The organism is Kitasatospora sp. NPDC086801 (assembly GCF_044745805.1).
GTDB lineage: Bacteria > Actinomycetota > Actinomycetes > Streptomycetales > Streptomycetaceae > Kitasatospora.
Genome location: NZ_JBIVAX010000028.1, coordinates 56,135 through 107,499, shown reverse-complemented (window position 1 = coordinate 107,499; position 51,365 = coordinate 56,135). Strand labels below are relative to the sequence as shown.

Sequence of the window (51,365 nt, the reverse complement as noted above, 5' to 3'; positions counted from 1 at the left end):
AGCGGCCGAAGCCGCTCCCACTGGCCGTCAGTCAGATCACCCCTACTCCCCATAGTCGTATCAACGACTCAAGTGATCGGCAGGACACGGCCTAGAGCGCGCTTCGTCATTCCCGCCGGCCGAGGAAGTCCGGCGTCTCCCCGCGCAGTTCCGCCAGTCCCCGGGGGGGCTGAGCCAACGCGCCTCGCCCTTGGAGCAGTTGACGGAGGACGCGCGGAGCTCGTTCTCGTCCAGGGGTTCCGTGCCGCGGAGGCCGGCACCGGCCCGCCCGCGCCGTCGCGCCGGTTCCTCCCGGTCCGTACCGGGACGGACGACGGACTGTCAGAGGGCAGGCCTAGGGTTCGTGGTGTGCGGGGCCGGTCCCGGCGTAGGAGGGAGGCGCCGGGACCGGTCCGCCTCGCGCCCCTGGGCTACTTCTTGAAGGCGACGCCCGCGTAGGCGGAGACGTCCTGCCAGCCTTCGGGGAGCTCGGCGGTGGGGACGTGGCCGGGGGCGGGGCGCCAGAGCGGGAGTTGGACCAGGCCGGGGCCGGCGAACTCGAAGTCGCCGAAGAACGGCTCGACGCCGGCGCGCGGGCGCAGCACCAGGGGGGCGCTGGCGCTCCGGTAGATGCGGGTGCCTTCGGCGGCACTCTCCCGGGAGGCGAAGTCGGGGCTGCCGTGGGAGAGGATCAGCGCGCTGCCGGGGGCGAGCGCGTCGCGCAGGGTGCGGACGATCTGCTGGGCGCCGTCCTCGTCGCGGATGAAGTGCAGCACGGCGACGAGCATCAGCGCGACCGGCCGGGACAGGTCGACGGCGGCGAGCAGGCCCGGGTGGTCGAGGATGGCGGCCGGGTCGCGCAGGTCGGCCTCGATGACCGAGGTGTGCCCGGCAGGGTGGCCGGCCAGCAGGGCGCGGGCGTGGGTGGCGACGATCGGGTCGTTGTCGACGTACACCACCCGGGCGTCGGGCGCGACCCGCTGGGCGACCTCGCTGGTGGAGCCGACGGCCGGGATGCCGGTGCCGATGTCGACGAACTGGCGGATGCCCCGGCCGGCGGCGAACTCGACCGCGTCACCGAGGAACCGCCGGTTGGTGCGGGCCAGCAGCGGCAGCGCGGGGTAGGCGGCTATGGCGGCCTGGGCGGCCTTGCGGTCGGCCTCGAAGTTGTCCTTGCCGCCCAGGTAGTAGTCGTACATCCGGGCGGTGTGCGGGATGCCGGTGTCGAGCTCGCTCGGCGGCTGCCAGTCGTCCGCTCTGGCCCAGTCCCAGTCGGTGCCGGTGGCCTCGCCGATGGCTGCGCTGTCCTCGTGCATCCTGTTCCGCCCCCAATGCCGTACTCACTGCCGGACATGGCACCGCCGTGGCGCCGACAGGCCCGCCCGGTACGACGGGGTGACCCGCCTCCGGCCCGGCCACTCTTCCGTGGCATACGGTGCGCCGTGATCGTATCCGACGACACGCCGGTGAAACAGCGGGAGTTCAGGTTTACGCAACACCCGGGCGGCGGAGTGTGTGCACGTCAATGGCGGTACCCGGACGCTTCTCGGATCGCACCGGAGTGCCGCCGTCCCTATGCTGACTGCCGATGACTGCAGACCGCCGCACCGTACTGCGCACCGCCGTCCAGCTGGCCGCCCTGACCGCCGCCAGCGGGTTCCTCAGCGCGTGCGCCTCCGGCGCCCCGCGCCGGGCCGACACCGGGGCGCTCGCCGTGCACCCGGGCACCCTCGACCCGCAGCAGACCACCGACCCGGCCTGGAACGGCGGCGAGGGCCCGCCCTCCGCCACGCCGATCGCCCCACCGGAGAAGCAGCCCACCGGGGCCGACCCGGCCGACCCTGCTGACCCGGCCGCCGCGGCCGCGACGCCGCCCCCATCGACACCGACGCCCCCGCCGACGCCGCCGGTGCTGCCGCCGCTCGCCGCCGGCACCCCGGTCGAGGTGGTGAACGGGCCGCGCACCAGCAAGTTCGTGGCGCTGACCTGCCACGGCAGCGGCGATCCGAAGATGGCCACCGCCCTGCTGGAGGCCGCCGAGCAGCGCGGCGTCAAGCTGACCGTGATGGCGGTCGGCAGCTGGCTCGACCAGCAGCCGCAGATGGCCCGCCGGATCCTGGACGCCGGGCACGAGCTGGGCAACCACACCCAGAACCACCTCGACCTCTCGACGATGACGGCGGACCAGGTCCACGACGAGATCGCCCAGTGCGCCGAACGGCTGCAACGGCTCACCGGCTCGATCGGCCGCTGGTTCCGCCCGTCCGCCGCGCAGTACGCCACCCGGACGGTGCGCGAGCAGGCGAAGGCGGTCGGCTACGAGCACGTGCTGTCCTTCGACGTCGACCCGCGCGACTACAACGACCCGTCGGCCGCCGAGTTGCAGCGCCGGGTGCTGAAGTCGGTGCGCGGCGGCTCGGTGGTCGCCCTGCACATGGGCCACCAGTGCACGGTGGACGCGCTGCCGGGCATCCTGGACGGCCTCGCCAAGGCGGGGCTGAAGCCGGTGACCGTCAGTCAGCTGTGCGCCTAGGACACCCGTAGGGCCACGCCGCCCGAGGGGCCCGTTCACCCCATCGGGTCGTCCTCCTTGTACGGGCGCATCCTCAGCGTCCGGGCGTCCGCCGCGCGGATCTCCGCGGCCCGGTTGACCAGCTCCTCCAGGTCGTCCCGCCCGGCGTGGATGAACCGGCCGTGCAGGCCGTCGAAGCGGCCGCGGGCGACGTCCACGGTGACCGCGACCATGTACGGGATGGAGCCCCAGGTCTTCATGTCCTTGAACATCGGCATTCCGGCGGTCATGTCGGTGGCGACCGCGCCGGGGCTGATGTCGAGGATGACGATGCCGTGGCTCGCGAGCGAGTCCGCCATGTTGTCGGAGAGCTGGAGCAGCGCGCCCTTGGAGGTGGCGTACGCGGTGTAGTCGCCGTCCGGGCGCAGGGCGAAGCCGGAGTTGAGGTTGACCACCCGGCCGCGCCCCCTGGACACCATGCCGGGCAGGACGCAGCGCAGCAGGTTGTAGGGGCCGCGCAGGTTGGTCTCGATCACCTGCCACCACTGGTTGGCGTCGGTCTCCCAGAGCGGCACTTCGGCGCGGTCGACCAGGCCGGCGTTGTTGATCAGCAGGTCGATCGTGCCGAGGTCGCGTTCGATGATCCGGACGGCCTCGCGGACGGCGCCGGCGCGGGTGACGTCGGCGGTGACGGCGACGCCGCGGGAGCCGTGCCGGACGCACTCCTTGAGGGTGTCGGTCAGCGTCCCGTGGGTGCGGCCGACCAGGCCGACGGCCATGCCCTCGGCGGCCAGGCCGATGGCGATCTCCCGGCCGATTCCCCGGCCTGCGCCGGTGATCAGGGCGACCTGTCCTGTGAGCGATCCCGTCGGCACCGTGTGCTCCCTTCCCGTCCCCGGCCCCCGTCTGCGGCATTCTTCCGGCCGCCGGACGGGCGCGGCCCCGGGCGCACGGGCGGCGGGCGCGGCCTCACCCGTTCGGACGACGGCTCGCACCGGCACCCGCCCGGGGAGGGGGTGACCTACCGGCCGGTACGGAGTAGTAACGTCGTCGGGACGGTGACCGGTGCACCCATTCCGGTACACCGGCCCGTTGACCAGCAGCTCGCTGGGTCACCAGTCGCTGGGCGATCCCCAGCACCACCGAAGGGCAACTGAGTGAGTGACATCGCGCGCGTCGGAGTGATCGGCTGCGGCCTGATGGGGTCGGGCATCGCGGAGGTCTTCGCCCGGGCCGGGCTGGACGTCCTGGTGGCGGAGGCCAGCGGTGAGGCGCTGGAGTTCGGCCGTACCCGGCTGACCAACTCCCTGGACACGGCGGTCAAGCGCGGCAAGCTGAGCCCGGAGCAGCGGGACGAGGCGCTGTCCCGGCTGGCCTTCACCGTGGAGCTGTCCGACTTCGCCGACCGTGACCTGGTGGTCGAGGCGGTCGCCGAGCGCGAGGACGTCAAGGTCAAGATCTTCCAGGCCCTGGACCAGGTGGTGGAGCGCCGCGACGCGATCCTCGCCTCCAACACCTCGTCGATCCCGATCGTGAAGCTGGCCGCCGCCACCTCCCGCCCCGAGCAGGTGATCGGCCTGCACTTCTTCAACCCGGCGCCGGTGCAGAAGCTGGTCGAGGTCATCCCGACGCTGACCACCTCGGCGGTGACCACCGAGCGGGTCGAGGCCTTCGCCTCCCAGGAGCTCGGCAAGGAGCCGATCCGCGCCCGCGACCGGGCCGGCTTCGTGGTCAACGCGCTGCTGGTGCCCTACCTGCTGTCCGCGGTGCGGATGTTCGAGTCGGGCGTGGCCACCGCCTCCGACATCGACAAGGGCATGGAGGCCGGCTGCGCCCACCCGATGGGCCCGCTGCGACTGTGCGACCTGATCGGTCTGGACACCATCGTCTCGATCGCCGAGTCGATGTACGACGAGTACAAGGAACCGCTGTACGCCGCTCCCCCGCTGCTCTCCCGGATGGTCGACGCGGGCCTGCTGGGCCGCAAGTCCGGCCGCGGCTTCTACGACTACACCGCGAGCGCCTGAGCACCGACCGGTGGACGGCGGCGGGGCCCGGGGGCGATCTACCGCCCCCGGGCCCCGTTTGATGCACCGTCAGCTGTTGATGGTGTAACTGTCCCCGTAGACCTTCCACTTGAGCGGAGGGTTGAGGTCGAAGTTCTTCGCGTTGAGGAAGACCGACTGCTCGGTGTCGACCCGGCTGGTGTCGGAGTGGGCCTCCTCCTTCTTCATGACCACCTTGCGGGCGTCCAGGAAGGCCTTGAGGTAGGTGGCCTCGTCGCCGCCCTGGGCGGGGGTCTTGGCCTTCTTCATGGCGGCGGCGCGGATGCCGCCGAAGCTGTCCGAGCTGTTGCCGGGGCCGTGCATGACGATGGCGTCGTAGTAGGCGAACTGGCCGAGCGCGCGCAGGCCGTCGGACTTGGCCTGGTTGACGGCGGGGTTGAAGTACACCCGGTCGCGCTCGTCGTTCTGGGCCTGCTGGAAGACGGTATCCTTGGCGGCGGTGGCCCAGTCGTTGACGAAGGGGGTGCCGAGGCCGGCGTGCGAGGCGCTGCCGTTGACCTTCTTCAGGGCCGGCAGGTACTTGGCGAGGACGTTGCCCGGCTTGAGGTCGGTGTAGTGCTGGACGAGCTCCAGCATGTCGCCGGTGCCGGAACAGAAGCCGATGATTCCGCCGGTGTAGCCGCGCCCGTCGCCGATGTCCTCGATGTACTTGTACTGGGCCTTCCAGTCCAGCGAGGAGTTCTCCGCACTGGACACCAGCTGCATCGCGATGTCCTTCTTGTGCGGGTCGTCCAGCCCGACTCCCTTGAGCCGGAAGGACGTCGCGGACGTCGGCGCGGCGTTGGCGGCGCCGGCGGCCGCGACCGTGAGGGGCGCGGCCACCAGGGCGGCGGCGAGGGCGATGCGGAGGGCACGGTGGTGCTGGGGACGCATACGATGCTCCGTTTCCTCGGGGGGTTAGGAAACTTTCCTAACGAGAATTAAGGCCCTCCTTCCCCATCCCCGCAAGGGTTTTGACAAATTCTCTTCAAGGCTCTTCAAAGACGCAGGTCAGACCGCCCCCGGGAGAACGCGCCCGGCCCGTGGCGGGCTCCGGGCGACGCGAAGGGCCCCGCCCGGACCGAGGTCCGGGCGGGGCCCTGGGGCCTGACGGGATCAGGCGCCGCGCAGCACCGCACCGGTGCGGGCGACGGCCTCGGCGACGGCCGCCTCGCGGGCGGCGGTCGCCTCGTCGGCGGTCAGCGTGCGGTCCGCGGCGCGGAAGCGCAGCGCGTACGCCAGCGACTTCCGGCCCTCGCCGACCTGCTCGCCGGTGAAGACGTCGAACAGCCGGATGGCCTCCAGCAGTTCGCCCGCGCCGGAGCGCAGCGCGGCCTCCACGTCGGCGGCCGGGACGGCGGCGTCGACGATCAGCGCGACGTCCTGGGTGGCCACCGGGAAGCCGGAGACCACCGGACCGTTGACCTTCTCGGCGCCGTCCGCGGTGAGCAGGTCGACGTCGATCTCCATCGCGCTGGTGCGGGCCGGCAGACCGAGCGCCTTGACGACGCGCGGGTGCAGCTCGCCGGCGTGGCCGACCACCCGGTCGGTGCCGGTGACGACCAGCTCGGCGCAGCGGCCCGGGTGCCACGGCGCCCGCTGCCCCTGCCGGACGGTCAGCTCGACGCCGGCCGCGCGGGCCACCGTACGGGCCGCCTCGACGGCGTCCGCCCAGGACGCCCCGGCGCCCTGGCCCCACCAGCCGGACGGCAGCCGCTCGCCCGCGAGGGCGACGGCGACCCGGCGCGGCTGGTCCGGCAGCGCGGCGTCCAGCGCGGCCAGCTCCTCGGCGCTGGGCCGGCGGTCGACGGCCGGGCGCGGGGCCACGGTCAGCTCGTCCTTGGGCAGGAAGACGGTGCCGGTCTCGTAGATCGCCAGGTCGGTGTTGCCCCGGCCGACGTTGCGGCGCAGCGCGCCGAGCAGGCCCGGCAGCAGCGTGGTGCGCAGCGCCGGCTCCTCGTCGTTGAGCGGGTTGACCAGCTTGACGGTGCGCCGGCGCCGGTCGTCCGGCTCCAGGCCGAGCGCCTCGAAGGCGCTCTCGCCGAGGAACGGGTAGTTGTTGACCTCGACGTAGCCGGTCCCGGCCAGCGCGACGCCGATCCGGCGGTGGACGCGCTGGGCCTCGGTCAGGCCCTTGCCCGGGGGCACGTTGGGCATCCGGGCGGGGACGTTGTCGTAGCCCTCCAGCCGGATGACCTCCTCCGCGAGGTCGTACGGGTCGGTGAGATCGGGGCGCCAGGTCGGCGGGGTGACCTCCAGGACGTCGGCGCCGGAGACCGAGCAGCCGATCTCCTGCAGGCGCCGGGTGACGGTCTCGCGGCCGTACGCGGTGCCGGCGACCCGGTCGGGCAGGTCGGCGGCGATGGTGATGGTGCGCACCGGGTGCGGGGCGGCGATGTCGGTGACCCCGGCCTCGGCGGTGCCGCCGGCGATCAGGACCAGCAGGTCGACGGCGCGCTGGGCGGCGGCGCGGGCGGCCTCCGGGTCGACGCCGCGCTCGAAGCGCTTGGACGCCTCGGAGGGCAGCTTGTGCCGCTTGGCGGCGCGGGCGATGGCGACCGGCTCGAAGTGCGCCGCCTCGATGATCACCTCGGTGGTGCCCGGGCCGGCGGCCGGGTCGAGGATCTCGGTGGAGGCGCCGCCCATGACGCCGGCCAGGCCGATCGGGCCGCTGTTGTCGCAGATCAGCAGGTCCTCGGCGGACAGCTTGCGCTGCACGCCGTCGAGGGTGGTGAGGCTCTCGCCCTGCTCCGCCCGGCGGACCGTGATCGGGCCGTTCACGCGCTGCTTGTCGTAGGCGTGCAGCGGCTGGCCGACCTCCAGCATCACGTAGTTGGTGATGTCGACGGTCAGCGAGATCGGGCGGATGCCGGCCTTCTGCAGGCGGCGCTGCAGCCAGATCGGGGACTTGGCGGTCGGGTCGACGCCGACGACCGTGCGGGCCACGAAGCGGTCGCAGCCGGCCGGGTCGTTGACCTTGACCAGGTAGCCGAAGGAGTTGGCCGGCGGCACGTCGAGCAGCGCCGGGTCGGCCAGCGGCAGCCCGTACGCGGCGGCGGCCTCACGGGCGACGCCGCGCAGGGACAGGCAGTAGCCGCGGTCCGGGGTGACGGCGATGTCCAGCACGTCGTCGACCAGCTGGAGCAGCTCGATCGCGTCGGTGCCGGGCTCGAACTCCGGCGGGAGCACGATGATGCCGTCGTGGTCGTCGCCCATGCCGAGCTCGCGGGCCGAGCAGATCATGCCGGCCGAGGTCCGGCCGTAGGTCTGGCGGGCCGCGATCGGGAAGGGGCCGGGCAGCACGGCGCCCGGGAGCACCACGACGACCTTGTCGCCGACGGCGAAGTTGCGGGCGCCGCAGACGATCTCCTGCGGCTCGCCGGTGCCGTTGGCGTCGCCGACGTTGACGAAGCAGTGCCGGATCGGCTTCTTGAAGCCGGTCAGCTCCTCGATGGAGAGCACCTCGCCGACCACCAGCGGGCCCTTGAGGTCACCGCCGAGCTGCTCGACGGTCTCGACCTCCAGGCCGGCCCGGACCAGGCGCTCCGCCACGTCACGGCCGGTCTCGCCGGCCGGCAGGTCGACGTACTCGCGCAGCCAGGAAAGCGGGACGCGCATCAGATCTCCATCCCGAACGGGAGGGTGAAGCGCACGTCACCCTCGACCATGTCGCGCATGTCGGCGACGTTGTGACGATTCATCAGGATCCGCTCCAGGCCCAGGCCGAAGGCGAACCCGCTGTAGCGGTTGGGGTCGACGCCGCAGGCGACCAGCACGCGCGGGTTGACCACACCGCAGCCGCCGAGCTCGATCCAGCCCTCGGAGGAGCAGGTGCGGCAGGGGCGGTCCGGGTTGCCGACGCTCTCGCCGTGGCACACGAAGCACTGCAGGTCGATCTCGGCGCTCGGCTCGGTGAACGGGAAGTACGAGGGGCGCCAGCGCAGTTCCAGGCCGCCGCCGATCAGCTTCTCGACCAGCACCTCGATGGTGCCCTTGAGGTCGGCGAAGGTGATGCCCTCGTCCACCGCGAGGCCCTCGACCTGGCGGAACACCGGGGTGTGGGTGGCGTCCAGCTCGTCGGTGCGGTAGACCCGGCCGGGGCAGACGACGTAGACGGGGGGCTCGCGGTCCAGCAGGGTGCGCGCCTGGACCGGGGAGGTCTGGGTGCGCAGCACCACGCCGGAGTCGGCGGAGCCGTCCGGGGCCTGCACGAAGAAGGTGTCCTGCATCGAGCGGGCCGGGTGGTCCGGGCCCAGGTTGAGGGCGTCGAAGTTCAGCCACTCGGCCTCGGCCTCGGGGCCCTCGGCGACCTGGTAGCCCATCGCGACGAAGGTGTCCTCGATGCGCTCGGCCAGGGTGGTCAGCGGGTGCCGGGCGCCGCGCGGGGCGCGGTCGTACGGCAGCGTGACGTCCACCGCCTCCTCGACCAGCACGCGGGCGTCGCGCTCCGTCTCCAACTCGGCCTGCCGCTTGGCGAGGGCCTTGTTGACGGCGCCGCGGGCCTGGCCGATCAGCTTGCCGGCGGCGGCCTTGGCGTGCGGGGGCAGGGCGCCGATCTCGCGGTTGGCGAGGGAGAGCGCGGAGCGGTCGCCGGTGTGGGCGACCTTGGCCTGCTTCAGCTCGTCGAGCGTGCTGGCGGCGGCGAAGGCGGCGACGGCCTCGTCCCGCGCCTGCTCCACCACCTCGGGCTTGAGGGCCTCGACCTCGACCGGGTCGTACGACTTGTTGGGTGCCGACATCTCTATCTTCCCGTGCTCCTGCTCGTCCGTGCTCAGGTAAGGGTGGCTCTCCTCCGCGGTACGCCCGGTGTGGCCGGGGCACGGGCAGCCGTTCTCCGTACGACGGGGAATCCGTACGACGGGGAAGAGGGGTGTCCGCGGCTCAGCCGCACAGGGCGTCCCACAAACGCCAAAGGTCGAGTGTAGTCGCAGCGCGTAGCGCGACTGCCTGGAAGCCCGTCCAGCGGGACCTCAGAGCATGCTCTGCTGGTCGTTCCTGCTCTTTCAGAGCATGAAGTCCGGAACGCTGGCGGGCAGGACGAATCGGAACCGGGCGCCGCCGCAGGGGGCGCGGTCGACCCGGATCGAGCCGCCGTGGGCCTCCACGATGCCCTTGACGATGTACAGGCCCAGGCCGGTGCCGCCGCGCTTGGAGCCGCGCCAGAAGCGGGTGAAGACGCGCGGCATCGACTCCTCGGGGATGCCGCTTCCTTCGTCGCTCACGGTGATCGCAGTGCCTTCCACGATGCGGGGAGGGGTGCCCGAGCGCTCCCAGAGGGGCGCCTCGACGACCTCCTTGGCCGGTGCCACCTCGATCGTGACAGTTCCCTCGCCGTGGCGCACCGCGTTTTCCAGCAGGTTGGCCAGCACCTGGTCGACCTTGTCCGGGTCGGCCCACAGGACGGTCAGCGACTCGCTGATCCGGACGTCGAAGCGCTCCTCGGGGATGCCGGTGGCGACCTTGCGCTCGACGTGCCGGCGCACCGCGGCGGCCAGGTCGACCACCTGCTTGCGCAGTTCCAGCCGGCCGGCGTCGATCCGGGAGATGTCCAGCAGCTCGGCGATCAGCCGGGTGACCCGGTCGGCGTCGGCGTCCACCGTCTCCAGCATCAGCCGTTTCTGCCCGTCGGTGAACCGCTCCCACTTGGCCAGCAGCGTCGCCGTGAAGCCCTTGACGCTGGTGAGCGGCGAGCGCAGCTCGTGGGCGACGGTGGCGATCAGCTCGGCGTGGCTGCGCTCGGTGCGGCGCCGGGCCTCGGTGCCGCGCAGCGCGATCACCACCCGCTGCGGCGGCCCCAGCGGCACGGCCCGGACGTACCGGGCGGAGACCAGCACCTCGCGGCCGCCGGGCAGCAGCAGGTTGCGCTCCGGCTGGCCGGTGCGGGTCGCCAGGCCGCCGTACGGGTCGGTCAGCTGCCACCAGCGGCGGCCGTCCAGGTCCTCCAGTGGGAGGACGTCCTCCAGCTCGCTACCGAGCGCGGCCTCCGGGAGCACGCCGGTGAGCCGGGCCGCGGCCCGGTTGAAGCAGACCACCCGGCCCAGCGCATCGGCGACCACCAGGCCGTCCGGTAGGTCGTCCGGGTCGAGCTCAGGCCCGCTGCCGACCATGGGTGTCCCTCCCCGATTACCCACCGTGCCGTTCCCCCCACAGAGGCAGACCCTAGCGCCTCGCAGCCCCCTGTAGTAGGCCCTCGGCGAGTGGCGCCGGGAGCGTGCGGGTCAGGCGTTCGAGCGGCAGCCGCCGGGCGAGCGCTGAGCCCGGGCCGAGGCGTACAGGCAGACGGCCGCGGCGGTGGCCAGGTTGAGGCTCTCGGCGTGCCCGTGGATCGGGACGCGCACGACCTCGTCGGCGAGCGCGCGGGTCTCCTCCGGAAGCCCCCAGGCCTCGTTGCCGAACACCCACGCGCCGGGCGCACCCAGGGTGCCCTCGTCGAGCTCCTGGTCGAGGTCGCGCTCCCCCGCGCCGTCCGCGGCCAGCACCCGGACCCCGGCCGCGCGCAGCTGCGCGACCGCCTCCTCGACCGGCACGCCGACCGCCACCGGCAGGTGGAACAGGCTGCCGACGGAGGCCCGGACGGCCTTCGGGTTGTACAGGTCCACCGAGGCGTCGGTGAGCACCACGGCGTCCGCTCCGGCCGCGTCGGCGGTGCGCAGCACGGTGCCGGCGTTGCCGGGGTCGCGGACGTGGGCGAGGACCGCGACGAGCTTGGGGCGGGCCTTGAGCACCTCGGCGAACGGGGTGTCGATGAAGCGGCAGAGCGCCACGATGCCCTGCGGGGTCACCGTGTCGCAGATGTCGGCAATCACCTCGTCGGTGGCGGTCAGTACCGGCAGCCCCTCGGCCAGGGTCGCCTCGACGATGCCGGCGTGCCGCTCGGCGGCCTCCGGGGTCACGTACACCTCGACCACGGCGTGCTCGGCCGAGCCCGGCAGCTGGCCGAAGGCGACGGCCTCCCGGACGGCCTGCGGGCCCTCGACCAGGAAGCGGCGTTCCTTGGTGCGCTGGTTCCGCTTGGCGAGCCGGCGGGCGGCGACGACGCGCGGCGAGCGCAGGGAGGTGAGCAGGGGGGTGTCGGTGCTCGGCATGGTCTCGTTCTCTGTGGCGGTCGGCGCTGAGGATCCGGGGAAACGCAGAACCGGACCCGCAGGGAGCCTGCGGGTCCGGTCAGAGCTCAACTGATCTCGGAAGATCAGGCGGCGTCGGCGGCAGCCTTGGGGGCGTTGACGTCGGCCGGCAGCGCCTTCTGGGCGACCTCGACCAGCGACGCGAACGCGCCCGGGTCGTTGACGGCCAGGTCGGCCAGCATCTTGCGGTCGATCTCGACGCTGGCGGCCTTCAGGCCCTGCACGAAGCGGTTGTAGGTGATGCCGTTGGCACGGGCCGCAGCGTTGATGCGCTGGATCCACAGCTGACGGAAGTCGCCCTTGCGCTTCTTGCGGTCGTTGAAGTTGTAGACCAGCGAGTGGGTGACCTGCTCCTTGGCCTTGCGGTACAGGCGGGAACGCTGGCCACGGTAGCCGCTGGCGCGCTCCAGGATGACCCGGCGCTTCTTGTGGGCGTTGACTGCCCGCTTGACGCGTGCCACTTGATTACTCCTTGGGTTGGACCACGGACTACTTCACGTGGTCCGTCATTCGAATGGGTCGGGAAGGATCAGCTGCCCCGCTCGCGGCTCGCGCCGGGCGGGAGGGCGATCACTTGCCGAGAAGCTTCTTGATCTTCTTGGCGTCAGCGGGGGCCACCTCGACCGTCCCGGCCAGCTTGCGGGTCAGCGTCGAGGGCTTGTGCTCCAGGAGGTGGCGGCGGCCGGCGCGCTCGCGCAGCACCTTGCCAGAGCCACTGATCTTGAAGCGCTTGCTGGCGCCACTGTGCGTCTTCTGCTTCGGCATTTCGCCGTATCTCCTCGTCGGTCCCGTCCGCGCCCGCGCGGCCTGCGCCACGCGGGCGTGAACTGGATGGATCTGCGTGACCGGGCGGGACGCCCCGTCACCTTGGGGCCGGTCTCCCGGGCCGCCCTGGCCGGTGAAGGCTCAGGCGCCCTGGGAGGCGGCCGGCTGCTCGACCGGAGCGTCGGCCTCGACGGCCGGCGCCTCGGCCGGGGCTTCCTGCGCCTCGGTGGCCTCGTCGTCGGCCACCTCGTCGTCGGTCACCTCGTCGTCGCCGACCTCGTCGTCGACCAGCAGGTCGTCGTCCAGCAGGTCGTCGTCCTCGGCGGCGTCGGAGCCGGGGGTACGGCCCTGACGCTCGGCCTTGCGGGCGTCGGCGAGGGCGCGGGCCTCGGCCATCGCCTCGGTCTTCTTCTTGTGCGGGCCAAGAACCATGATCATGTTCCGGCCGTCCTGCTTCGGCGAGGACTCGATGAAGCCCAGGTCCTGGACGTCGTCGGCGAGCCGCTGCAGCAGACGGAAGCCCAGCTCGGGGCGGGACTGCTCACGACCACGGAACATGATCGTGATCTTGACCTTGTCGCCCTGCTTGAGGAACCGGACGACGTGACCCTTCTTGGTGTCATAGTCGTGCGGGTCGATCTTCGGCCGGAGCTTCATCTCCTTGATGACCGTGTGCGCCTGGTTCTTGCGCGCCTCACGGGCCTTCATGGCCGACTCGTACTTGAACTTGCCGTAGTCCATGAGCTTGCACACCGGCGGCCGGGCGGTCGCCGCGACCTCGACCAGGTCAAGGTCGTACTCCTGCGCGAGCTCCAGCGCCTTGGCAAGCGGCACGATGCCGACCTGCTCGCCGCTGGGACCGACGAGTCGCACCTCCGGGACGCGAATCCGGTCGTTGATGCGGGGCTCGGTGCTGATGGGGCCTCCTCGGTTGCACCTTCTGCGATGCGGCCGTCGGACGGCGGTCGCACGTAGTGGACTCGACCACTGGGCGGGGCTTCATTCGTGCTGCGCTGCCCGGCACCTGTTCGGCACCGTGTGCACCGCGACACGAAAAAAGCCCCGCTCGGTACAAGCGGGGCTCCACACATTCCGGGGGCGGCGCCCTGGTGAGGAGCGCTGCTGCGACTCGGCGCCTCGGCGCCCGTCGCGGACCGGGACCCGTCGACCGTGAGGTCGACCAGGTGGGAGACTTTCGCGGTTGCCCTCTCGGGCCTCCTGGGTGGAGCCTCCACTTGCTGGCCAGGCGCCCATGGGGATCCCGGCCGGTCAGTCTCGAAGCATACAGCGCTGCGGGGTCGAACGCCATTCCGCCCCACCTCACCACCTTTGTCCGTGTCCGACAGGGCCCTTGTACGCTCCAGGGGTACGGACACCGGCACGACGGAACGAGCCCCCCTTGAGCAGCGAGCCCACCCAGACCCCCGGCGCGGACGACGACGCGATCGGCTTCGACGACCTCACCCGGGACATCGCCGAGGTCCCGGCCGTCGAGGTGATCACCACCGTCGCGGTGCACCTGATGAGCGCCGCCGCGGTCAAGTGCGGCCTGGCCGAGGGCGGGGACAAGGACAAGGACCTCGACGAGGCCCGCAAGCTGATCACCGCGCTGGCCGGGCTGGTCACCGCCGGCGCCCCGGAGATCAGCAACTTCCACGCGGCGCCGCTGCGGGACGGCCTGCGCTCGCTGCAACTGGCCTTCCGCGAGGCCTCCATCGTCCCGGACGCGCCGGGCACGGGCCCGGGCGAGAAGTTCACCGGGCCGGTCTACTCCTGATCCGGCCGTGGCATCGGGGGCAGTGCGTCACGTGACGCACTGCCCCCGATGCGTTTCCTACCGCTTGTGGAGCGGCTCCCCCGGCAACTCCGCGCTCGCCGGCAGCACCGCCAGGTCCAACCCCCGGTCCAACCGCACCCGCAGCACCGGGTCGGCGGCCACCGCCTGCCCGACCCGCTGCACGGCCGCCTGCAGCCCGTCCTGGTCCAGCGCCGGGTCGAACACCACCGCGAGCACCCCGTCCGAACCCTCCGAGGCCGCCAGCAGCCCGGTGAGCACCTGCGGCTCGGCCGCCAGCAGCCCACGGACCGCCTCGCGCACCTCCGGGTCCCGGACCGGCGGCAGGAACGGGCGGTTCTCCGCGAGCGCCCGCAGCCGGGCGCCGCTCAGCTGGAACGGCACCGGCCCGGCCGGGTCGATCAGCAGGGTGTCGGCGCGCTCCGAGAAGGCGACCATCGCGGCCTGCGGAGCCGCCGTCGGCGCCGGGCGGGCGTCGGCACGCCAGCGGGCCAGCGACTCCAGCGAGGTGAAGGCCGGCAGCGCGCGGCGCCCGTCCGGGGCCTCCAGCACCGGGACGGCCATGTCGCTGGTCTTCTCGTGCCGGTGCCCGTGCTCGTCCACCTCGACCTCGCCCAGGATCGCGACGATCGGGACCATCAGCCGGGTGGGGGTCAGCGCCGCCAGTACCTCCGGCTCGGCCGCGCGGTCCTGCGACCAGCGGGCGAGGGCCTCGGCGAGCGCCGGGTCGGAGGTGCCGTCGTCCTCGGAGAAGCCGGGGTTCGGGATGCTCTTGCCGACGAACGCCGGGTTGGAGAAGTCTTTGCGGTCCACCCGCCCGACCCTATGCCACCGCGCGCGAGCCGCCCCATTTCCCTGCACGCGGGGCCTACCCACCGGTAGCGCGGTGTGGCACCCTGCGCGCATGGCCATGCTCGAAACCGCCGCCCCCGCCCCGGTCTCCGACCGCCTCCGGTACGACCGGGCCACCGCGCACCTGGACGGGCCGGTGGCCGTCGTCGACCTCGCCGCCTTCGACGCCAACGCCGCCGACCTGGTGCGCCGGGCCGCCGGCAAGCCGATCCGGGTGGCCAGCAAGTCGGTGCGCTGCCGGGCACTGCTGGAGCGCGCGCTGGCCGTGGACGGCTTCGCCGGGGTGATGAGCTTCACCCTCGACGAGTCGCTCTGGCTGGCCCGCACCGGCGTGCGCGACGTCCTGCTCGCCTACCCCTCCGCCGACCGGGCCGGCTACACCGAGCTGACCGCCGATCCGGCGCTCGCCCGCGAGGTCACCGTCGTCCTCGACGACCCCGCCCAGCTGGACCTGATCGACAAGGCCCGCGGCGGCGACGCCGAGGTGCGGGTCTGCCTGGAGCTGGACACCGCGCTGCACCTGCTCGGCGGGCGGGTCCGGGTGGGCGCCCGGCGCTCCCCGCTGCGCACCCCCGAGGACCTCGGCGCCTTCGCCGAACTCGTCCAGCACCGCCGGGGCTTCCGGGTGGTCGGCCTGATGGCCTACGAGGGGCACGTCGCCGGGGTGGGCGACCGGGTGCCCGGACGGCCGGTGCGCTCGCAGCTGATCCGGCTGATGCAGGCCAGGGCCAGGACCGAACTGGCCGAGCGGCGGGCGGCCGTGGTCCGGCGGCTGCGACGGGTGGCCGAGCTGGAGTTCGTCAACGGCGGCGGCACCGGCAGCGTGGAGTCCACCGTGGCCGAGCGCGCGGTCACCGAGGTCGCGGCCGGCTCCGGGCTCTACCTGCCCCGGCTGTTCGACAACTACCGTTCGTTCCAAGGCCGCCCGGCCGCGCTGTTCGGCCAGCCGGTGGTGCGCCGCCCCGGCGTCGGCGTGGTGACGGTGCTCGGCGGCGGCTACCCCGCCTCCGGCGCGGCCGGCCCGGACCGCTCGCCGGTCCCGTACCTGCCGCAGGGGCTGCGCTACGACCCGCTGGAGGGCGCCGGGGAGGTGCAGACCCCGCTGCTCGGCGCGGCCGCGGACGACCTGCTGATCGGTGACCGGGTCTGGTTCCGGCACGCCAAGGCGGGCGAACTGTGCGAGCGCTTCGCCGAACTGCACCTGGTCGAGGGCGACCGGATCGTCCGGACCGTCCCGACGTACCGGGGCGAGGGGAGGACGTTCCTGTGACCGGGCGGCGGCCGGCAGCGCCACGATCCGCCGCCGGGCCGTCCGGGCCGGCACGACCGACGACGGCCTGACCGTCCGAACGGCCGCCCGTCCATCCGGCGATCGACCGACCGACGACCTTTCCGGAGCCTTAAGCGGGCCCGATGGAACGCCTAACCCGGCCGTTCCGTCGGGCCTTTGCCCTGTTCAGGGGCCTACAGTCCGTCAGAAAGCGCGGCGCGCACGACTATTGCCAGCTGGTCCAGACCAATCATACGCTCTGGCCAGGGGTCCGCGGTCCGGGCCGGCGGCCCCCGAACGGGCAGGCGTGTCCGCTCCCCCACACTCGCCCGGAACGACGGTCAAGGAGTCCCCACCCCATGTCCATCAAGCGAAGTGCCCTGTCCGTCGGCGTGGTCGGCGCCGCGGCCCTCGCGGTGGCCGTTTCCACCGCAGGCACCGCCAGCGCCCACGGCACGATGACCAACCCGGTCAGCCGGGTCGCCGCCTGCTACGCCGAGGGCCCCGAGCACCCGGTGTCCCAGGTCTGCAAGGACCTCGTCGCCGCGAGCGGCACCCAGCCGCTGTACGACTGGAACGAGGTCAACATCGCCAACGCGGCCGGCAACCACCAGGCGCTGATCCCGGACGGCAAGCTCTGCTCGGCCAACCGCGACAAGTACCAGGCCCTGGACTGGCCGCGCACCGACTGGCCGGCCACCGCGGTCAAGGCGGGCGCCTTCACCTTCCAGTTCCGCACCACCGCGCCGCACGTCGGCACCCAGACCGTCTACATCACCAAGCCGAGCTACGACCCCACCAAGCCGCTGAAGTGGTCGGACCTCGACCCGACGCCGGTCGCCCAGGTGCAGGTCGACCGCACCGCCACCAACGGCTTCTACACCTACTCCGGCACCCTGCCGCAGCGCACCGGCCGCCAGCTGCTGTACACGGTCTGGCAGCGCAGCGACAGCCCGGAGGCGTTCTACGGCTGCTCCGACATCGACTTCGGCACGCCCGCCGCGGCCGGCGCCCCGGCCGTTCCGGCGCTCGCCGCCCAGGCCCCGGCCGCGCCCAGCGACGCGCAGATCGCGGCCGACGCGTCCAAGTCCACGGTCGCCCACCACGGCCACGGCGGCGACCCCAACTCCCCGGCCGGCGCGGTGATCCCGACCACCGTCGCGGCCGTCGGCACGTCGGCCACCGGTCCGCTGCTGCTGGCCGGCGCCGCCGCGATCAGCGTCGGCTGGGCCGGCATGGTGCTCCGGCGCCGTCGCATCGAGGCTGTTCGACGCGACTCCTGACGCCGGACGCGGAGCCGGGACGGCCAAACCCCCGTCCGGCCCGGTTCCGCGGCTCCACCCCGTGTGAATCGAACGGCGGCGGGGCCCCCCCCGGGGGGGGGGGGGGGGGGCCCCCCCCGCGGGGGGGGGGGGGGGGGCGGGGGGGGGGGCCGGCGGGGGGGGGGGGGCCCCGGGCGCCCCCGGGGCGCCGCCGGGGCCCCGCCCCCCCCCCCCCCGCGCGGGGGGCGGCCCCCCCCCCCGGGGGCCCCCCGGGGGGGGCGCCCCCCCCCCCCCCCCGCGGGGGGGCCCCCCCCGCCGCGTGAGGAGCGGGTGGCTCAGGTGCTGGTGCCGCTCAGGTGCTGGTTCCGCCGGTGCCACCGGTGGCGCCGCCGGGAAGCCCGCCGCCCGGGATGGACGGCAGCTTGCCCTTGAAGTCGGCGATGCCGTTGACGATGGTGTCCATCAGGCCGAGGTCCGGCGCCTTGTCGGCGATGTCGAAGCCGAAGTGCACGGAGATCAGCGTCTTGCCGTCGGTGGACGGGAAGACCACCGTCTGCACGTAGCCGTTGTTGCCCTTGGGAGCGTCGACCTTCCAGCGGACCAGGTAGCCGTCCTGGCCGTTGACCTTGACCGCCTCGGACTTCAGCTCCTGGTGCCCGGTGATGGCGCCGTACGAGTCCTTGGCCGCCTTCTCGATGTCGGCCTTGGCGGCGGCCTGGGCGTCGGTGCCGCCGCCGCCGATCCGGCCGGTGGTCACCCCGCCGAGGGTGCACGATTCGCTGCCGTCCGGACACTGGTACGGGCCGACCACGACCGAGGCGTAGCCGTCGGGGGTGTAGCCGCCCTGCCAGCCGGAGGGGACGGGCAGGGTGAGCCCGTTCACCAGGTCGATCGCGTTCCCGCCGCCGGGCCTGGTCTTGCCGCTGCCGTTCCCGTTGCCGCCGCTCCCGTTACCGCTGCCGCCGCTCCCGTTGTTGCTGTCGCCGCTGCCGCCGTTCCCGTTCCCGCCGTTGCCACTGCCGCCGTTCCCGCTGCCGCCATTCCCGTTCCCGCCGTTGCCACTGCCGCCGTTCCCGTTGCCGCCGTTCCCGTTCCCGCCGAGGCCCGGGAAGCCGTTCCAGGGGCCGTTCTCGCCGTTCGGGACGGCCTGCCGGGCGCTGCGCTGCGGGCGGTCGCTGCCGTGGCCGTCCATCGCCAGGTAGGTGATCCCGGAACCGGTGCCCAGGCCGAGCAGCGCCGCGACGGTGGCGGCGATCACCAGCGGGGACGGCCGGCGCCGGGGCTTGCGCGGCGGCGGTGCCTCGGAGCCGTAGGCGGTGCCGAAGGGCGGCGGCTCCGGGTAGCGGACGGTCGGCCCGCTGTCCAGCACCTCGCCCTGCAGCACCGTGGGTTCGTCGGCCGACCCCGGCCCCGGCTCCGGAGCCCCGGCCGCCGGGGGCACCGGCTCCGGGGCGTCCGAGGGCGCGGGCCGGGTGCTGGCCGTCCAACCCCTGCCGTCCCACCAGCGCTGCGGCCTCGGGTCGCCGCCGGTGTCCTTCGGGTCCGGGTACCACCCGGCGGGAATCTGCTCGCTCACAACAGAGAATCTAAAGGCACGCGGATAAACGCGAAATCAGCGCGGCCTCTCATTCCGGTGGTTTTCGATGAGATTACGGTGAGAAGGGGCTCGGCGCCCGGCCGGGCGACCGCTCCGGGGCTACAGCGGGGTCACGTAGGCGCCCGAGATGCCGCCGTCCACCAGGAACTCGCTCGCCGTGATGAAGGACGAGTCGTCGCTCGCCAGGAAGGCCACCGCGGCGGCGATCTCCTCGGCCCGGGCGAACCGGCCCAGCGGGATGTGCACCAGCCGGCGGGCCGCCCGCTCCGGGTCCGCGGCGAACAGCTCCCGCAGCAGCGGGGTGTCCACCGGCCCGGGCGACAGCGCGTTCACCCGGATCCCCTCCCGGGCGAACTGCACGCCCAGTTCCCGGGACATCGCCAGCACCCCGCCCTTGGAGGCGGTGTACGAGATCTGCGAGGTGGCCGCGCCCATCCGGGCCACGAAGCTGGCCGTGTTGATGATCGAGCCCCGCCCGTGCCGCCGCATGTACGGCAGCGCGGCCTTGCAGCACAGGTACACCGAGGTCAGGTTGACCTCCTGGACCTTGCGCCAGGCGTCCAGGCCGGTGGTCAGGATCGAGTCGTCCTCCGGCGGCGAGATGCCCGCGTTGTTGAACGCGACGTCCACGCTCCCGTACGTCTCGTACGCCTCGTCGAACAGCGCCTCGACCATGTACGGGTCGGTGACGTCGGTGTGCACGAACAGGCCGCCGACCTCCTTGGCGGCCGCCCGCCCGGACTGCTCGTCCAGGTCCGCACAGACCACCTTCGCGCCCTCCGAGGCGAGCCGGCGGGCGGCCGCCAGGCCGATCCCGCTGCCCGCGCCGGTGATCACGGCGGTGCGGCCGACCAGGCGGCGGCACACCGGGGCGTCGTTCTCCGTCATCGGCTGCTACTCCTCGCTGTGGATGAAGACGTTCTTGGTCTCGGTGAAGTGGCGCAGCGCGTCCGGCCCCAGCTCCCGGCCGACCCCGGACTCGCCGTAGCCGCCGAACGGCGTCCAGTACCGCACCGAGGAGTGCGAGTTGACCGACAGGTTGCCCGCCGCGACGCCGCGGGCCAGCCGCAGCGCCCGGCCGAGGTCCCTGGTCCAGATCGAGCCGGACAGGCCGTAGCGGGTGGCGTTGGCCAGCCGCAGCGCGTCCGCCTCGTCGGTGAACGGCAGCACGGCGGCGACCGGGCCGAAGATCTCCTCGGTGACCGCCGGCACCTCCGGGTCGGTCGGCGCGATCACCGTCGGCGGGTACCAGTAGCCGGGCCCGTCCGGCACCGCGCCGCGGGCCAGCACCGGCAGGTCCGGGGTGACGTAGGAGGCGACCCGGCGCACCTGGGCGGCCGAGATCAGCGGGCCCAGCCGGGTCTCCGGGTCCGCCGGGTCGCCGGTGCGCAGCGCCTCGACGGCGGGCAGCAGCAGCGCCAGGAAGTCGTCGTACGCCTCCCGCTGGACCAGGATCCGGCTGCGCGCGCAGCAGTCCTGACCGCTGTTGTCGGCGAAGGACATCGGGTCCGCGGCGCGGGCCAGATCGGCGTCGGCGAAGACGATGCTGGGGCTCTTGCCGCCCAGCTCCAGGGTGACCCGCTTGGCCCGGGCCGCGCAGCGGGCGGCCACCTCCTTGCCGACCACGGTCGAGCCGGTGAAGACGATCTTGCGGACCGCCGGGTGGTCCACCAGGGCCCGCCCGGTCGTCCCGCCCGTACCCGGCAGCACCTGGAACAGGCCCTCCGGCAGCCCTGCCGCCAGGGCGAGTTCGGCCAGCCTCAGCGCGGTCAGCGGGGTGGCCTCGGCGGGCTTGAGCAGGACGGCGTTGCCCGCCGCCAGGGCGGGCGCGAAGCCCCAGGCGGCGATCGGCATCGGGAAGTTCCACGGCGCGATCACCCCGACCACGCCGACCGGCTCGTGGAAGGTCACGTCCAGGCCGCCGGCCACCGGGATCTGCCGGCCGGTCAGACGCTCCACTCCCCCGGCCGCGTACTCCAGCAGGTCCCGGACGTTGCCGGCCTCCCAGCGGGCGTTGCCCACGGTGTGGCCGGCCTCGCGCACCTCCAGTGCGGCCAGTTCCGGGATGTGCACCTCGACCTGGTCGGCGAACCGGCGCAGCAGCCGGGCCCGTTCGCCCGGTGCCAGCGCCGCCCAGCCCGGCTGGGCCTTCGACGCGCGCTGGACCGCCGCGTCCACCTGCCCGGCGGTGGTGTCCGGGACGGTGGCGAGCACCTCGCCGGTGGCGGGGTTGCGGACGGTGCTGACGGTGGGGTCGGTCATCGGCCTCACATCCGTTCGAAGGATCGGTAGCGCTCCCAGTCGGTGACGGTGCCGTCGAAGGCGCACTGTTCCACCCGGGCCATGTTCAGGTAGTGCTCGACCACGTCGTCGCCGAAGGCCGCCCGGGCCAGCTCGCTGTCCGCCCACAACTCCGCGGCCTCGCGCAGCGAACCGGGCACCCGGGCGTACTCCTCGACGGCGTAGGCGTTGCCCAGGCACGGCGCCGGCAGTTCCAGCTTCCGTTGCAGCCCGTGCAGGCCGGCCGCGATCATCCCGGCCACCGCCAGGTACGGGTTGACGTCCCCGCCGGGCACCCGGTTCTCCATCCGCAGGCCCGGGCCGTGGCCGACCACCCGGTAGGCGCAGGTCCGGTTGTCCCGGCCCCAGGCCACCGCCGTCGGGGCGAACGAGCCCTGGCGGTAGCGCTTGTAGGAGTTGATGTTCGGCGCGTACAGCAGGCTGAACTCGCGCAGCGCCGTCAACTGGCCGGCCAGGAAGTGCCGCATGGTGTCGGTCATCCGGCCGTCCCGGTCGGCGAAGGCCGGCGCGCCCACCGCGTCGCGCAGCGACAGGTGGATGTGGCAGCTGTTGCCCTCGCGCTCGTTGTACTTGGCCATGAAGGTCAGCGCGCACCCCTGCTGCGCGGCGATCTCCTTCGCGCCCGTCTTGTAGACGCTGTGCTGGTCGCAGGTGGTCAGCGCGTCCGCGTAGCGGAAGGCGATCTCGTGCTGGCCGAGGTTGCACTCGCCCTTGGCCGACTCCACCACCAGCCCGGCGCCCGCCATCTCGTTGCGGATCCGGGACAGCAGCGGCTCGACCCGGGCGGTGCCCAGCATCGAGTAGTCCACGTTGTACAGGTTCGCCGGCGTCAGGCCGCGGTAACCGCCCAGCCAGGCCTGCTCGTAGGTGTCCCGGAACACCAGGAACTCCAGCTCGGTCCCGATGTCGGCGGCCAGCCCGTACTCCGCCAGGCGCGCGATCTGGTGGCGCAGCAGCTGGCGGGGGGCCGCGTCCACCGGGTGGCCGCCGTGCCGGGCCAGGTCCGCGGTCACCTGCGCGGTGCCCGGCTGCCAGGGGGTCAGCCGCAGGGTGCCGAGGTCGGGGCGCATCGCGAAGTCGCCGTAGCCGGTGGCCCAGGAGGAGAAGGCGTAGCCGTCGACGGTGTTCAGGTCGACGTCCACGGCGAGCAGGTAGTCGCAGGCCTCGGCGCCGTGCTCGACCACCTCGTCCAGGAAGAAGCGGGCGGCGAAGCGCTTGCCCTGCAAGCGCCCCTGCATGTCCGTGAACGCCAGCGCCACGGTGTGGACCTCGCCGGTGTCCACCAGCATGCGCAGTTCGTCCAGGGTCAGCGGCGCCCGGGGCGGCACGCCCGCGGCGGCGTTCTCGGGCATGACGGAACCCTCCACGATCACTCTTCGAGTTCAAGCGGTCACAGCGAACCGTACGGCCTGCGGCGGACGGCGCGGAAGAGGGCGGGCAGGTGTGGCGCGCCGACATGCGTGGTTGACGGGGGATCAGACGGTACGGGAGGAGAATGCGCGCCATGGATCGCAGGCCTTTCATCGGCGTCAGCACCTACCTGGTCGACGCGAGTTGGAGCAACTGGCGGGGCCGCCGGGTGGCCCTGGTGCCCGAGCGGTACACCGCGTACGTCCAGGAGTCCGGCGGGATCGCGGTGTTGCTCCCGCCCGACTCCCCCGACCGCGCACCCGAGGTGCTCGCCCGGCTCGACGCCCTCGTCATCGCGGGCGGGCCGGACATCGACCCCACCTACTACGGGCAGCCCGCCCATCCCCGCACCGAGGTCGACTCCCCCGAACGGGACCGGTGGGAGTCGGCCCTGCTGCGGGCGGCCCTCGCGGCCGGGATGCCGCTGCTGGGGATCTGCCGGGGCATGCAGGTGCTCAACGTCGTCTGCGGGGGGACCCTCGTCCAGCACCTGCCGGACGTCGTCCCGGTGGACGTCCACGGCGGCACGGACGGCGGGTACGGGACGCACCTGGTGCGGCCGGTGCCGGGGACGCTGCTCGGCGGGCTGCTGCCGGAGAGCGAGTTGGAGGTGCCGACCTTCCACCACCAGTGCGTCGACCGGATCGGGGCGGGCCTGCGGGTCTCGGCCCACGCGCCGGACGGGACGGTCGAGGCGGTCGAGGGCCCGGGGTTCACCCTGGGCGTGCAGTGGCACCCGGAGCAGGGGGACGACCTGCGGGTGATGCAGGCCCTGGTGCAGGCGGCCACGGCGGCGCAGTTGGACACCGCGCAGTTGGACACCGCGCTGCTGGCGTAGCCGGACGGGGCTGAGGCCCGGGAGGTCCCCGCACCCCGTCCGGGGTGCGGGGACCTCCGCGTTCGAAGTGTCAGGCGTGGACGGCGGGTTCGGGCAGGCGGGCGGCGGCGGCGAGGAGGGCCGGGAGCATCCGGGCGGCGTGGGTGGCGTAGCCGTGCGGGGAGGGGTGGACGCCGTCCGGGCCGAGCAGGTGCTCGGCGTCGTCGCGGAACTCGGGGCCCGAGGTGGGGGCCAGGTGGGCGCCGACCCGGTCGGCGGTGCGGACGTGGCGGCGGGCCAGGCGGCGGGACCGGTGGTGGCCGATCCAGCGGGCAGGGGCGCGGAAGCCGGGGCCGTAGCCGGGGTTGGGGCAGGGCACCACGACGAGTTGCCAGCCGGCGTCCCGCAGGTGCTGGGCGACGTGGGCGAAGCGACGGGCGGCGCGGCCAAGCGGAGTCGGCAGCAGGACGTCGTTGCCGCCGACGATCAGGACCGCGACGCCGGGCCGCAGCCGGGCGGCGCGCAGCAATTGGCGACCGACGGCGGCGGTGGTGGCACCGACCCGGGCGCGCACCCGGAGGTCCACCGGGCGGCCGGTGCCCTCGGCCAGGCCCTGGGCGAGCCGGGCGCCGAGGGTCTGTTCGGGCCGGTGGGCGCCGAAGCTCTGGGCGAGCGAGTCGCCGAGCATCAGCAGGGTGAGCGGCCGGGCGTCGGAGGCGGGTTCGGTCGGCCCGTACCGCCCGTCGGCGACCGGGACGGACCAGTCGGCGGGCGGGCGGTGGGCCAGCAGGCGGGCGTAGAGCCGGGCGAGCCGGGCGGCGGGGCGGCGCATGGACGGTGCTCCGGGATCAGGCGGCGGTCAGGACGAGGGCGGCGTTCTGCCCACCGAAGCCGCTGGAGACGGACAGGGCGGTGGGGACGGCGAGCGGGCGCGGCACCTTGACGACCACGTCGAGGTCGATGCCCTCGTCGAGCCGGTCGAGGTTGGCGGTGGGCGGGATGAGCCGGTGCTGGAGGGTCAGGATCGTGACGGCCGCCTCGATCGCCCCGGCCGCGCCCATGGTGTGCCCGATGACGCTCTTGTTGGCGGTGACCGGCGGCGGTCGGCGGAAGACCTGCCGTAGGGCCGCCGCCTCGGCGTAGTCGTTGAGCGAGGTGCCGGTGCCGTGCGCGTTGACGTGCCCGATCTCGCACGGGGCGAGCCCGGCGTCGGCGAGGGCCGCCCGGGCGGCGCGGGCGAGGCCGTCGCCGCCGGGGTGCGGGGCCGTGAAGTGGTGGGCGTCGCAGGCGGCGCCGTGGCCGGCCAGGTGGGCGCGGGGCTGCACGCCGCGGGCCCGGGCGTGTTCGGCGCGTTCGAGGACGAGGACGCCGGCGCCCTCGCCGAGGACGAAGCCGTCCCGGTCGGCGTCGAACGGGCGGGAGGCGCCGGCCGGGTCGTGGCGGCGGCGGGAGAGCGCGCCGAGGCGGTCGAAGGCGACGGCCGTCATCGGCATGCGGGCGCTGTCGGTGCCGCCGGCCAGGACGAGGTCGCAGGTCCCGGCCCGGATCAGGTCGGCGCCGAGGGCGAGGGCGGTGGTGCCGGAGGCACAGGCGGTGCTGACCGTCAGGCCGGGGCCGAGGATGCCCAGGTCGAGGCCGACCTCGCCGGCCGCCATGTTGGGGATGCTGCGCGGCAGCATCAGCGGGGAGACCCGGTCGGCCCGGCCCTGTTCCATCCGTGCGTACTCGACGGCGTAGGTCTGCACGCTGTTGGCGCTGACGCCGAGGACGACGCCGACCCGGGTGCCGTCCCAGGCGGCGGGGTCGAGGGCGGCGTCGGCTACGGCCTGCCGGGCGGCGACCACGGCGAGCTGGGTGAAGCGGTCGAGGCGGCGGGCGAGCCGCCCGCCGAGCAGGGCGGGCGGGTCGAAGTCGGTCACCTGGCAGGAGAAGTCGACGTTCAGGCCGGCGAGTTCGGGGTCGGGCGCAGCAGTGGGCCCGGCGTCGAGGAAGCCGGCCCAGACGGCGGCCGTCCCGGTGCCGGCGGGCGTGACCAGCCCGAGCCCGGTGACGGCCACCGCGCGGGCGCTCAACTGACGGCGCCGGCGGCCAGGGTGGCGTCCGCATGGGCGGCGAGTTCACCGAGGGTGCGGTCCGGGGTGATGTCGGCGACGGTGACGCCGAGCCGCTCCTCCACCACGAGGGAGAGCTCGACCAGGGCGAGGCTGTCGAGCGCCAGCGAGGCGAGGGTGGCGTCGGGGGTGACCACGGCGGGGGAGACGTCGAACTCGTCGACGAGGCAGGCGCGGATCGTGTCGTAGGCGGTGGGCATGGTGAAGTGCCTTTCAGTTCGGGGTGGTTGCGGGTTCGACTGCGGGAACGTCGAGGTCGGGAACGTCGGCTGCGGGGGCCTCGGGAGCGGGGGCCTCGGGAACGGGGGCGGGCCGGTGGCCGCGCCCGGGCAGCCGGTACCAGGCGAGGGCGGCGGCGAGCACCGCGACGGCGCCGCCCACGACGGCCGCCGCGGTGAGGCCGTCGGTGAAGGCGGTCGGGTCGCCGGGCGCGGCGCCGCCGATCGAGGTGGCGAGGACGGAGCCGAGCACCGCCACCCCGAGGGTCGAACCGACCTGCCGGGTGGCATCGTTGAGCGCGGAGCCGACTCCGGCGGCGGAGGCCGGGACGGCGCCCATCACCAGTTCGGTGGCGACCGGCGCCAGCAGTCCGGCGCCGAACCCGGAGAGGGCCTCGAAGAGCAGCACCGGGGCGTCCCCCGATCCGGCCTCCAGCCGGCCGAGTTGGACGAATCCGGCGGCGATCAGCAGCAGTCCGCCGGCCGACGGCACCCGGGCGCCCGACCAGCGGGCCAGCAGCGGCCCGAGGACCGCGCCGACGGCGAGGCCGAGGGAGAGCGGGATCATCCGCAGCCCGGCCTGCCAGGCGGTCAGGCCGCGGACCTGCTGGAGGTAGAGGGTGAGCAGGAACAGCGCGCCGAACATCGCGAAGGTCATCAGCGCGAGCGTCGCGATGGCCGGCCAGACCGGTCCGCCGCGCAGCAGCCGGATCGGCACCATCGGTGCGGCGCAGCGGAGTTGGCGCCGGACGAAGAGCGCCAGCAGCAGGGCGGCCAGGGCGAAGGCGGTCAGTACCCCGGCGCTGGTCCAGCCGCGGCCCGGGGCCTCGATCACGCCCCAGACCAGCGCGAGCAGCCCGGCGCAGGACAGCAGCGCGCCGGGCCCGTCCAGCGGGCGGGCCTCGGGGTCGCGGGACTCGGGCAGCAGCACGAACGCGGCCGCCGCAATCACGACGATCACCGGGACGTTCAGCCAGAACGCCGACTGCCAGCCGTACCGTTCGACCAGCAGGCCGCCCGCGACCGGGCCGAACACCGCGCCGACCCCGGCCACCGCCGCCCAGATCCCGATCGCCCGCTTCCGGGCGGCCGGTTCGGGCAGCACGTGCACGACGGTGGAGAGGGTCGCGGGCATGAACAGGGCCGCCCCGAGGCCCATCCCGCAGCGGGCGGCGACCAGTTGGGCGGCGCCGGTGCCGACCGTCCCGGCCACCGACGCGGCCGCGCAGAGCGCCAGGCCGGTGAGGAAGGCCTTCCGCCGGCCGTACCGGTCGCCGAGCGCACCGGCGGCCAGCACGCAGCCGCCGAGCGCGAGGGCGTAGCCGTCGACGATCCACTGGGTCTCGGCGAGGGTGGGGCCGAGGTCGGCGCGCAGGCCGGGGATCGCCACGTTGAGGACGGTGAAGTCCAGGCCGAGCAGGAACAGCGCGGCGCAGACCACCGCGACGGCCGCCCAGGCCCGGTGCGGGGGCAACGGGGCGTACGGGTGCCGCGTCTTCTCCGGGCGCTGCGCCTTGTCCGGGCGCTGCGCCTTGTCCGGGCGCTGCGCCTTGTCCGGGTGCTGCGCCTTGTCCGGGCGCTGCGCCTTGTCCGGGTGCTGCACGCCCGGGCCTCAGGCCGACTGCCGGAGCGGATCGGCCAGCCGCAGCGGCTCGTCACGCCGCCGGAACCCGATCCGGTACAGCGTGGCCGCACCGCGCAGGAACGTCACTTCGCTGGCCCGCAGGTAGCGCCGGTACCGCCGGTAGCCCTCGGGGCCGACCAGCTGCTCGGCGCCCTCGCGGGCCCGCAGCAGCCGCGCCGACCAGGAGGCCAGGGTGCGGGCGTAGTCCTCCGCCGAGGCGGTCAGCGCGACCACCGAGAAGTACGGGTCGCAGGCGGCGGCGATCTCGCTCAGCCGGGGGAGCCTGGCGTTCGGGAAGATGTCGCTGCCGACGAACTCGCCGACCGGGCCGGTGCCGTCGTAGGCGCCGTCGTAGGCGATGGTCTGCAGCGACATCCGGCCGCCGGGGCGCAGCCAGCGGTGGCAGGCCGCGAAGTAGCGGGCGTAGACGTCGAGCCGCTCGGCCCGGGTCATCCCGGCGGTGGCGAAGTGCTCGAAGGAGCCCATCCCGACGACGGCGTCGTACGGCCGCTCGGGGGCGTGGTCCTCCCAGCTCTCCAGCCGGGGCTCGGCGCCGGGCAGGGCGCGGGCGGCGAGGAAGTCGTACTGGGCACGGGAGATGGTGAGGCCGACGGCGCGGGCGACCCGGTCGTCGCGGCTCGCGTGCTCCAGCATCGCGCCCCAGCCGCAGCCGATGTCCAGCAGCCACAGGCCGTCGCCGGGGCGGGCGCCGACCAGGTCCAGGTGGTGGTCGAGCTTGGCGCGCTGGGCGCGGGGCAGGGCGGTGGCGTCCGGCTCGTCGCGCGGGATGCCGTCCCACTTGGCGGCGGTGTAGGCGAGCGTCTCGTCCAGCCAGAGGGCGTAGAAGTCGTTGCCGAGGTCGTAGTGGAACTCGATCTCGGCGGCACTGGCGCCGGCGGTGGTGATGGTCATGCGGTTCCTGTTCTGCTGAGGCGGGCGGGGTTCAGGCATGCTCGGCCCGGCGGGTTCGGGCGAGCGCTGCGGGGCGCAGGCGTGCCCGCCGGGTGCAGGCGTGCTCGGCGGGTTCGGGCATGCTCGGCGGGGTTCAGGCATGCTCGGCCCGGCGGGCTCGGACGGCGAGTGCCTGGGCGCGGCGCTCGACGAAGCGGGCGGCCCGGGCGTCCAGCTGCTCGACGTGCGCGGCGAGCCGCTCGCGGGCCTGCTCCCCTGCGGGGCCGAGCCCGACCAGGTCGTGCACCCTGAGGGCGCGCAGCATCGGGACGAGCACCTCGTCGTGGTGCACCCGCGGGTCGTAGACCCCGGCCACCGCGATCTCGGCGGCCATCCGGCCGAAGCCGGGCATGCCCTGGCCGGGCATGGCGAAGTCGCGGACCGTCCGGTCGAGCGTGACGAGCACCTGGTCGGCGTCCAGCTCCAAGGCCGTGCGCAGCAGTTCCCGGTAGAACACCATGTGCAGGTTCTCGTCCTGGGCGATCCGGGCGAGCAGCCGGTCGCAGACCGGGTCGCCGCTGACCCGGCCGGCGTTGCGGTGGCTGACCCGGGTGGCGAGCTCCTGGACGGCGGCGTAGGCGACCACGCCGAGGACGCCCTCGGGCTCCGGGACGGTGCCGGTGCCGAGGTGGGCCATCCGGGCGCGTTCCAGGGCGACCGGGTCGACGGCGCGGGCGGCGTGCAGGTAGCCGCGGAGGGCGGAGGCGTGCCGGTCCTCCTCGGCGGTCCACTGGTGCAGCCAGGCGCCCCAGGCGCCGTCCCGGGAGGTCTGCGCGCCGATGGTCCAGTGGTAGCCGGGCAGGTTGTCCTCGGTCAGCAGGTTGACGACCAGGGCGGAGCGCAGGGCGGGGCTGAGCGCGGACTGCCCGGGGTGCCAGGGTTCGCCGTCGAGCGGGCCGTCGAAGTCCCGGCCGAGGCTCCAGGGAACATACTGGTGCGGGAACCACTCGCGCGCCGCCGCGAGATGACGGTTCATCAACTCTTCGGCGGTCGACTCCAGTTCGGCGATCCAGTGAACGGTCTCCGGCGTAGCGATCTTCACGGGGCATGATCGTCGCCGAACCGCGCGTCGCAGTGCAAGCCGACCTCACCCGTTCAGGTGACGCGGGTCTCCGGCCCTGACCGGGGCCTATGCCGACGGCAACGGGAAGGGCGCGCCCCCGGCGAGAACCGCCCTTCCACCCGGCCGGAGCAAGCCGTCCGGACGGCAACGACAACGGTCACCAGTACAGCCTTTGGATCTCTGTCCATTCTGCGGTTCACTTCGGGTGCAGGGCGATCGCGCCCCTCCCCTCCCACCCGTGCGTCCAGAGAGGACTTCGATGGCCGGGCACGAGCATTCCCCCGCTGATCATGCGCATGACCACAAGCACGCGCACGACCACGGCGGACACCGACACGGCGGACACGGCGGTCACGGCGGTCACTCGCACGGCGTCGCCGCCGACGCCGACCGCCGCTGGCTGCTCAGCGCCCTCGCGCTCATCGTCGTCTTCATGGCCGGCGAGGTCGTGGTCGGCTTCGCCGCGAAGTCCCTGGCCCTGATCTCCGACGCGGCACACATGCTCACCGACGCCGCCTCGATCGTCCTCGCGCTGGTCGCGATGCGCCTGGCCGCCCGCCCGGCCCGCGGCGGCTACACGTACGGCCTCAAGCGCGCCGAGATCCTGTCCGCGCAGGCCAACGGCGTCACGCTGCTGGTGCTGTCCGCCTGGCTGGGCTACGAGGCCGTCACCCGGCTGTTCGAGCCGCCGGAGGTCGCCGGCTCGCTGGTGCTGGTCACCGCGCTGATCGGGATCGTGGTCAACCTGGCCGCCGCCTGGTGCATGTCGAAGGCCAACCGCAGCTCGCTGAACGTCGAGGGCGCCTTCCAGCACGTGCTCACCGACCTGTACGCGTTCATCGCCACCGCCGTCGCCGGCGCCGTCATGCTGACCACCGGCTTCGTCCGGGCCGACGCGATCGCCTCGCTGATCGTGGTCGCGCTGATGCTCAAGGCCGGCATCGGCCTGGTCCGCGACTCCGGACGGATCTTCCTGGAGGCCGCCCCGGCCGGCATCGACCCGGACGCGGTGGCCGACCGGATGGTCGCCCAGCCGCTGGTCGAGGAGATCCACGACCTGCACATCTGGGAGATCACCTCCAACCAGCCGGCCCTGTCCGCGCACATCCTGGTCACCCCCGGCGGCGACTGCCACGCCGTCCGGCGCGAGCTCCAGCGCGGACTGGCCGACGAGTACGGCATCACCCACAGCACGCTCCAGGTCGACCACGTCGGCGAGGACGCGGCCGGCGCCCTGCTCCAGATCGCCGCCCCGGGCGAGCAGCCCGCCGAACACTGCGCCGACGCGCACGGCCCGGTCCACCGTGCCGGCCCGCACGAACACTGAAGCCGCCCTCCTGTCGTCGCGGTGCGGCATGATCTGACACGTGACCGCACCGCGACTGATGCTCCTCGACTCCGCCAGCCTGTACTTCCGGGCCTACTACGGCGTGCCGGACACCCTGCGCTCCCCGCAGGGCGAACCGGTCAACGCCGTCCGCGGCCTGCTGGACTTCATCGCCCGGCTGGTCCACGACCACCGCCCCGACCAGCTCGTCGCCTGCATGGACGCCGACTGGCGCCCGCAGTGGCGGGTCGACCTCATCCCCTCCTACAAGACCCACCGGGTCGCCGAGGCGGCCCAGGACGGCGAGGAGGAGGTGCCGGACACCCTGGCCCCGCAGGTCCCGGTGATCGAGCAGGTGCTGGACGCGCTCGGCATCGCCCGGGTCGGCTCCCCCGGCTACGAGGCGGACGACGTGATCGGCACCCTCACCGCCCACGCCGAGGGCCCGGTGCAGATCGTCACCGGCGACCGCGACCTGTTCCAACTGGTCGACGACGCCCGCGGGATCACCGTGCTCTACCCGGTCAAGGGCATGGGCAACCTCCAGGTCACCGACGACGCGCTGCTGTTGGAGAAGTACGGCGTGCGCGGCGCCCAGTACGCCGACATGGCCGCCCTGCGCGGAGACCCGAGCGACGGCCTGCCCGGCGTCAAGGGCATCGGCGAGAAGACCGCCGTCCAGCTGATCAACGAATACGGCGACCTCGCCGCCGTCCGCGCCGCCGCCCTGGACGTCGGCTCCAAGCTCACCCCGGCCCGCCGCCGCAACATCGTCGAAGGCGCCCCCTACCTCGACGTCGCCCCGACCGTCGTCCGAGTCGCCCCCGACGCCCCGCTCCCCGCCTTCGACCCGGCGCTCCCCCACGAACCGCTCGACCCGATGACCCTGGAGGAACTCTCCACCCGCTGGGGCCTCGGCAGCTCCCTCGACCGCCTCCTGGAGTCCCTCTCCGCCCGCTGAGCCCGTACACGCGAAGGGGCCCGCACGTTCCTATCGAACGCGCGGGCCCTGGATGCCCGACCGACAGTCGACAACTCAGGCGGCGGCACCGTGTCCCGGACGACCCTGACCGCCGGACGATGGGTTGCCGACAAGGCTCGTCTCCTGTCACTCGAACGTGAGCCGGGGAATCGCCTCGATGTCGATCCCGTACCGGCGGTAGACCTTGGTCGTGTTCTCACTCGTCAGCTTCTCCAGAGGGAGCTTGAGCGCGAGGGCGATCACGTGGACGTGTTCGGCGCTGTCGCCCTCGATCTCCACGTACGGGGGGATCAGCGGCCAGTGGTCGATCTCGACGGCCGCGCCGCCCAGCGTCCAGGCGGACCGGCGGTTCTCCTGGTACGCCTTCGGCTGGTAGCCGAGCTGGCCGAGGAGTGTGTTCGTGACATCGAAGTCACCGACGGTCGTCTCCGTTTCGGTCACGCCGTCGATCGCGTCGGAGTGGATCTCCTTGACGCACAGCGTGACGTCGCTGCCGGTGTCACGCAGCCGGACCCACGCACCCGGCCGGCCGGGAATGTCGTAGACATAGCGGCGCTGGAATCGGTCACCCAGATGCTCGGCCCCGGCCTCGGTCAGGAGCGCGCACATCTTCTCCGGCTCGATGTTGAAAACCTTCGCTTCGAACTCGGTTACGGTCACGGCGAGTTGCCCTCCTCGATGCGATGCGGGACATTCGGGCGCACGATATCGGTGATACCTCGTGCGACCTCGTCCAGGCCGGGGTGGACGATGGCGAGTCCGCGCGAGACGGGCCGCGACCACAGGACTCGACTGAGCGAGGCCGCCGACTACCACTCTTCCCCTTCGGAAACGCTCTCGCCTTTCCTCCTTCTGAGCAGGAAGTCGGCCCAGCCGACTTCCTGCTCAGCGCCGTCGCCGCTTCGGCGGGAGGCGAAGCGGCGACGAGAGCAGGGGGAAGTCGCCAAGGCCGCAGGCCGGGCAGCTTCCCCCACACCACCGCACCTAACAAAGCCCTACTAGGGAGCCGCCAGGCGCGAGAGGGGCCCGCACGTTCGGGGTGAACGTGCGGGCCCCTGTCGTACCTGGCTAGCTCACCGAGGAGTAGGCGATGATGCCGCGGCGCAGGCCGTCGACGGCCTTGCGGGCCGTGCGGCGGAGTTCGGCGTCCTCGCCGGCCGCGTCCTGGATCTGGCCGAGGACGTCGATCAGTTGCTTGGTCCAGCGGACGAAGTCGCCGGCCGGCATGTCGGCGTCGCGCAGCACCTGGTCCAGGCTGTGGCCGAGGGCCCAGCGGTGGGCGGCCCAGGCGAAGCCGAGGTCGGGCTCGCGCTGGCCGACGCCCTCGGCGGTGTTGATCCGGTGCTGCTCCTCCAGGGCGTCCAGGTGGCCCCAGATCCGGACCATCTGGCCGAGCGCCTCCTTGGCCCCGCCCTCCGGCACCCGGGGGGCGGTGGCGTCGTCGGACTGGCGCGCCTCGTAGACCAACGCCGAGGCGCAGGCGGCGAGTTCGGCGGCGTCCAGGCCGCTCCAGACACCCTCGCGGATGCACTCGGAGGCGAGCAGGTCGAGTTCGCCGTAGAGCCGGCCGAGGCGCTTGCCGTCGTCGGTGACGGTGTCGCCGCTCAGGTAGCCGAGGTCGGTGAGCAGCCCGCAGACCCGGTCGAAGGTGCGGGCGATGGTGTGGGTGCGGGAGCGCATCCGGCGTTCCAGTACCTCGGTGTCGCGGTGCAGGCGGTGGTAGCGCTCGGCCCAGCGGGCGTGGTCCTCCCGCTCGTCGCAGCCGTGGCAGGGGTGCTGGCGCAGTTCGGTGCGCAGCCGGGTGATCTCCTGGTCGTCGGCGGCGGCCGCGCGGCCCCGGCGGAACCGCTCGGGCTCCAGGTGGCCGGCCTTGGTGCGCAGCGCGGAGGCGAGGTCCCGGCGGGACTGCGGGCTGCGCGGGTTGAAGGACTTGGGGATGCGCACCCGATCGACGGCGGCGACCGGGTACGGGAAGTCGATCATGGCGAGCCGCTTGACCTGCCGCTCGGCGGTGAGCACCACCGGGCGGGGCCCGTCCTGGAAGTCGGGGTGGCGGCCGACCCGGCCGTTGCGGCTGACCGGCGGCAGGCCCGGGTCGAGGACCAGGGCGAGGCCGGCGAACTTGCCGGTGGGGACGTGGATGACGTCGCCCGGCTTGAGCTGCTCGATCGACTCGACGGCGGCCGCGCGGCGCTGGCTGCTGCCCTCGCGGGCGAGTTCGTTCTCCCGGTCCTTGAGCCGGCGGCGCAGGTCCATGTACGCGTCGAAGTCGCCGAGGTGGCAGGTCATCGACTCGCGGTAGCCCTCCAGCCCCTCTTCGTTGCGCTGGACCTGGCGGGCGATGCCGACCACCGAGCGGTCGGCCTGGAACTGGGCGAAGGAGGTTTCCAGCAGTTCGCGCGAGCGGTGCCGGCCGAACTGGGAGACCAGGTTGACGGCCATGTTGTAGGACGGCCGGAACGAGGACTTGAGCGGGTAGGTGCGGGTGCCGGCCAGACCGGCCAGCGCCTCCGGGTCGAGGCCGCGCTGCCAGAGCACCACGGCGTGGCCCTCGACGTCGATGCCGCGGCGCCCGGCCCGGCCGGTGAGCTGGGTGTACTCGCCGGGGGTGATGTCGGCGTGGGTCTCGCCGTTCCACTTGACCAGCTTCTCCATGACCACCGAGCGGGCGGGCATGTTGATGCCGAGCGCCAGGGTCTCGGTCGCGAAGACGGCCTTGACCAGGCCCTTCACGAACAGCTCCTCGACCACCTCCTTGAACCGCGGCAGCATCCCGGCGTGGTGGGCGGCGATGCCGCGCTCCAACCCGTCCAGCCACTCGAAGTAGCCGAGGACGTGCAGGTCCTCGTCGGGGATGTCGGCGCAGCGTTCCTCGACGAAGGCCCGGACGACGGCGCGGTCGGCGTCCTTGTTGAGCCGCAGGCCGGAGCTGAGGCACTGCTGGACGGCGGCCTCGCAGCCGGCCCGGCTGAAGATGAAGGTGATCGCGGGCAGCAGCCCCTCGGCGTCGAGCCGGTCGATGACGTCCACCCGGCCCGGCGTCCAGACCCGGCCGGGGCGGCCGTTGGGCATGCTGCGGCCCCGGCCGCGGCCGAACCGGTCGCGCGGGTTGCGGTCCAGCTCGGAGCGGGCGAGCCGGACCAGCTCGGGGTTGACGGCCTTGCCGGGGTTGCGCGGGCCGTCCTTGGGGCGGCCGTCCCGGTCGGGGTTGGCGAACAGGTCGTACATCCGGTTGCCGGCCATCACGTGCTGCCACAGCGGCACGGGCCTGGTCTCGGAGACGATCACCCGGGTGCCGCCGCGCACGGTGTCCAGCCAGTCGCCGAACTCCTCGGCGTTGGAGACGGTCGCGGAGAGCGAGACGAGGGTGACCGACTCGGGGAGGTGGATGATGACCTCCTCCCAGACGGCGCCGCGGAAGCGGTCGGCGAGGTAGTGCACCTCGTCCATGACGACGTAGCCGAGGCCGTCGAGGGTGCTGGAGCCCGCGTAGAGCATGTTGCGCAGCACCTCGGTGGTCATGACCACCACGGGGGCGTCGCCGTTGACGGTGTTGTCGCCGGTGAGCAGGCCGACCTTGGCGGCGCCGTAGCGCTTGACCAGGTCGCCGTACTTCTGGTTGGACAGCGCCTTGATGGGCGTGGTGTAGAAGCACTTGCGGCCGCCCAGGAGGGCCAGGTGGACGGCGAACTCGCCGACGATGGTCTTCCCGGAGCCGGTGGGCGCGGCGACCAGGACGCCCGAGCCCGCCTCCAGCGCCTCGCAGGCCTCCAGCTGGAAGTCGTCCAGCGGGAAGTCGTAGAGCTGCTGGAAGCCGTGGAGCGCGGTCGCCTGCTCCTTGGCCCGGCGGCGGCTGGCCGCGTACGCCTCGGCGGGGCTGAGCTCCTGGTCGTCGTGGGGCTGGGGCTCAGGGGTGTTCATCGCCGTCCGGGTGTGGTTGGTGTGATCTCGCATCTCAGCGAGAGGTTACCCGGCGGCACCGACATCAATAGCACCGTTTTTCCGTGCGACGGGATCGGCTCGTCCGTGCGACGGGATCGGCCGCTGGATCACTCCGGGATCGCTTCTCTCTCACATCCATAGTTGCAAACATCTTCAAGTGATCGGAGTCCGACCAGCTTCGGACGTCTCCGGTCATCCCCGGTGGAGCGCCGTCCGACCTCCCTACCGTCGTTGCCACGGCGGACCCACCGCCACCAACTCACGGGAGGACACCGACGATGGCGAACCTGGAGACGTCCCTCAAAGAGGCCATGGGGATCGACGGCGCGATCGGCGTCGCCCTGGTCGACTACGGCAGCGGCATGGCGCTCGGCAGCCTCGGCGACGGCGGCGAACTGGACCTCAACGTCGCCGCCGCCGGGAACACCGACGTGGTCCGCGCCAAGATGCGGGCGATGGAGATGCTCAACCTGCACGACAACGAGATCGAGGACATCCTGATCAGCCTCACCAACCAGTACCACCTGGTCCGACCGATCACCACGCCCACCGGGCGCGGCCTCTTCCTCTTCCTGGCGCTCAACCGCGGCCGCTCCAACCTCGCGATGGCCCGCCACCAGCTCAAGCGGATCGAACTCTCGCTGGAGATCTGAGCGGACCGACACCAGGGAAGGGGGGACTCGTGGCGGTAGCGCTCTACCAGGCCAAGGCCGAGTTCTTCCGGATGCTCGGCCATCCCGTCCGGATCCGGGTGCTGGAACTGCTCCAGGCCGGACCGACGCCCGTCCGCGGGCTGCTCGCCGAGCTGGAGGTCGAGCCCTCCAGCCTCTCCCAGCAGCTCGCGGTGCTGCGCCGGTCCGGCATCGTCACCGCCACCCGGGAGGGCAGCACGGTGGTGTACGAGCTGGCCGGCGGCGACGTCGCCGACCTGCTGCGAGCGGCCCGGCGGATCCTCACCGGGCTGCTCGCCGACCAGAACCTGCTGCTCGCCGAACTGCGGGCCAGCTCCGAGCGAGCCGGATCCGAGCGAGCCAGCTCCGAGCGGGCCGGATCGGAGCGAGCCGGATCCGACCGGCCCGGCCCGGAGTAGCCGCGTGCGGGCCCGCCCGGACTAGCCGCGTGCGCAGGCCGGCCCCCGCGAGCCGGTCAGCCCTTCAGCAGGTCGGCCAGCCCGTCCGCCAGCCGCTCGTACTCCCGCGGCCGGTTGTACAGCTGCGCGCTGACCCGCAGCACCCCGCCGCCGGCCCACGGGCGGATCGCGATCCGGGTGCCGAGCCGCTGCCACACCTCGTCCCGCAGCGGTCTCACGTCCTGCTCCGCCTCGACGCACCCGGCCGGCAGCCGGACGGAGCGCATCGAGACCCCGGGCGTCGCGGGCAGCGGTGACAGGCCGGCCCGCTCGGCGAGCACCCGCTGGCCGTACCCGGCGAGCGCGGCGTTGTGCGCGGCCACCGCCTCGGGGCCGAGCTCGCGCAGCAGCTCGAACCCGGCCGGGGCGGCCAGCCAGCCCGTGTAGTCGCAGGTGCCGCGCCACTCGACGTTCCACGGGAAGCCCCGGTCGTGCTCCCAGGAGAAGGTGAGCGGGCGCACCCGGTCCACCCACTCCGGGCGGACGGCGAGCACGCCGGTGCCGCGCGGGGCGAAGGCCCACTTGTGCAGGTTGCCGAACCAGAAGTCGGCGTTCGGGTCGACCGGGGCGGGCAGCATGCCGGGGGCGTGGGCGCCGTCCACGACGGTGGTCACGCCGCGCTCGCGCAGGTCGGCGAGCAGGCCCGCTCCGGCGATCAGGCGGGCGGTGGGCGAGGTGATCTGGTCCAGCACCGCGACGGTGACGCGCTCGTCGACGGCGGCGAGCACCGCCTCCCGGACGGCCTGCTCGTCGGGGGTGTCCAGCGGCAGTTCGACCTCGACCACCTCGGCGCCGGTCTCGGCGGCCCGGCGGGCGGCGGCCCGGGTGACCACCCCGTAGCCGTGGTCGGTGACCAGGATCCGGTCGCCGGGCGCGAACGGGATGGTGTCCAGGGCTATCGCGACCGCCTCGGTGACGTTGGAGACCAGGGCGAGCCGGCCCGGGTCGACGGCCAGGTCGGCGGCGATCCTGGTCCGCGCCGCGCCGACCCGGGCCGGCAGGTCGGCGAAGAAGCCGTCCGGGTCCAGCTCGTGTTCGGCGCGCAGCCGCTGCTGCGCCCGCTGCACGGGGACGGGCACCGCGCCGAACGAACCGTGGTTCAGGTGCGCCGCGTCCGGTGAGACGCCGAACAGCCCGTCGGCCGCGGGCAGCGGGGCCGGGGGTTCGGCGGTCCACAGGTCCTCGATCACGGCATCCTCCGCATTGTGATGTGTGACATTTCACATGACAGGGTACTGGTCGGGTGGCGTGTCCCGAGACGACGATCGGGCCGTGACCATCACCGACCCCTTCCTGTCGCTCAGCGCCCGCACCGGCCGGTTCACCTTCGGTGCGCCGCGCGCGTTCACCCTCGCCGAGGACGGTACCCGGCTGCTGCTGCTCCGCTCGACCGGTTCCGAGGATCCGGTCGACCGCCTGCACCTGCTCGACACCGCCACCGGCGAGGAACGACTCGTGGCCGACCCGGCCGTCCTCGCCCCCGGGCGCGCCGGCCGCCGCGACGACCTGCCCGCCGTCGAACGACGGCTGCGCGAACGCACCCGCCTGGTCGCCGCCGGCATCGGCACGTACGCGGCCACCGCCGACCTCGCGACCGCCGTCCTCGTCCTCGACGGCCGGCTGTTCCGGATCGACACCGCCACCGCCACCGGCACCGAACTGCCCGTCGCCGGGCCCGCGTTCGACCCCCGGCCGGACGCCGCCGGCGAACGCGTCGCCTACGTCGCCGACGACGCCCTGTACGTCACCCCCGACCTCGAACCGCTCTCCCCCGCCGACGGCGCCCGCTGGGGCGTCGCCGAGTTCGCCGCCGCCGAGGAGCTCGGCCGCTCCCGCGGCCACTGGTGGCGCCCCGACGGCGGCGCGCTGCTGGCCGCCCGGGTGGACGAATCCGCCCTCCCCCGGCGCTACTTCGCCGACCCCGCCCACCCCGGCGAGCCCGCCGAGGACTTCGCCTACCCGCAGGCCGGCGGCCCCAACGCGGACGTCCAGCTCTGGGTGCTCGGCCTCGACCGCAGCCGGGTACGGCTCCGCTGGGACGCCGCCGCGTTCCCGTACCTCTGCGCCGCCACCTGGGCCTCCGACCAGGAGCTGCTGCTCACCGTCGCCGACCGGCTCCAGCAGCACGTCCTGCTGCTGACCGCCGACCCGGCCACCGGCGAGACCCGCGAACTCTCCCGCACCACCGACGAGTTCTGGGTCGACGACCTGCCCGGCACCCCCGCCCGGCTGACCGACGGCCGACTGCTCACCGCCCACGACACCCCGCAGGCCCGCGGCCTCGCCCTGGACGGCAAGCCGCTGGACACCACCGGGCTCCAGATCCGCCGGGTGGTCGGGCACCTGGACGGCCGGCTGCTCTGCGAGACCGGCCAGGGCGACCCGGCCGACCAGTACGTCCACCTGGTCGACCCGGACGGCGGCGCACCCGAACCCGTCACCACCGGCCCCGGCGTGCACTCCGCACTCGCCGCCGGCCGCACCCTGCTGCTCACCACCGCCGACGCCGACGGCATCCGGCGCCGGCTGCTGCGCGACGGCTCGCTCGACGCCTCGCCCGACGGCCCCGCGCTGCCGCTCACCGACCTGAGCGCCACCCTGCCCTACCGGGTGCGGCCACGGCTCGCCCGAGTCACCGAACTCGGCCTGCCCACCGCCGTGGTGTACCCGCGCGACCACGTCCCCGGCCGCCGGCTGCCGGTACTGCTGGACGTCTACGGCGGGCCCGGCTTCCAGGCCGTGGCGACCGAGCCGCGCCGCTGGCAGCTCCGCCAGTGGTGGGCCGACCAGGGCTTCGCGGTCGTCACCACCGACAACCGCGGCACCCCGTTCGTCTCGCCGGAGTTCACCCGGGCGATCTTCCGCCGCTTCTCCCAGGTGGCGCTGGACGACCAGGTGAACGCCCTGCGGGCGCTCGCCGGGCAACACCCCGATCTCGACCTCGACCGGGTCGGCGTGCGCGGCTGGTCGTACGGCGGGTACTTCGCGGCGCTCGCCGTGCTGCGCCGCCCGGACGTCTTCCACGCCGCCTGCGCGGGCGCCCCGCCCACCGACTTCCGGCACTACGACACCGCGTACACCGAGCGCTACCTCGCGCTGCCGCAGGACAACCCGGAGGGCTACGCCGACGACTGCCTGGTCACCGACGCGCCGGGGCTGACCCGGCCGCTGCTGCTGATCCACGGGCTGGCCGACGACAACGTCCACCCCTCGCACACCCTGCTGCTCTCCGAGGCGCTCACCAAGGCCGGCCGGCCGCACAGCGTGCTGCCGCTGCCGGGCGTCACCCACATGACCCCGGGCGGGGTGAACGAGCAGGTCACCCAGGCCGAACTCGCCTTCCTGCGGGCCGCTCTGGGCTGAGCCGCGGAATCCGCCGGACAGGGGCGTCGCACCGGTGGTGCGGCGCCCTTCACGTTGCCGCCACCTCTTCCACGTGACCCGTGACATGTGAAATATTACCTGCGCTTCACCGAACGATTACTCCCGTCTCAGAATCCCATCCCCCGGAAAGGACCGGTCAGTTGCGCAGACTGTCCGCGGCACTCGCGGCCGCGCTCACCACGAGCGCGATAGCGGCCACCCTGCTGGGCACCCCCGCCCAGGCCGCCGCCCCCGCCCCCGCCACGATCGCCGCCGCCCCTGCGGAGCAGGGCGCCGAAGCCCCGCCCGCTCCGCTCGCCCCCCAGGAGCGCGAGCGCCAGGCGCTCCGCACCAAGGCCCTGGAACAGCTCAACAAGGGCGCCGTCGCCAAGACCGCCGACAAGCGGGCCCCCGCCAAGGTGAAGGTCGGCAACGACTACGTCCAACTGGCGCACCAGCGCACGGACAAGGTCTTCGTCATCCTCGCCCAGTTCGGCGACGAGGTCGACGACACCACCCAGTACGACGGCCAGCCCCGCTACGGCGGCACCCCCGGCCCGCGCCACAACCAGATCCCCAAGCCGGGCAAGGACGACAACCACACGCTGTGGGAGTCGGACTTCGGCCGCGACCACTACCAGAAGATGTTCTTCGACGACACGCCCGGCGCCGTGTCCATGCGCAACTACTACCGCACCCAGTCCTCCGGCCGCTACGACGTCCAGGGCACCGTCAGCGACTGGGTCACCGTCCCGTACAACGAGGCCCGCTACGGCAGCAACAAGGGCCCGCAGGGCTCCGGCGCCTGGACCCAGGGCCAGGAGTTCATCCGGGACGCCGTCAAGGCCTGGTACGACGGCGAGATCGCCAAGGGCCGCAGCGTGGCCGACATCAAGGCGCAGCTCGCCCAGTACGACGTCTACGACCGCTACGACCACACCAAGACCGGCGAGTTCAACCAGCCCGACGGCTACCTCGACAACGTCATCGTCGTGCACGCCGGTGTCGACGAGACCTGGGGCGGCGGCGCCCAGGGCGCCGACGCGCTGTGGGCGCACCGCAGTTGGACCTTCCCCGACGCGACCGGCCAGACCGGCCCGGAGGGCAACAAGATCGGCGGCGCGCCGGTCGGCGACACCGGCCTCTACGTCTACGACTACGTCCAGGCCGGCGAGAACAGCGGAGTCGGCCTGTTCGCCCACGAGTACGGCCACAACCTCGGCCTGCCCGACCTGTACAGCACCAACGGCGGCGACAACAGCGTCAACTTCTGGTCGCTGATGTCCTCCGGCTCCTACCTGGGCAAGGGGCCGAACACCACCGGCGGCTACCCCGGCGACCTCGACGCCTGGAGCAAGCTCCAGTTCGGCTGGCTCAACTACGACGAGGCGCAGGCCGCCACCCGGTCCAGCCACGCCCTCGGCGTGAGCAGCTACAACACCGACCAGGCCCAGGCGGTGCTCGTCCACCTGCCGGACAGCACCACCAGCACCGACCTCGCCGACCCGTACGAGGGCACCAGGCAGTGGTGGAGCGACACCGGCGACAACCTCGACAACTCCCTCAGCCGGGACGTCGACCTGCGCACCGCCACCGGCCCGGCCGCCCTGGACGCCGCCGCCTGGTACGACACCGAGCAGGACTACGACTTCCTCACCGTCGAGGCCTCCACCGACCAGGGCAAACACTGGACGCCCCTGGGCGGCACCGCCGACGGCGCACCGATCGGCAACACCAACGCCAACACCCCTGGCCTCAGCGGCAGTTCCGGCACCTACCGGAAGCTGCACCTCCCGCTGGACGGCTACCTCGGCCAGCAGGTCCGGCTGCGCTTCCACGTCACCTCGGACGGCAACACCCACGGCCGGGGCGTGCTCGTCGACGCCGTGAAGATCACCGCCGGCGGCACCGAACTCTTCGCCGACGGCGCCGAGAACGGCGCCAACGGCTGGACCGCCACCGGCTTCACCGTCATCACCGGCCGCACCGCCGTCAAGCAGCACCCGCGCGCCTACCTCGCCGAGAACCGCCGCTACACCGGCTACGGCGCGTTCCTGAAGACCGGCCCGTACAACTTCGGGTACACCGGCGTCGCGGGCAAGGCCAACGTCGTCGACACCTACCCGTACCAGGAGGGCGTCCTGCTCTGGCTGTGGGACACCGCGTACGGCGACAACAACACCAAGGACCACCCCGGCGGCGGGCTGATCCTGCCGATCGACGCCCACCCGGCGGCGGTCCGCTTCGCCGACGGCACCCTGGTCAACGGGCGGGCGCAGACCTACGACGCGCCGTTCTCGCTCAGGCCGACCACGGCGTTCACCCTGCACAAGGGCGGCGTCGCGGTGCGGATCCCGTCCGAGCCGGCCGTCCCGGTCTTCAACGACCACACCGGCACGTACAGCGACCCGGCCCTCCCGCAGCTCGCGGTGAAGGTGCCGGACACCAACACCAGGATCGAGGTCGTCCGGGAGTCCCAGGGCGGGCGGATCACCACCGTCCGGGTGGGCCCGGCCTCCTGAGCCGCACCTGAGCACGCGAAGGCCCCGGGCCCCCCGACGAAAAGGGACCCGGGGCCGGCTCGTGGGTCTCACCGCGCCCGGAGAACGGTTCACGCCGATCCCCGGTGAGGCCGTTCGGCGTCGATTCCAGGGGTAACTGTCCTGATCGGCAGGGGTGGTACCGCTCTGCGCAGCGGATGATCCGACCACGTCCGGTACGCTAGATCTTCAACAGGACTTGAAGTCAAGGAGCCGAGGAGCGCGCTCATGGACACCGCACCGGTCGACCTGCTGAGCGTCGGCGAGGTGGCCCGGCGGGCCGGGATCGCCACCTCGGCGGTGCGCTTCTACGAGGACCAGGGGCTGATCTCCTCCGAGCGGTCGCCGGGCAACCAGCGCCGCTACCGGCGGCACGTGCTGCGCCGGATCTCGCTGATCCTGGTCGCCAAACGGCTCGGCATCCCGCTCTCCGAGGTGGCCGAGGTGTTCACCGGGCTCCCCGAGGACCGGATGCCGGGCAAGCACGACTGGGACCGCATCTCGCGGCGCTGGGCCGAACAGCTGCGCGCCCGGCGGGCCGAGCTGGAGCGGCTGGAGGCGGAGCTGACCGGCTGCATCGGCTGCGGCTGCGTGTCGCTGCGCCGCTGCCGGGTGCTCAACCCCGGGGACGAACTGGCCGCCGAGGGGCCCGGCCCGCGCCGACTGCTGCCGGGCACGGCGGGCGGGGCCGGCGGGCCGTCCGGGCCGTGAAAACGGCCGGACCGTGAAAACAGTCTGCCCCTGAGAGCAGCCGGACCGTGAAAACGGTGGAACCCGGTCGGACGCGGCCCTCGTGAGGTTCCCCGCCGCGCCCGACCGGGCGTGTGCGGCGAGGGAGTGCGTCCCTCGCCCGTTGGGTGCCGTACCGCCCGGCGTGGGGGCAACTGGGCGGTACGGCGGCTCTATGTGGTCGGCTCAGGCCTCCGGGAAGTGGCAGGCCGCCTGCCGGCTGCCCGCCCCGGCGATCTGCAGCAGCGGGCGCTCCGTGCGGCAGACCTCCTGCGCCTTGGGGCAGCGCGGGTGGAAGCTGCACCCGGACGGCGGGTTCGCCGGGCTCGGCGGGTCGCCGAGCAGCACGATCCGCTCCCGCGCGCGCTCCGCCGCCGGGTCGGGCAGCGGGACGGCGGACAGCAGCGCCTTGGTGTACGGGTGCGCCGGGTTGCCGTACACCTCGGCCTTGTCGCCGATCTCGACGATCCGCCCGAGGTACATCACCGCCACCCGGTCGCAGACCCGCTTGACCACCGAGAGGTCGTGCGCGATGAACACGTACGCCAGGCCGAGCTCCTGCTGGAGCCGCTCCATCAGGTTGACCACCTGGGCCTGGATGGAGACGTCGAGCGCGGAGACCGGCTCGTCGGCGATGACCAGCTTCGGCGAGGTGGCGAGCGAGCGGGCGATGCCGATGCGCTGCGCCTGGCCGCCGGAGAACTCGTGCGGGTAGCGGTCGATCTGCTCGGGGATCAGCCCGACCAGTTCCATCAGCTCGCCGGCCCGCCTGCGCGCGTCGGCCGCGCTCGCCCCCTGGAGCAGCAGCGGCTCAGAGATGATCCGGGCCACCGTCTGCCGGGGGTTGAGCGAGGAGTACGGGTCCTGGAAGACCATCTGCAGGTGCCGCCGGTGCGGTCGCAGCCGGGCCTGGGAGAGCCCGCCGATCTCGGTGCCGTCGAAGGTGACGGTGCCCGAGGTCGGGTCGAGCAGCCGGACGATCATCCGCCCGGTGGTGGACTTGCCGCAGCCGGACTCGCCGACCAGGCCGAGCGTCTCGCCCTTGCCGACGTCGAAGCTGACGCCGTCGACGGCGCGGACCGGGGCGCCGGGCCGGCCGGTGCGGCTCCGTCGACCGGGGAAGGTCTTCACCAGGTCCCGTACGGACAGCAGGTTCTCGGTCATGGCCGGGCTCCTTCCGGTACCAGCGGCAGGTGGCAGGCGGCCTGGTGGCCGGGGGCGAGCGGGCCGAGCTCTGGGCGTTCGGCCAGGCAGCGGGCGTGTTCCTCGGCGGTGGCGGCGTCGGTGCGGGCGCAGCGCGGGGCGAAGGAGCAGCCGGGGGCGGGGGCGATCAGCGACGGCGGGCTGCCGGGGATGGCCCGCAGCGGGGCGTCGTCGGTGTCGTCCAGGCGTGGCAGCGAGTCCAGCAGCCCGCGGGTGTACGGGTGCCCGGGGGTGGCGAACAGCCGGTCCACCGAGGCCTGTTCGGCGGCCCGGCCGCCGTACATGACCAGCACCTCGTGGGCGACCCGGGCGACCACGCCGAGGTCGTGGGTGATCATGACGACGCCGAGGCCGCGCTCCTGCTGGATGCGGGCGATCAGGTCGAGGATCTGCGCCTGGACGGTGACGTCGAGGGCCGTGGTGGGCTCGTCGGCGATCAGCAGTTCGGGCTCGCAGGCGAGGGCCATGGCGATCATGACGCGCTGGCGCATGCCGCCGGAGAACTGGTGCGGGTACTCGTCGACCCGCCGGGTCGGCTCCGGGATGCCGACCTCCGCCAGCATCTCGACCGCCCGCTGGCGGCCCGCCTTGCGGTTGGCCTTGAAGTGCACCCGGTAGTGCTCGGCGATCTGCTCGCCGACGGTGTAGAAGGGGTGCAGGCTGGACAGCGGGTCCTGGAAGATCATCGCGATCCGGCGGCCCCGGACGGTGCCCAGCTCCCGTTCGCCGAGCCCGTTGAGCTCCATCCCGTCGAGCCGGATCGAGCCGGTGACGGCGGCGCCGCGGTGCAGGCCCATGACGGCGAGCGAGGTGACCGACTTGCCGCTGCCGGACTCGCCGACCAGACCGAGGGTCCGCCCGGCGTCGACGGCGAAGGAGATGCCGTCCACCGCCCGGACGGTGCCGCGGGGCGTGTCGAAGGAGACCTTGAGGTCCTCGACCTCCAAGAGAGTCATCAGTACCTCACTCGTGGGTCGACGAACGCGTAGAGCAGGTCGACCAGCAGGTTCGCCGCGACGATGAAGAAGGCCGCGAGCAGGGTGACGCCGAGGATCACGGGCTGGTCGGAGCGGCCCAGACCGTCGTAGAACAGCCGGCCGACGCCGGGCAGGCCGAAGATGGACTCGGTGATGACCGCACCGGCCAGCAGGCCGCCGAGGTCCATGCCGAAGATGGTGAGGATCGGCGTCACCCCGGCGCGCAGCCCGTGCTTGACCGTGACCGTCCGCGACGGCAGGCCCTTGGCCCGGGCGGTGCGGATGTACGGCTCGGCCATCGCCTCGATCATCGAGTTGCGGCTCTGCCGGGCGTACATGGCCGCGTACAGCAGGGCCAGGGCGATCCACGGCAGCAGCAGGTTGGAGGCCCACTCGAAGGGGTTCTCGGTGAACTTGTGGTACGCCGGGTAGGGCAGCAGCCCGGCCGTGCGGACGACACCCCAGATCAGCATGATCGAGGTGAAGTAGACCGGCAGCGAGGCGGTGCCGACCGAGAGCACCATCAGCGTCTTGTCGGAGGCCTTGCCCTTGCGCAGCGCCGAGGTGACGCCCGCGCCGAGGCCGAGGACCAGCCAGAGCACCGCCGCGCCGACGGCGAGCGAGATGGACACCGGCAGCCGGTCGACGAGCAGGTCCCAGACCGGCAGCCCGTACTCGTACGAGTAGCCGAGGCAGGGGAAGCCGCAGTGCACGGCGCTCGGGCCGCTGCCGTAGTCGCGACCGGCGAAGATGCCGCCCAGGTAGGCGAGGAACTGTTCCCAGATCGGCTTGTTCAGGCCCATCGCCGCCTTGACGTCGGCGAGCCGCTCCGGGCTGCAGGTCTTGCCGCAGGCCGCCGCCGCCGGGTCGTTCGGCAGCAGGTAGAAGATGGTGAAGGTGATGGCGCAGATGGCGAGCAGGATGCCCGCCACGCCGAGCAGTCGGCGGCCGAGGTAGAGGATCACGACCGGCCTCCCCGGGGGTCGAGGATGTCGCGCAGCGCGTCCCCGAGCAGGGTGAACGCGAGCACGGCGACGAACAGGAAAGCCGTCGGGATCAGGAAGTACGTCGGGTCGGTCTCGTAGTGGACGATGCTCTCCGCGATCATCTGGCCCCAGGACGAGGTCGGCGGGCGGACGCCCACACCGAGGTAGCTGAGCGCGGCCTCGGTGGCGATCATGCCGGGGATGAGCAGGGTGGTGTAGGCGATGATCGGGCCGGAGACGTTCGGCAGGATCTCCCGGGTGAGGATGCGCCAGGAGCGCGCCCCGCCGACCTTGGCGGCCTCGACGTACTCGCGGTGCTTGAGCGAGAGGGTCTGGCCGCGCACGACGCGGGCGATGCCGGGCCAGGTGAACAGGCCGATCACCAGGGTGATCAGCAGGATCCGGTTGACGTCCTTGGCCACCGACATCATCGCGATCATGAAGATCAGCGAGGGGAAGGACATGGTGAGGTCCATCAGCCGGGACAGCAGCGTGTCCGTCCGGCCGCCGAAGTAGCCAGCCGCGATGCCGGCCAGGGTGCCGGTGATGACGACCACGGCGGTCGCGGTGAACGCGATCAGCAGCGAGACCTGCCCGCCGTGCAGGACCCGGGCGAACAGGTCGCGCCCGGTGATCGGCTCGACGCCCAGCCAGTGCCGGGCGCTGATGCCGCCGAAGTCGCCCCGGGGCATGCCGCCCAGGTACGGGTCGATGGCGCGCTTGTCGAACTCCTCGGGGGACCAACCGCCGAGCGAGCTCAGCGGGCCGGCCAGGGCGGCCAGCAGCAGCAAGGCGCCGACCGTGATCAGGCCGAAGCGGGCCGATCCCTTGGCCCACAGCTGGTCCCAGACCAGCCGCCACGGGCCGCGCCCGGTGGCCTTCGCGGGGCCCGTCGCCGTGGAGTCCACGGCGACGGGCTCAGTGGTTGTACTCATCGCCGACGGCCCCTCAGCCCTTGCCCTTGGCAGGGTCCTTGAGGCCGACCACGGCCAGGTCGATCATGCCGGCGTAGCCGGAGTTCCCGAACGCGCCGGCCACGTTGGTGCCGGCCAGCAGCGGGCGGCGCTGCCACATCAACGGGACGGCCGGGGCCTTCTTCAGCAGGTCCTCGTCCAGTTGCTGCCAGGCCTTGTTGGCCTCGTTGACGTCCGTCATGGCCGCGATCTGGTCCATCCGGTCCATCGTGGCCTGGTCCTTGAACTGGCTGTAGTTACCCTGGTTGCCCTTCTCCTTGATGGTCCGTCCGTCGAAGATGAACGGGAGGAAGGTCGCGCCGGACGGGTAGTCCGGGCACCAGCCGTTGATGGTCAGCTCGGGGGCGTTCTTGGTGTCGCCGAGCGTGTCGGTGAAGGCGGACGGGTCGACGGTGTTCACGGTGACCTGAACACCGGCCTTGGCCAGCGACTGCTGGATCGTCTCGGCGCGGGTCTTGTCGCCCAGGGAGACGGTGATCGACACCTTGAGGTCGGTCTTGCCCGCGTCCTTGAGCATCGCCTTGGCCTTCTCCGGGTCGCCGGCGGCCGGGATCTTCAGCGGGTCCGCCTTGGCGCCGCCGGTCAGCGACGGCGGGAGGTAGGAGGTGGCCACGTCGGCCATCGCCGGGCCGCCGAAGGCCGTCACCTGCGCCTCGCGGTCGACCGCCCACATCATCGCCTCGCGCACCTTCGGGTCGTCGAAGGGCGCCTTGGCGGTGTTCAGGTACAGCATGTCCGTACAGCCGGTCTGCTCGGCCGCCATGCGGGCCTTGACGTCCGGCTTGGTCAGCACCTTGGAGACGGACTCGTGGGCCATCCACGGCATCTCGATCGCGTTGGCGTCGGCGCCGTCGCTGGCGATGATCCGGTCGTCGGCCTGGCCGCCCTTGATGCCCTGGGTGACCACGATCTTGTCCGGGTACGCCTTGCGGACGGTGTCGGTGGACTGGTCCCAGTTGGTGTTGCGGACCAGCGTCAGCTGCTTGCCCCGGTCGTACGTGTCGATCTTGTACGGGCCGGAGGAGAACGGCCGCGAGTCGTACTGGGTGCCCTTCTCCTGGGACTGCGGCACCGGGGAGAAGGTCGGGAGGGTGACGGTGTCCGAGAACTCGGCGACCGGGCGCTTCAGGTGGAAGACGATGGTCCTGTCGTCCGGGGTCTCGATGCTCGCCAGGTGCTCTCCAGTGAGCGGGCCCTTGTAGTTCTCGCCGCCGGCCAGGTACTGGACGGCGTAGTCGGGGCCGCCGGTGAGGTCGGGGGAGAAGGACCGCTCGACGTTGTACTTGATGTCGGCGGACTTGATCGGGGTGCCGTCCTCGTACTTGAGGCCGTCCTTCAGGGTGAAGGTCCACACCTTGCCGCCCTCGCTGGACTTGCCCAGGTCGGTGGCGAGGTCCGGGACGATCTCGCTGCCCGCCGCACCCGGCTCGGACTTGAAGGTGGTCAGGGTGCGGTAGATCAGCCGGGTGCCGAAGTCCATGTGCGGCACGGTCCAGTTGCGGGCCGGATCGAGGTGGGCGAAGTCCTGGTTCGTCAGGACGTTGAGGGTGCCACCCTTGACCGGGGTGCCGCCGATGACCGAACCGGACGCGGCGCCCGGGCCCTGGCCGTTGGAAGGCGCGGCGTCACTTCCGCTGTCGCTCTTGTCGTTCTTGCAGGCCCCGAGGCCGAGGGTGAGGGTCGCCGCGAGGGCCGCCGCGAGGGCGGCGTGGGTGCGCCTGGTCATGTGCAACTCCGCTGTGGGGGGCCTGCCGTGAAGCCCGTGTCCGCCCCGGGAGGTGATCCGGGGCCCGACCGGGAGGCGACCTTCGAGGTCTGGTCGCTCCGCGGTGTGACCCGTAACATAGTAATGTGAAATTGCACTGCACAAGAGGTGACGCCCCCCGTTACCGAGCTGTGTCCGGGCCACACCACCCCCGCCCCACCTAGGAGTTCACCGGTGCCCCTCCGACAGACCGGCCTCAACACCGGGAGCCACGACCTCCCCGTCTCCCCCGCCCTCGACGCCTTCATGGGCACCCGCTGGGCCGCCACCCCCCTCCCCGCCGACCGGCGAGTCCCCGGCCACGACCGCCTCCCCGGCCGCCACACCCGCCTCTCCGCCGCCTTCCCCGGCGAGCGGCTGATCGTCCCCGCCGGTCGGCTGAAGGTCCGCTGCAACGACCTCGACTACCGCTTCCGCCCGCACAGCGCCTACGTCTGGCTCACCGGCCTCACCGGCGAGGACCAGGCCGACCACGTCCTCGTCCTCGAACCGGCCGGCCCCCACGGCCACGAGCCGATCCTCTACCTGCGCCCCCGCTCCCCCCGCGGCAACCACGCCAACGGCACCGAGTTCTACCGCGACCGCCGCTACGGCGAGTTCTGGGTCGGCCGCCGCCCCGACCTCGCCGAAGCCGCCGCGCTCACCGGACTGCGCACCGAACACCTCGACGACCTCGACAAGCTCCTCACCGGCCCCCAGCCGCCCACCCGCGTCCTGGCCGGCACCGACCCGCTCGTCGACGAGAGCACCGGACGCCCCGGCACCCACGCCACCCGGGACGGCGAACTCGCCGCCGTCCTCTCCGAGTTGCGCCTGGTCAAGGACACCTGGGAGATCGGCCAGCTGCAACTCGCCGTCGACCACACCGTCACCGGCTTCCAGGACGTCGTCCGCGCCCTGCCCACCGCCCTGCGCCACCCCCGCGGCGAACGCTGGATCGAGGGCGTCTTCGACCTGCGCGCCCGCGCCGAAGGCAACGGCACCAGCTACACCACCATCGCCGCCTCCGGCGCCCACGCCTGCGTCCTGCACTGGATCCGCAACGACGGCGCCCTCGACCCGAACTCCCTGCTCCTGCTGGACGCTGGCGTCGAAACCGACACCCTCTACGCCGCCGACATCACCCGCACCCTCCCGCTCAGCGGCACCTTCACCCCCGTCCAGCGGCAGGCCTACGACCTCGTCCTCGCCGCCCAGAGCGCCGGCATCGCCGCGCTGCGCCCCGGCGCCCGCTTCCGCGACTTCCACCACGCCGCCATGCGGGTCATCGCCGAAGGCCTCGCCGACTGGGGCGTCCTACGCATCCCCGCCGAACAGTCCCTCGCCGAGGACAACGGCCTCCACCGCCGCTACACCCTCTGCGGCAGCGGCCACATGCTCGGCCTCGACTACCACGACTGCGCCAGGGCCCGCGCCGACCGCTACCTCGACGGCACCCTGGAAGCCGGCATGGTCCTCACCGTCGAACCCGGCCTCTACCTCCAGCCGGACGACGAAACCCTCCCCCTCGAACTCCGCGGCCTCGGCATCCGCATCGAGGACGACCTCGTCATCACCCCCGACGGCGCCCACCTCATGTCCCACGCCCTCCCCCGCACCGCCCCCGCCATCGAATCCTGGATGGCCGACCTCCTCGGCTGAGCCCGGGGAGCGGCCGCTCACACCGCCCGTGCCGCCGCCCACAGCTCCGCGATCAGGTCCGCCGCCGGGCCCGTGCGGGCCAGGTGGTGGGCGGTGCCGGCCCAGAGGTGC

At 73.1% G+C, this 51,365-nt stretch carries 44 protein-coding genes (1 of these 44 cut by a window edge); 14 read left to right on the top strand and 30 right to left on the bottom strand.

Annotation, left to right across the window (positions count from 1 at the left end; translation table 11 throughout):
• Positions 1 to 410: 410 nt before the first annotated feature.
• Positions 411 to 1,295, bottom strand: a complete 885-nt coding sequence (locus ACIPLC_RS25975) for an SAM-dependent methyltransferase (RefSeq protein WP_400475422.1) — start codon at positions 1,293 to 1,295, stop codon at positions 411 to 413.
• Between the two features lie 272 nt (positions 1,296 to 1,567).
• Between ACIPLC_RS25975 and ACIPLC_RS25970 the strand changes: the two genes are divergently transcribed.
• Positions 1,568 to 2,512, top strand: a complete 945-nt coding sequence (locus ACIPLC_RS25970; protein ID WP_400475421.1) for a polysaccharide deacetylase family protein — start codon at positions 1,568 to 1,570, stop codon at positions 2,510 to 2,512.
• A gap of 35 nt (positions 2,513 to 2,547) precedes the next feature.
• Here the strand turns inward: ACIPLC_RS25970 and ACIPLC_RS25965 are convergent, their stop codons facing one another.
• Positions 2,548 to 3,366 (bottom strand): SDR family NAD(P)-dependent oxidoreductase, encoded by an 819-nt coding sequence (locus tag ACIPLC_RS25965; RefSeq protein ID WP_400475420.1) that lies wholly within the window; start codon positions 3,364 to 3,366, stop codon positions 2,548 to 2,550.
• A gap of 282 nt (positions 3,367 to 3,648) precedes the next feature.
• On the opposite strand from ACIPLC_RS25965, the gene ACIPLC_RS25960 reads away from it, so the two are divergent.
• On the top strand, positions 3,649 to 4,518 hold the full coding sequence (locus tag ACIPLC_RS25960; protein WP_400475419.1) for a 3-hydroxybutyryl-CoA dehydrogenase: 870 nt from the start codon (positions 3,649 to 3,651) through the stop codon (positions 4,516 to 4,518).
• Between the two features lie 69 nt (positions 4,519 to 4,587).
• On the opposite strand, the gene ACIPLC_RS25955 is transcribed toward ACIPLC_RS25960, so the two are convergent.
• From ACIPLC_RS25955 to infC, 8 genes are all read right to left on the bottom strand, one after another.
• The gene (locus ACIPLC_RS25955; protein WP_400475418.1) at positions 4,588 to 5,430 is read right to left on the bottom strand and encodes a chitosanase; all 843 of its coding nucleotides are present in this window, start codon (positions 5,428 to 5,430) and stop codon (positions 4,588 to 4,590) included.
• A gap of 222 nt (positions 5,431 to 5,652) precedes the next feature.
• Positions 5,653 to 8,154, bottom strand: a complete 2,502-nt coding sequence (gene pheT / locus ACIPLC_RS25950; protein WP_400475417.1) for a phenylalanine--tRNA ligase subunit beta — start codon at positions 8,152 to 8,154, stop codon at positions 5,653 to 5,655.
• Entirely contained in the window at positions 8,154 to 9,275 is a 1,122-nt protein-coding gene (gene pheS / locus ACIPLC_RS25945; RefSeq protein WP_400475416.1) for a phenylalanine--tRNA ligase subunit alpha, read from the bottom strand. Before pheS ends, pheT begins: the two co-directional genes overlap by 1 nt.
• Before the next feature lie 264 nt (positions 9,276 to 9,539).
• Positions 9,540 to 10,643, bottom strand: coding sequence for an ATP-binding protein (locus ACIPLC_RS25940; protein WP_400475415.1), 1,104 nt, complete (start codon positions 10,641 to 10,643; stop codon positions 9,540 to 9,542).
• A 111-nt stretch (positions 10,644 to 10,754) separates the two neighbouring features.
• On the bottom strand, positions 10,755 to 11,621 hold the full coding sequence (locus tag ACIPLC_RS25935) for a TrmH family RNA methyltransferase (protein ID WP_400475414.1): 867 nt from the start codon (positions 11,619 to 11,621) through the stop codon (positions 10,755 to 10,757).
• Positions 11,622 to 11,725: 104 nt separating this feature from the next.
• The gene (rplT, locus tag ACIPLC_RS25930) at positions 11,726 to 12,121 is read right to left on the bottom strand and encodes a 50S ribosomal protein L20 (RefSeq protein WP_030055649.1); all 396 of its coding nucleotides are present in this window, start codon (positions 12,119 to 12,121) and stop codon (positions 11,726 to 11,728) included.
• A gap of 109 nt (positions 12,122 to 12,230) precedes the next feature.
• The gene (rpmI, locus tag ACIPLC_RS25925; protein ID WP_360264568.1) at positions 12,231 to 12,425 is read right to left on the bottom strand and encodes a 50S ribosomal protein L35; all 195 of its coding nucleotides are present in this window, start codon (positions 12,423 to 12,425) and stop codon (positions 12,231 to 12,233) included.
• A gap of 141 nt (positions 12,426 to 12,566) precedes the next feature.
• Entirely contained in the window at positions 12,567 to 13,343 is a 777-nt protein-coding gene (gene infC / locus ACIPLC_RS25920; protein ID WP_400475427.1) for a translation initiation factor IF-3, read from the bottom strand.
• 481 nt (positions 13,344 to 13,824) lie between these two features.
• Here infC and ACIPLC_RS25915 point away from each other — a divergent pair, with 481 nt between their 5' ends.
• Positions 13,825 to 14,202, top strand: coding sequence for a DUF1844 domain-containing protein (locus ACIPLC_RS25915; protein ID WP_400475413.1), 378 nt, complete (start codon positions 13,825 to 13,827; stop codon positions 14,200 to 14,202).
• Between the two features lie 57 nt (positions 14,203 to 14,259).
• On the opposite strand, the gene ACIPLC_RS25910 is transcribed toward ACIPLC_RS25915, so the two are convergent.
• Positions 14,260 to 15,033: an SseB family protein gene (locus tag ACIPLC_RS25910; RefSeq protein ID WP_400475412.1), complete on the bottom strand. Its 774-nt coding sequence runs from the start codon at positions 15,031 to 15,033 to the stop codon at positions 14,260 to 14,262.
• A gap of 91 nt (positions 15,034 to 15,124) precedes the next feature.
• On the opposite strand from ACIPLC_RS25910, the gene ACIPLC_RS25905 reads away from it, so the two are divergent.
• Both ACIPLC_RS25905 and ACIPLC_RS25900 read left to right on the top strand, forming a co-directional pair.
• A complete protein-coding gene (locus ACIPLC_RS25905; RefSeq protein WP_400475411.1) occupies positions 15,125 to 16,342 on the top strand; it encodes an alanine racemase in 1,218 nt (405 codons plus the stop codon).
• A gap of 359 nt (positions 16,343 to 16,701) precedes the next feature.
• A complete protein-coding gene (locus ACIPLC_RS25900; RefSeq protein WP_400475410.1) occupies positions 16,702 to 17,625 on the top strand; it encodes a lytic polysaccharide monooxygenase in 924 nt (307 codons plus the stop codon).
• Between the two features lie 331 nt (positions 17,626 to 17,956).
• On the opposite strand, the gene ACIPLC_RS25895 is transcribed toward ACIPLC_RS25900, so the two are convergent.
• The 4 genes from ACIPLC_RS25895 to ACIPLC_RS25880 form a co-directional block, all read right to left on the bottom strand.
• Positions 17,957 to 19,180, bottom strand: a complete 1,224-nt coding sequence (locus ACIPLC_RS25895; protein WP_400475409.1) for a DUF2510 domain-containing protein — start codon at positions 19,178 to 19,180, stop codon at positions 17,957 to 17,959.
• Positions 19,181 to 19,300: 120 nt separating this feature from the next.
• Entirely contained in the window at positions 19,301 to 20,089 is a 789-nt protein-coding gene (locus tag ACIPLC_RS25890; protein WP_400475408.1) for a 3-oxoacyl-ACP reductase, read from the bottom strand.
• A 6-nt stretch (positions 20,090 to 20,095) separates the two neighbouring features.
• Positions 20,096 to 21,463, bottom strand: coding sequence for an aldehyde dehydrogenase family protein (locus tag ACIPLC_RS25885; protein ID WP_400475407.1), 1,368 nt, complete (start codon positions 21,461 to 21,463; stop codon positions 20,096 to 20,098).
• A 5-nt stretch (positions 21,464 to 21,468) separates the two neighbouring features.
• Positions 21,469 to 22,854, bottom strand: coding sequence for a glutamine synthetase family protein (locus ACIPLC_RS25880; RefSeq protein ID WP_400475406.1), 1,386 nt, complete (start codon positions 22,852 to 22,854; stop codon positions 21,469 to 21,471).
• Positions 22,855 to 23,006: 152 nt separating this feature from the next.
• Here ACIPLC_RS25880 and ACIPLC_RS25875 point away from each other — a divergent pair, with 152 nt between their 5' ends.
• Entirely contained in the window at positions 23,007 to 23,750 is a 744-nt protein-coding gene (locus ACIPLC_RS25875; RefSeq protein ID WP_400475405.1) for a gamma-glutamyl-gamma-aminobutyrate hydrolase family protein, read from the top strand.
• A gap of 70 nt (positions 23,751 to 23,820) precedes the next feature.
• Here the strand turns inward: ACIPLC_RS25875 and ACIPLC_RS25870 are convergent, their stop codons facing one another.
• From ACIPLC_RS25870 to ACIPLC_RS25845, 6 genes are all read right to left on the bottom strand, one after another.
• Positions 23,821 to 24,561 carry an SGNH/GDSL hydrolase family protein gene (locus ACIPLC_RS25870; RefSeq protein ID WP_400475404.1) on the bottom strand — a complete coding sequence of 247 codons (741 nt, stop codon included), beginning with the start codon at positions 24,559 to 24,561 and terminating at the stop codon, positions 23,821 to 23,823.
• Positions 24,562 to 24,577: 16 nt separating this feature from the next.
• On the bottom strand, positions 24,578 to 25,801 hold the full coding sequence (locus tag ACIPLC_RS25865; RefSeq protein WP_400475403.1) for a beta-ketoacyl-[acyl-carrier-protein] synthase family protein: 1,224 nt from the start codon (positions 25,799 to 25,801) through the stop codon (positions 24,578 to 24,580).
• Positions 25,798 to 26,040 (bottom strand): acyl carrier protein, encoded by a 243-nt coding sequence (locus ACIPLC_RS25860; RefSeq protein ID WP_400475402.1) that lies wholly within the window; start codon positions 26,038 to 26,040, stop codon positions 25,798 to 25,800. Before ACIPLC_RS25860 ends, ACIPLC_RS25865 begins: the two co-directional genes overlap by 4 nt.
• Positions 26,041 to 26,053: 13 nt before the next feature.
• A complete protein-coding gene (locus tag ACIPLC_RS25855; RefSeq protein WP_400475401.1) occupies positions 26,054 to 27,661 on the bottom strand; it encodes an MFS transporter in 1,608 nt (535 codons plus the stop codon).
• A 9-nt stretch (positions 27,662 to 27,670) separates the two neighbouring features.
• Complete coding sequence (locus ACIPLC_RS25850) at positions 27,671 to 28,594, bottom strand: class I SAM-dependent methyltransferase (RefSeq protein WP_400475400.1); 924 nt, start codon at positions 28,592 to 28,594, stop codon at positions 27,671 to 27,673.
• Between the two features lie 133 nt (positions 28,595 to 28,727).
• Positions 28,728 to 29,675: an acyl-ACP desaturase gene (locus ACIPLC_RS25845; protein ID WP_400475399.1), complete on the bottom strand. Its 948-nt coding sequence runs from the start codon at positions 29,673 to 29,675 to the stop codon at positions 28,728 to 28,730.
• 280 nt (positions 29,676 to 29,955) lie between these two features.
• Here ACIPLC_RS25845 and ACIPLC_RS25840 point away from each other — a divergent pair, with 280 nt between their 5' ends.
• Positions 29,956 to 31,023, top strand: coding sequence for a cation diffusion facilitator family transporter (locus tag ACIPLC_RS25840; protein WP_400475398.1), 1,068 nt, complete (start codon positions 29,956 to 29,958; stop codon positions 31,021 to 31,023).
• Between the two features lie 58 nt (positions 31,024 to 31,081).
• The gene (locus ACIPLC_RS25835; protein WP_400475426.1) at positions 31,082 to 31,984 is read left to right on the top strand and encodes a 5'-3' exonuclease H3TH domain-containing protein; all 903 of its coding nucleotides are present in this window, start codon (positions 31,082 to 31,084) and stop codon (positions 31,982 to 31,984) included.
• Between the two features lie 147 nt (positions 31,985 to 32,131).
• Here ACIPLC_RS25835 and ACIPLC_RS25830 read toward each other — a convergent pair whose 3' ends face one another.
• Both ACIPLC_RS25830 and ACIPLC_RS25825 read right to left on the bottom strand, forming a co-directional pair.
• A complete protein-coding gene (locus ACIPLC_RS25830; RefSeq protein ID WP_400475397.1) occupies positions 32,132 to 32,665 on the bottom strand; it encodes a class IV adenylate cyclase in 534 nt (177 codons plus the stop codon).
• A gap of 408 nt (positions 32,666 to 33,073) precedes the next feature.
• Positions 33,074 to 35,926 carry a DEAD/DEAH box helicase gene (locus tag ACIPLC_RS25825; RefSeq protein ID WP_400475425.1) on the bottom strand — a complete coding sequence of 951 codons (2,853 nt, stop codon included), beginning with the start codon at positions 35,924 to 35,926 and terminating at the stop codon, positions 33,074 to 33,076.
• Between the two features lie 299 nt (positions 35,927 to 36,225).
• On the opposite strand from ACIPLC_RS25825, the gene ACIPLC_RS25820 reads away from it, so the two are divergent.
• Positions 36,226 to 36,600 (top strand): hypothetical protein, encoded by a 375-nt coding sequence (locus tag ACIPLC_RS25820; protein WP_063346882.1) that lies wholly within the window; start codon positions 36,226 to 36,228, stop codon positions 36,598 to 36,600.
• 29 nt (positions 36,601 to 36,629) lie between these two features.
• Complete coding sequence (locus ACIPLC_RS25815; RefSeq protein WP_400475396.1) at positions 36,630 to 37,037, top strand: ArsR/SmtB family transcription factor; 408 nt, start codon at positions 36,630 to 36,632, stop codon at positions 37,035 to 37,037.
• Positions 37,038 to 37,093: 56 nt separating this feature from the next.
• Here the strand turns inward: ACIPLC_RS25815 and ACIPLC_RS25810 are convergent, their stop codons facing one another.
• On the bottom strand, positions 37,094 to 38,266 hold the full coding sequence (locus ACIPLC_RS25810; RefSeq protein ID WP_363583841.1) for an aminotransferase class V-fold PLP-dependent enzyme: 1,173 nt from the start codon (positions 38,264 to 38,266) through the stop codon (positions 37,094 to 37,096).
• Between the two features lie 82 nt (positions 38,267 to 38,348).
• On the opposite strand from ACIPLC_RS25810, the gene ACIPLC_RS25805 reads away from it, so the two are divergent.
• The 3 genes from ACIPLC_RS25805 (at position 38,349) to soxR (ending at position 43,690) form a co-directional block, all read left to right on the top strand.
• Entirely contained in the window at positions 38,349 to 40,439 is a 2,091-nt protein-coding gene (locus tag ACIPLC_RS25805; protein ID WP_400475395.1) for a prolyl oligopeptidase family serine peptidase, read from the top strand.
• A 161-nt stretch (positions 40,440 to 40,600) separates the two neighbouring features.
• Positions 40,601 to 42,961 carry an immune inhibitor A domain-containing protein gene (locus ACIPLC_RS25800; protein ID WP_400475394.1) on the top strand — a complete coding sequence of 787 codons (2,361 nt, stop codon included), beginning with the start codon at positions 40,601 to 40,603 and terminating at the stop codon, positions 42,959 to 42,961.
• 246 nt (positions 42,962 to 43,207) lie between these two features.
• Positions 43,208 to 43,690, top strand: a complete 483-nt coding sequence (gene soxR, locus ACIPLC_RS25795; RefSeq protein ID WP_400475393.1) for a redox-sensitive transcriptional activator SoxR — start codon at positions 43,208 to 43,210, stop codon at positions 43,688 to 43,690.
• Positions 43,691 to 43,894: 204 nt separating this feature from the next.
• Here the strand turns inward: soxR and ACIPLC_RS25790 are convergent, their stop codons facing one another.
• The 5 genes from ACIPLC_RS25790 to ACIPLC_RS25770 are packed head-to-tail and all read right to left on the bottom strand — an operon-like array spanning position 43,895 to position 49,574.
• Positions 43,895 to 44,872, bottom strand: coding sequence for an ABC transporter ATP-binding protein (locus tag ACIPLC_RS25790; protein ID WP_400475392.1), 978 nt, complete (start codon positions 44,870 to 44,872; stop codon positions 43,895 to 43,897).
• Positions 44,869 to 45,867, bottom strand: a complete 999-nt coding sequence (locus ACIPLC_RS25785; RefSeq protein WP_400475391.1) for an ABC transporter ATP-binding protein — start codon at positions 45,865 to 45,867, stop codon at positions 44,869 to 44,871. The genes ACIPLC_RS25790 and ACIPLC_RS25785 overlap by 4 nt, the downstream gene beginning before the upstream one ends.
• Positions 45,867 to 46,853 (bottom strand): ABC transporter permease, encoded by a 987-nt coding sequence (locus ACIPLC_RS25780; RefSeq protein ID WP_363583851.1) that lies wholly within the window; start codon positions 46,851 to 46,853, stop codon positions 45,867 to 45,869. Before ACIPLC_RS25780 ends, ACIPLC_RS25785 begins: the two co-directional genes overlap by 1 nt.
• Positions 46,850 to 47,809 carry an ABC transporter permease gene (locus tag ACIPLC_RS25775; RefSeq protein WP_363627453.1) on the bottom strand — a complete coding sequence of 320 codons (960 nt, stop codon included), beginning with the start codon at positions 47,807 to 47,809 and terminating at the stop codon, positions 46,850 to 46,852. The genes ACIPLC_RS25780 and ACIPLC_RS25775 overlap by 4 nt, the downstream gene beginning before the upstream one ends.
• A gap of 13 nt (positions 47,810 to 47,822) precedes the next feature.
• Positions 47,823 to 49,574, bottom strand: coding sequence for an ABC transporter substrate-binding protein (locus tag ACIPLC_RS25770; RefSeq protein WP_400475390.1), 1,752 nt, complete (start codon positions 49,572 to 49,574; stop codon positions 47,823 to 47,825).
• A gap of 213 nt (positions 49,575 to 49,787) precedes the next feature.
• On the opposite strand from ACIPLC_RS25770, the gene ACIPLC_RS25765 reads away from it, so the two are divergent.
• On the top strand, positions 49,788 to 51,254 hold the full coding sequence (locus ACIPLC_RS25765; protein WP_400475389.1) for an aminopeptidase P family protein: 1,467 nt from the start codon (positions 49,788 to 49,790) through the stop codon (positions 51,252 to 51,254).
• 17 nt (positions 51,255 to 51,271) lie between these two features.
• On the opposite strand, the gene ACIPLC_RS25760 is transcribed toward ACIPLC_RS25765, so the two are convergent.
• Positions 51,272 to 51,365 carry the end of a nitronate monooxygenase gene (locus ACIPLC_RS25760; protein ID WP_400475388.1) on the bottom strand. The gene runs 932 nt beyond the window's last position, so 94 of the gene's 1,026 nt are visible here — the last part of the coding sequence; the start codon falls outside the window, past its right edge; it ends in the stop codon at positions 51,272 to 51,274.

Bases quoted from the DNA above. Each gene is read 5' to 3' on its own strand.
- ACIPLC_RS25975 (WP_400475422.1), bottom strand. From the start codon at position 1,295: ATGCACGAGGACAGCGCAGCCATCGGCGAGGCCACCGGCACCGACTGG.
- ACIPLC_RS25970 (WP_400475421.1), top strand. From the start codon at position 1,568: ATGACTGCAGACCGCCGCACCGTACTGCGCACCGCCGTCCAGCTGGCC.
- ACIPLC_RS25955 (WP_400475418.1), bottom strand. From the start codon at position 5,430: ATGCGTCCCCAGCACCACCGTGCCCTCCGCATCGCCCTCGCCGCCGCC.
- pheT (WP_400475417.1), bottom strand. From the start codon at position 8,154: ATGCGCGTCCCGCTTTCCTGGCTGCGCGAGTACGTCGACCTGCCGGCC.
- pheS (WP_400475416.1), bottom strand. From the start codon at position 9,275: ATGTCGGCACCCAACAAGTCGTACGACCCGGTCGAGGTCGAGGCCCTC.
- ACIPLC_RS25940 (WP_400475415.1), bottom strand. From the start codon at position 10,643: ATGGTCGGCAGCGGGCCTGAGCTCGACCCGGACGACCTACCGGACGGC.
- ACIPLC_RS25935 (WP_400475414.1), bottom strand. From the start codon at position 11,621: ATGCCGAGCACCGACACCCCCCTGCTCACCTCCCTGCGCTCGCCGCGC.
- rpmI (WP_360264568.1), bottom strand. From the start codon at position 12,425: ATGCCGAAGCAGAAGACGCACAGTGGCGCCAGCAAGCGCTTCAAGATC.
- ACIPLC_RS25905 (WP_400475411.1), top strand. From the start codon at position 15,125: ATGGCCATGCTCGAAACCGCCGCCCCCGCCCCGGTCTCCGACCGCCTC.
- ACIPLC_RS25900 (WP_400475410.1), top strand. From the start codon at position 16,702: ATGTCCATCAAGCGAAGTGCCCTGTCCGTCGGCGTGGTCGGCGCCGCG.
- ACIPLC_RS25890 (WP_400475408.1), bottom strand. From the start codon at position 20,089: ATGACGGAGAACGACGCCCCGGTGTGCCGCCGCCTGGTCGGCCGCACC.
- ACIPLC_RS25885 (WP_400475407.1), bottom strand. From the start codon at position 21,463: ATGACCGACCCCACCGTCAGCACCGTCCGCAACCCCGCCACCGGCGAG.
- ACIPLC_RS25880 (WP_400475406.1), bottom strand. From the start codon at position 22,854: ATGCCCGAGAACGCCGCCGCGGGCGTGCCGCCCCGGGCGCCGCTGACC.
- ACIPLC_RS25875 (WP_400475405.1), top strand. From the start codon at position 23,007: ATGGATCGCAGGCCTTTCATCGGCGTCAGCACCTACCTGGTCGACGCG.
- ACIPLC_RS25870 (WP_400475404.1), bottom strand. From the start codon at position 24,561: ATGCGCCGCCCCGCCGCCCGGCTCGCCCGGCTCTACGCCCGCCTGCTG.
- ACIPLC_RS25860 (WP_400475402.1), bottom strand. From the start codon at position 26,040: ATGCCCACCGCCTACGACACGATCCGCGCCTGCCTCGTCGACGAGTTC.
- ACIPLC_RS25850 (WP_400475400.1), bottom strand. From the start codon at position 28,594: ATGACCATCACCACCGCCGGCGCCAGTGCCGCCGAGATCGAGTTCCAC.
- ACIPLC_RS25840 (WP_400475398.1), top strand. From the start codon at position 29,956: ATGGCCGGGCACGAGCATTCCCCCGCTGATCATGCGCATGACCACAAG.
- ACIPLC_RS25835 (WP_400475426.1), top strand. From the start codon at position 31,082: ATGCTCCTCGACTCCGCCAGCCTGTACTTCCGGGCCTACTACGGCGTG.
- ACIPLC_RS25825 (WP_400475425.1), bottom strand. From the start codon at position 35,926: ATGAACACCCCTGAGCCCCAGCCCCACGACGACCAGGAGCTCAGCCCC.
- ACIPLC_RS25820 (WP_063346882.1), top strand. From the start codon at position 36,226: ATGGCGAACCTGGAGACGTCCCTCAAAGAGGCCATGGGGATCGACGGC.
- soxR (WP_400475393.1), top strand. From the start codon at position 43,208: ATGGACACCGCACCGGTCGACCTGCTGAGCGTCGGCGAGGTGGCCCGG.
- ACIPLC_RS25790 (WP_400475392.1), bottom strand. From the start codon at position 44,872: ATGACCGAGAACCTGCTGTCCGTACGGGACCTGGTGAAGACCTTCCCC.
- ACIPLC_RS25785 (WP_400475391.1), bottom strand. From the start codon at position 45,867: ATGACTCTCTTGGAGGTCGAGGACCTCAAGGTCTCCTTCGACACGCCC.
- ACIPLC_RS25775 (WP_363627453.1), bottom strand. From the start codon at position 47,809: ATGAGTACAACCACTGAGCCCGTCGCCGTGGACTCCACGGCGACGGGC.
- ACIPLC_RS25770 (WP_400475390.1), bottom strand. From the start codon at position 49,574: ATGACCAGGCGCACCCACGCCGCCCTCGCGGCGGCCCTCGCGGCGACC.